This window comes from Paenibacillus sp. EKM206P, from assembly GCF_011066155.1.
Classification (GTDB): domain Bacteria; phylum Bacillota; class Bacilli; order Paenibacillales; family Paenibacillaceae; genus Paenibacillus; species Paenibacillus polymyxa_D.
Genome location: NZ_JAAMNQ010000011.1, coordinates 57,672 through 115,342, shown reverse-complemented (window position 1 = coordinate 115,342; position 57,671 = coordinate 57,672). Strand labels below are relative to the sequence as shown.

The window sequence follows — 57,671 nt, the reverse complement described above, 5'->3', positions numbered from 1 at the left end:
TCGAACCTCTAAAAATCTTGGAATCAGTTTCGCTTTTGTTTTTATATCTTATAGTTTTCTTGCCTTTATCACAAAAGTTACTGGAAGCATTTTTGCTCTCTTTGCCATATCGCTGTTATCATCCCGCAATTGCATAAACTCATAATCAGATTCCTCAATCATTAGCTCAATTACAAACCCAGCTTTTGCAAGCGCGTTTACATAAGTTGACAGCATACGGTCCACTAACAATAGCTCACCTTCATCAACTGCTACCGGATACCAACCTTCATTAAAGTAACTCTTATTAATTACAAACCTATCATTCTCTGTAGTAACCCATCTGTGTATAGGGTGAGACCAACTGAAAATAAATAGCCCGTCTTTTTTAAGGTAAGAAGATATTCGTCGAAAGGTACCCTCAAGATCGGTGGTCCAACCTATGCCATAAATTGAATAAACATAGTCAAAATAATCCGTCGGGATGCCGCATTCTTCTTCCATGGGAGAACATATCAATTTTGCTGCTATTCCACATGACTTCAAATGTTGCGCTGCCTTTTCAATTTGTCTTTCTGAAATATCCACAGCCCATAGTTCAGATGCGTTTCGTTCCCCTTGATATTGCAAGGATTGACCATTTCCGCAGCCGATCTCCAGCAGTTTTTTTCCTGAGATATCACCAAAGAGCTGGCACTTTTCTTCTGAGATAAATGCTCCATAATAAGGGAGCACGATTGCTTTTAAGAAGTCATTGCCTTTGGTATCCCAATATAGGCTTAATGAATTCTTGTCCATGAAGGCACCTTCTCTTAGTAGATATTTATATTTGAGCATTTCAGATTTGCATTAATTTCTGATAACGTTCCTGTATTCACGACCCGACGCATGTCGGGTGTCCGGCGAATGCCGGACCAAGGACGAGTGTCCGTAGCGTGAATAATATGTTAGGTGGAGTTATTGCCTCCCTCGGATAATTGCATCAATTTTTCTGTCTAATCCATTCGTTTACTAATAAATAAATTAAAGAGTGTGCTTCTGTTATATACATCGGTTCTTTAGGAGGTTCATAATCTAATGCATGTCTTGCATCCATTCCAATTGCTTTATAGCTGTTAGCAGTCCTAGTAAATCTCTTAAGGCTCTCTGAAGAAATTAAAGAAAAAGATTTTACATCAGCCTCTTTAGCTATTACTTCAAAAATTTTATATAATCCTACCCAACTTTCATCATCGTACGATATCAATTTTATTACTTTATCAATTACCTCGTTTTTTTCACACAGCTCTAACAAATCAGGTACAGAATCAGCAGGATTAGAAACAGAAATTTCAATTGTTCCATCAGCTTTTATTATTTGCGGAATTGCCTTCATACTCGCAGAACCAGAAAGCTCCGCACTCATAAAGAAGGTACGTCCGCCATATTCATTTAGAAGATAAATATCCGATACAGTAATTCTCTTATGTGTTCCCAACACTAACTTTGTCACACCATCTATTAGCTTCACTAGATTTTCTACTTTTTCTGAAACATTTTTATAGTCATCAGTAGAGAAGATATCTGATGACTTTAATCGATATTCACCTTCTTCTTTGAAAATTGTTAGCTTTTCGGTATTGAGTGACTTTGAAAGTTCATAAAGTTCCTTTTCATCTCCAGCTAAAGATATGACCCACTTCATAGTGCCCCTCATTTCATTTTCACAATAATTACACCTAACGTTCCTGTATTCATGACCCGACGTATGTCGGGTGTCCGGCGAATGCCGGGCCAAGGACGAATGCCGGGCCAAGGACGAATGTCCGCAGCGTGAATATTATGTTAGGTGATGTTAATATATGTTCTTCGAATCAAAAATCTCTACTAGGTTCAAAATTATAATAAGCTCCAAATCTATCGTAAATCCTATCTACTGCAACTTCAAAATCTTTGATGATGACTTTAAGTTTTTTGTCATTGATACTTAAATCCATACCTCCTTCATGAACAAATGTATTTCTTAACTCAACAATTTCTTCAATAGAGTCAAAAAGAGAAACTTTTCTGTTTAAAATCGGCTTGTTTAATACAGTAAATATATCTAATTTTTCATCAACCTTTTTAAAATTTTCTGCAACTATTCGTGGTCTTTGAAATGAAAATTTTTCAACTAAAGCTTCTTCAATTGAGGTATTCCCAGCAGAGATATCTCTTAGATTATTTACTGAAAACCGCGCTTCTTTAAACAGCTTGTCCCTATTATCTGTATATTTCAATATCACAATAAATGATTTCTTCAAATATTCTTCCCAAGTTGCTACCAAGTAAGGTATTAACAAGTTATTAGAAAAGAATCTTGGATTTAGATCATCTATAAATGAAATGCCTGTATGCTCTACCCTTGAAATATCACCTTTCAAATTCCTTGAATCTAAATATATTTTGGGTTTAATAAGTGCATTCTTGTAAACCCACCTAGCGATAAAAAGTCCTGCTTCTAACTCAGTAGGGACTTTTTTATCTATTATAAAATAACGGTTTTTGCCCTCATCCGTTGAAAAACTTCCTTTAAAATAATCTTTTATATATTTAATAGTTTTATTTTGATGTTCTAAATCCCAATAACTTCTCCCTGATCTAGTTCTTGTATAAACTAAAATATTACCGTCTTTCTTATAAATGTCGAGTTCTACTCCAACATACGATCTATAATTCTTATATTCATACCAAAAATAACTTGCTAGCATACCTTGATTTTTGAATTCGTTTCTTTGCTTTGTGTAGCCTAACAAGGCTATTAAATTTATTAATTTATTATAGGCTGTACCTTCAGGAAGAATATTTTCTGAAGTAAAACTCATCTTTAAATCATACTCCTTTGATTAAAAACAATTAATTTCACCTAACGTTCCTGTATTCACGACCCAGCGCATGCTGGGTGCCCGGCGAATGCCGGGCCAAGGACGAATGTCCGCAGCGTGAATATTATGTTATAGGATGTCAGCAGCTTCTTCGAAATCACTTCATTGATCGTATGGCAGGGTATACATCTTCTATTAATTTTCCTCTAATTTGTCCTATAGATGAGTATCTCTGATTTTTATCAGAGGATATTCCTTTTAAAATAAACTCCTTAACAACATCATTCTTTTCTTTATGAAAATTTGTTTGTTTACCCGTTAAAATAAAGTAAATGATTTTGATTAGAGCAAACGTTTCATGACGTACTTCATAGTTCTCAAATCCGACTACAGCAAGATCAGAATAATCGTTAATGGCTCCCTTTATCTCTGTTCCCTGCCGGGTAAGCTTACTATCAGGTCGTTTTACTAAGCCGAAATCTGATATCTTTATCATCGAGGAACTATCCTCGTAAATTTTTACAAGAATATTTTGGTAGCTAATATCCCTATGCAAGTATCCTTTTGAATGTATGTACTCAAAAGCATTCAACAATTGATTTATCAAAATCCTTCTCTTATGTAGAGTTAATTTGTTATTGTTCTCATTCATATACTTTTCAAGCGTTTTATTTGCATACTCCATTGTGTACTCGTTTTTTTCTTTGTCATAGTAATAGGCCTTAATAATAAATGGAGAATCTAAGGCCTTTAAATCGTTATACTCATTTTGAAATCTTATTAATTCGTCTTCCCTTAAATCCTGCTTAGCTCTTTTAATTACAAAATCACAATCATAAAACGGATCTTTATATTTAAAGACTTTTGCATACGATCCTTCTCCTATCTGCTTTAAATCTATTGTAACTGTTGCTTTTAATGTTTTTATTACTGTTGTATCAAGTAATATAAATACGGGTCTATCTTCGATTATCTTCACTCGCTTCAATTCATCTGGAATTGCACTACCTCCACTATCTGATAAAAACGTCTTACAAAAATCCATAATATCTTTATATTCTTGATCTATTTCGAAACTATAATTATCTTTAAGGGAAGCTTGAAGAACTCTTACATTATCAATTATTTTGATCAACGATCTACTTTCATCAGCATTATAATGCCCTCCTGATCCCGGTCTGTTTTTACTATTCATGAATGAAAACAAATCATTCAAGCTACTATGAAGTATCGAAAATATTTCTTTTAACTTCTCGTTAGATATGTTTTTATAAAACTCGTAAAATAGCACAATTTTTTCATTTTTATAAGCTGAAAGTTGATTGATTTTCAAATTCAAGAACCCATCTATGTTCTGCATGTATTCACCTCATTAGGTATTTAACTTTTTCTGTACGCTGATTTCCTATAACGTTCTTGTATTCATGAACCTCGCTAGAGGTTGTCTGCTGAAATGCCTCCCCGAAATCCATACCGCAGACCAAGGCTCCAGCGGAGCCGCTGCTTGAATATTATGTTATAGGAAGTGATCATCTCCCTGAAACTACTAGTTGTTATTTACTCTCTTTAACAGATAACGATATTTTTCTACAAATTCATTAATGGTGCTTATTAGTGGCTTCAAATCGTCATTAACAGTCAATAATAAATATTGACCAGTATTCCTTTCTCCATTTTTATGAACTATTAAATTCCTGATTTTTTGGAATCGCTTAATTTTTCTATACCAATTGTTCGCGTTTATATTGTTAGACTTGAAAATATCATTAACACTTGCCAATAAATTATTGAAGGTTTCCTCTTTGTTCAAAACCTTTTTTAGGTAATCTTCAAAAATTACAATGATATAAGTGAACAACGAGTAAATATGTACTCTTGTCTCAGCATAAGCATTTTCGCTGGATAACTTAATTAATTCAGTAGCTTTACTCAACTCATTTTGTAGATCCGTAACAAATAAAGGGGTGGAGTTCATTTCTATAGTTATCTCAATTTCTTTCTGATCTGAATAACCGTCATTACTCTGCTCTTCAGGCTTCATCTTGTTTAACGCTTCTGAAATCAAATCCTTAAATGGTAAAACATTATTAATGTTTTCAAAAGTGGTATCAAAAGCTTTATCTAAGTCTCCTTTAATACTGTCTTTGAATCTTCCCATATATCTCTCAACTGATTCTAAATTTCTGTTTAAATTTTCGGTATGAATTTTAAACGAGTTATTCATATACTCTCCTCAATAACTTGGAATTTTCTGAATATTTCCTATAACGTTCCTGTATTCACGACCCAGCGTATGCTGGGTGTCTGGCGAATGCCGGATCAAGGACGAATGTCCGCAGCGTGAATATTATGTTAGGCGATGGTCGAGAGTTCTTCGATTTACTCAAGTCTCTTTACAAACTCATCCGACAGTCCACGATAATCTCTACCTTTACCTGATGGAGAATGGCCACGTGTAATTATTTCGAATGCACTATAAACTTTGTTTTCACCGAAGTTGATTTGTTTGAAGTTCTCTCTAAGTGTGAAAATCAACGAACACTCTCGTCCACCTATATTATTATGAGTATATGTATCATCCGTAAATACGACAGAGATAAAATATTTAATATCTTCCTCAATCGATTCTTCTTCCTCAAATTTATATAAAAAGTCATCCGTGATATCTACTGTATAATCATCGCTTGTAAAACCATACTTACTTTGAAGTTTTAGATCTTGCAAAAGACTATTAATTTTTTCTTCTATTTGAGAATGAAATTTTGAAGACTCAAATATTAGATATGATCCTACTTCGTTTATTGGAATAAATTCGCTAGGATCATGTAATGATATGTTACTTTTAATTACCTCAATCAGTTTTTTTCTTTCCTCTGCTTTACTTTTTCCTTCCGTACAATAGCAAAGTGGCCTCCTAAATTTTATATCAAAAGGGAGGTCGGAATAGTCTCCAAAATCTGTGTTAAAAATGCAAATGATCTGATCCCATCCTAATACTTTTGCTGCATATCCCAATTCGATTAAAACATTTGGATTTGGTGTTTTTCGTTTGTTGTAGTCAGAATTGATAATACTAACATCAGCAATAAATAATTTTGATTTCTCAATTTTAGTGAAAATTGAATCCACAATATGCGGGGTTCCTGGCTCATCCATAGTATCTTTATCTATTCTAAACTCAATGTCGAATTGTTCAGATAGATTTAATTCTTTGATTGCACTCTCGATACAAGTTCCCAAAAAACCCCGATTGGTATTATTAGGTAAATCCGACTGCCAAGAATAAAAAATATGATTTTTCATTTTGTATAAATCCTTTCACTTTTACTTGTTTAATTTGACCAGCCTTTCTCGACTTTTGCCTAACGTATTATTTACGAACTTCCGAAAGAATGCTCTCTTCGTCATATTCACGAACTTCGTGAATCCTGCACTTTGTTCCTTATTCCGGCACTTTCTGCGTTTCAATCCTCCAGCCCGCTCATCCGATCCAACGGACTTTGAATCCGCCCAATGTCCCGTCTGCTCACATGTGTATACCGCTCCGTCGTTCGCACACTCTGATGCCCTAGCAGTTCCTGAATATAGCGAAGATCAATCCCATTCTCCAGCAAGTGGGTCGCAAAGGAATGCCTTAGCGAATGGATACTCACCTGTTTGCGAATGCCCGCTTCAGCCAGCGCTTTTTCAAACACTTTCTGCGCTGAACGTTCCGTCAGGTGGCGGCCTTCCCTCTGCCCAGGAAACAGCCAGTCTGCTGGCTGCCCCACCCCTATATACTGCTCGACCACCGCAAAAGCCGCTTCGGATAGCAGCGTTTGCCGATCCTTCCTGCCCTTTCCCTGACGAACTTTCAGTACTTTCCGTTCACGGTCGCAGTCTTCAAGACGCAACCTCACCACTTCGCTTACCCGCAGCCCGGATGTATACGTCAGGTACAGAATAGCCTTATGCTTTAGATTTTTCACTGCTTTCAACAGACGCATAACCTCATTCAGGGACAGCACATCTGGCAGTTTACTCTCCTTTTTCGGACGAACATAGGCGGCGGATTTGGGTTGCTTTAGCACATGGCGAAAGTAAAATTTCAGCGCGCTGATCGCTTGGTTAACATAAGCGTGCGAAAGGCCTTTTTCGAGCAGCACCAACGCATATTTTTGCACCGCCGCATCATTTATGCTTTCTTCGGTCCCTTGCAATCCGGCAAAAAAACGTTCCGTTTGCGATATGTATGCTTTAATCGTCTTGCTGCTGTAGCCCCTTGCCACCAATGCATCGCGCATTTCTTGCCGCTGATCCGAATTCCATTCACCTCGTTCCGAAGATGAGGGAACCACTTTAGCCTGCGCGTCCCGACGATCCAGCCACTCCAGGATGTACGGCAGCTCTTTATTCAATCGCTCGTCGCACTCGAACTTACAACTCCGATACGCTTCCAACAGGCTTTCTACAGCCGAGATACTGTACGGAATCGCCCAGATTTTTTCGTCTGGAACCCATTTTCTGCCCGGTATGGATCGAATCCCTTCTCTTTCCTTGACTCCGTGTCGCTCCAACCGTACGCCGATCGTTTTTTCATCCCGATAAAGTAGGTTTATCTTCTTCTCACTTGCCTCCTTAGTATATCAGCCGTTCAAAAAATTGGAAATCTAATTTTACACAAAAAAAGGGACTTAAGATGGATATTCATCTTAAGTCCCTGATTCTTTCAGAGTGAATTATTGATCCATTAAGTCCAATTTTCATCATCATAAAGTGTCTTGCCTTTACTTGTCCAGTTCCTCCGTCACATCATCCCATAGCATCGCCGCCACCTACCATGTTACTCGACCTTGAACTGTTTTAATTCGTCTTGCAGCTTAGTGGACAATTGGTTTAATTGTTTGGATAGTTCAGCAACCTGTTCGAAGCTCTCCAATTGTTCCTGCGTGCTAGCGCTGACCTCTTCGGTTGAAGCGGAATTCTCTTCCGTGGTGGAAGAGATGATCTCCAGCGCCTGCAAAATCTCATCTTTGTGCTTGTGGACTTTGGAGGTGTTGGTGCTGATCTGGATCATTCGTAATTTCAAATCTTCCAAATCCTTGTTAATGCTAAAGAACACCTGCTTCGTGTCCTCTACCGATCTGGCATTTTCTTCTGCAATTTTCAGACCATGAACGGTATGCTCAACCGATACACTGGTTTTTTCTTCAATCACACGGACCTTCTTGTAGATTTCCTGTGTCGCTAGTGCCGTCTGCTCAGCCAGCTTGCGAACCTCCCCGGCAACCACAGCAAACCCTTTGCCCTGTTCTCCTGCACGCGCAGCTTCAATAGAAGCATTGAGCGCCAGTAGGTTGGTCTGTGTTGCAATTTGGTTGACCGTATCCACGATCCCCGAAATCTCATGACGGCTCAGATCGATATCCTGAATGATGGCCGACATCGCTTGTGTGGAATTGTGATTTTCTTCCGCCCATCTGGATAACTGATCTACTACCGCAAGCCCCTGTCCGCTTTGCTCAGCAGAGATTTGCACCATCGTTTCGATGGCTTTCGTATCATTGGCAATTTCGTCAATTTGGCCGGATAAGGCTCCGGTTTTTTGTAAAATGTTATCCGTTTCGATGGATTGGTAGTTCGTTGCATTGGCTATTTCATTAATTGCTGTCGCAGTATCGTTCATCGTGATTGCGGTTCTGGAAGAAATGGATTGCAAATCATTTGAAGACTGATTCAAGACTTGAGCTGAGCCGCCTACCATTTGGAGCATGCCTTGAATTTTTTGAACCATATTGTGAACCCCTTGAGAAATTTGCCCGATTTCGTTATGGGAATTCGTATCAAACGGAACGGTCAAATCTCCATTTTCAATCAGCTTGATTTTGGCAAGCAATTTCGGAATGGATCTCAACAGGTAACGGAGCGTTATATAACAGATTACAACCAACAGAATAGTGGCTGCGGCAAAACCGCCAATCGTAATCCAGGTAAAGGTTCTTAATTCTGAGAGCGCCTCTTGTTCAGAAATGGTTAAGCCTACGGACCATCCTGTATCTTTGCTGGTTGCATACCCAATGTAGCGACGTTCGCCATTATCATTAATGAGCTGTACTCCAGACTCGCCAGCAATCATTTTCTTACCGATCTCGCCAAGATCACCTGTGCTTTCGTTAATCTTTTCTTTCAGCACTTTATTTTGATCAGGGTGATACAAAATATCACCTGTTTTGGATGCAAGAATCGAATAACCTGTGCTTCCAAGCGAATAGCTTTGCATAACGGCGGGGATGTCTTTGAATGCAATATCCACAGCTGCAAAGCCGATTAATTGGTTGCTGCTATCTTTGATCGGATAGAAGATGCCCATGACCACATTCCCTGTATTGACGTCCTTATAGGGTTCTGAGTAGTACAAACCGTCTGCTTCAACAGCTGGCTTGAAGTACGGACGCGAATGGATATCGAAATCCGGCTTGGAAGCAGCACCATCGTTCTGAAGAAAGAAGCCTTTACCATGTATTCCTGCAATCCAGGCGTCGGCAAAAGATGGCTCTTCCTTGACAATCGCTGCCAGAGTCGCTTGAGTTGCCGCAGCATGTGGAGAAGTTTTCGCCATCTCTGCTGATTCGGTGGTTTCTATATATTGTCTAAACAAAGTGTTGGTTGACATTTGCTTGACTAGCGAACCCTTTTCCTTAAACAACGCATCGAATTGACTAACGGTGGCCTGCGTCTTGGTCTGGAGCATGGCCTCTTGCTGCTTGACAAGTATGCTTCGCGTGCTTGCAAACATGAACGTCCCCAAGATTGCAAAGACGACAACGATAATAACTAACAAGACCATGGCCAATGTGTTCGCGATGCTGGATGATCTGGATACGCGCTTCTTCATATTTTGTGACATGCTGCCATCTCCCCGAGGAATATTGAGCGAAAAGCTCTTAGATAATATGTCGGAAGTTTGCAGCTATTTCAATAGGTTTTTAGTATATACAATTTAAAGTTTCGCTATCTGATTCCTCATAGATTCCCACCTAACCTGTTCCGCAACTCCAGCAAAAGATTAGGGCAGCACAAAGAGCCTCCGTCAGACGTAGGCTCTTTACTAAAAGCTATGTATGAACGCAGGGTTATGTGGACTTAAAGTGTACGAGCGATCAGTAAGCTCAACCCCATTATTCTCTATCATTAGCCTAGCTGCATCGTTGTGATACACGTATCGTTTTTCTCATATGTAGAGAATTCAGTTTCAGCCGTTTTACCTTCATGATTGACGCTAATGCGGTAGGTTTTATCCCTCGGCAGCCATAGATCAATAAAACCATTGGGTTGTGATTTCATGGCAGCATTCTCCATGATGACATTCCCTTCGGAGTCGTGAACGGTCACATTGAATTCTCCGTTTTTTATTTCGCCTTGGCAGCCGGTTAGACTATGAGTTGCACAAGGGTGGGTCTCTTCTACATATGGCGCAATCGAAACAAAAAACTCGTTGTCAGGCAAATTATAAGTTATGGGTTGGGCATTGTCTCCATTAACAATTAACTGACTGGAATTAATGGAAGCGGATTGACCTGTTCCCTTGCCTGCGCTGAAATCATGCACCAATTGCTTGATATCTGTTGTCCCGAGCTTGTCCGCTCCTTCTTTCTGCATATTTCCTGCAATCAGGTACGTGCCCAATGCCGCAACAACCAACCCTGAAGCGACCAAGATTCCTTTTTTCATCTGGAGTTCATCTCCTTGTCCGTTTTTAAACATTATAATGTAGAACGCGCCGTAACGGACAAAATACGGTACTGAAGTCACCAGATATTCACATCTTTGCTTGTTTATCCAGACGTATCTGCGTTACATTAGATGATCACCAAAGAGGGGCAAGGAAGTATGAGCAACTCTACTGTCTCAACGTACAAACACCCCACCACTCCTATGGAGCTATGGGGCACAATTCTTTTTAACGATCCCGGTTCACAATATAATTCATTAAGTGCTTCAGAAAAGCGATATTGCGGGGTACCTCTTTTAATGCTTCCATGGCAAGGCAGTAGTGCTCCCACATTTCTTTACTGGCACCTTCGTAACCAAGGATGGACACGAAATTCGAGTTATTGTTATCTGAATCCTGACCCACAGGTTTTCCAAGTAACAGCGTATCTCCTTCCACATCAAGCAAATCATCTTTAATCTGAAAAGCAATTCCCATATGATAGGCAAATTTCTGCAAAGCAGCAATCTCCAGCTCCTCGGCCTGTGCGAGCATGGCTGGCATAACGAGACAAGCCTCGAACGCCACTCCTGTTTTGTAAAAGCACATCATATTCAGCTGTTCCAATGTCAAAGCCTTTCCTTTGGAATCCAGATCCATCGCCTGCCCCATACACATATCCTCTGCCTTACGAGCCGAATATTGTATCAAGGCAAGTACAGTCTCAGCATTGAATTGGTTCAGTGACGATTGTTCCCCGATAGCCTTCTGGATCAGATATAGTCCGGTTAATTCCGCAGTAGCGCTATTGTGCACCTGATGTAATGTCTGACGCCCTCTACGGGTAGACGCGTTATCCTGGGAAGGCAAATCATCAAAAATCAGGGAGGCTGTATGCATATATTCCAATGATCTTAGAAGAGGCACGATTGCCGAAGCGTCTAAGCCATATTCATTCACACCCATGACCCAGGTCAATATAGGACGTATCCTTTTCCCATCCCCCTCAAGACTATAATTGGCAGCATCAATAAGATGTTCTTTCATGGCCTCGATCCCAGAAGGCTTGGTAATTTTCAATTGGTTGTTAATCTGGTCACGGACGGTTTTGACCATATTCATAAAGTCTTCTTTTTCCCTTGAATCGTTTTTCAGATGGGTAATCATCTGGTCCCGAAGCAGCTTATCGAAGAAATCTACATCCTCTGCTTTGCCTACCATCTTCTGAATGAGACGATTAAATTCAGGATTTCCAGATGCAAAAATCTCCATTATTTCATTGTACTTTTCTGCACCTACCCGTTCTTTATAACGTTTGAGTCCATTTATTGCACGGTCCAGTATCACCTCGCGAGCCATAGCATCCGAGTCATATACGTTATGGATCAAATTCGAAATGACCGCCCAGTATAGTTCGAAGGGATTGATCAAATCCGATCTTTGATGATGATATTTTAAATAATAGGTATAGGGTGTTACCGCACCGTCCCTCATATCGTCGGCCATATCTGCAAAATCATCAGCAAGCTGGTTATAGATACCATAATAGAATGTTCGTTGCTCAAACCCTCCATCCTCAGGAGCACTAATCACGGAACGGACAATCAAACGGGAAGAAGCAGATTTTAAAATAACGGGTATATAAAGCTCTTCATTGGTGTAATTAGCTCGTGTTAGATCCTTATCCCGGTCGATATCTTGAGAATGAAAGAAAACATAGGACTGCTCGAAAAAGGTTTGCTGTGTGTCTGGCCGCTGATGTGCCTTAATATACTCAAAAGCATCCGAGAGCTCCGAATGGATATAGCGAATGAACTTCATATGATCGCCGGACCAGTCGCCCAGTTCTGGCACAGATCCGGTAAGAAGCGCGGTACGTATCATATAGGAATATTGTTCTTTCTCTTGAACGGTCAACAGCTGAGAATCGAGCAGATCATCAATAAAAGGATAAGTCAACCCATAGGAATACCCAAGCCTGATGGCTTTATCCAGTCTGCGCGAACGTTCAACAGGTGACACGGCTTCGTCCATTTCTTCCATCACATGCAGAATAACCCCAATGATGATTTTAATCAGTTTGCGCTGGGCATGCTCTGCATCCATTTCCTCAGGAATATGAGAAGCTACAGAGTTAAGCTTGTTGATTAGCCAGATTACAGTGGTTTCGATCCCTTCCTTTTGAGACCACCGATACACCCCGGCTAAATTCATAAACTCCGCTTGATCTCTCCTGTTAGCATGGGTGGGTTGAAGCAAATATCTTTTTACGTCAGCAATGACGCGCTGAATCCGGGTCTGTGTGTCGACAGAATCTAGAGCCTTGCCTAGATCCCTCATGTAAATATAAGAGACACTCCGCTTCAGATAATCATCCAGTTTCCCTGTGTAACTCAGCCATTGAATATATCTGTAGTAATCCCGGGTATCCGGCTTTCTCTTATTCCGCGAAAAGAAGGATAACCATGAAGAAGAATGGATATGATTCCTTTTCCATATATGGATATCTTCTGTAAGAGAGGTCACATAAGTTTTATTCTTGACCTGATTATAGAGTGATGCAAAATACTGAAGCGCCTTCTGTTCAGCCAGCTGATATCCTGTATCGGCTTGAAATTTTTCATTCATATGATGCATTACCTCAACTTCTCATTTTGTTAAACATGGTTGCATTTCTCCCTGAGGGAACGAATTTGGATCATGTTTTTATCTTTATACGGAATAAAGTCTGTGAAGTTACGAATAGATTATATCCTTCTATATATATGCTACAATTTCAGAGTAGAACGAAAATAATGATAGGGAGGCATAACGTTGAGTATTAGTCTAGTTAAAGGACAGAAGGTAGACCTAACCAAAAATAATCCATACTTATCCGTGCTAAAAGTAGGCCTTGGATGGGACCCTATGAAGGGTAGAAGCATGGATATTGATGCGTCAGCGCTGCTTCTTAATGAGAACGGCAAGCTGACCCAGACGAAAAATCTAGTATATTTCGGAAACAAAAATAGCCCTTGTGGGGCCGTCGTACATAGTGGTGACAACTTGACAGGACATGGCGACGGTGATGATGAAGTCATTACCGTCTCCCTCCAGCAACTACCACCGGAAGTGCATAGAGTCGTATTTATTGTGAATATATTCCGTTTTTTCAGCTTTGGTAGACGTAAAGATTTCAGTATGGTGAACAATGCTTATATTCGAGTATTGGATGCGTCCCAAGATGAAGAGATTCTCCGATACAACTTGACAGAGGACTATAAAGGGATGTGTAGTATCCGTGTAGGTGAAGTATACCGCTATGGAGGGGAGTGGAAATTCGGTGCTATTGGAGAAGGAAGCACCATTACCTCCCTGAATGAGCTTGTAAAAACGTATGAATAAGCATTTTTGGTGTTAAAGAAAAACCCACGTCTGACGTGGGTTTTTACGCTAACTCTCCTATAGTCACCTGATACAGCAGAGAACCTTCTCGGAGCAGCAGGCGGTCTTTTCTGAAATCCTGTTCGTGCGGCTGAAGGAACTCTTGATCGTCATTTAAAAATCGAATGTGTTGTCCTTTGCTTAAGTTGCCTGGCTTCACATTCTTTTTCAAGACATATTGTCCGTTCTTTCCATACCCGCCATCGAACAAAAAGTGATACCCATCTGTAGCCACCCCGGAGCAGCCGGAAATGCTCGGATTCATAAACGTAATATTCGTACGGTCGCTACCGGAAATACGCCCTAACGAAAAGTCTGAATAGTAATAAAACCAGATTTCCTGTTCGCTGACCACGTTCAAAGCATAGCAATCATGAATGTCTGCCGCTTGGTTTTCATATATTTTGTGTCCTTCTTTATTCCAGGCGACAAGGCCGGAGGACCCCACAGGCTCATTCCAACCATAATTCCCAAATATACCTTCATCAAAATAACTGGTCCAGATCGTACCTTCCCCTGTAACCTGAACACTCTGGATACCGTCTCCAAGCAGTAGTTCATTTATGGTACGGCCTTCATAATCAATAATTTTACCATTTAAATCATATTGGCCGGTTCCATAATAATGACAACGCGCTCCGACGAGCAGTAGATGATGATGTAGAGGCTGTACATAATGATAGTTAAACTGCTGTCCCTCCACATACACTTCTTCAATATGATCGTCTATAATGAGTATCTTGTAAGTACGTCTCTCTTTAAGAGAGGCAGGCGGGAACATCCCTCGTACTCGTTCTGGGATTTTATCAATTAGCAAAATATACACGCGCCCATCAGGGCCAAATTGGGTTGAAACAATCTCAAACCCTTTAGTATAGTTGGAAATATCAACAAATGAATGAAGCTGTTTATTTAGATGTGACAATGTAGTTCCTCCTCTGAAAGATCAGTAAAGTGAAGTATGATTTGTACTGGACTTCATTTTGTCATAACAACATGCTACTGAGGAGGGCGGAAGTATGGCGATATGGATAGTGATCCCAAGAGATGAGGCATCGGCAAAAATATTGGGAACAAAAAAAGCCGGGTTCTGCTCATAATAAAAGCAACCCAGCTTGATCTTTATAGATGTCCCTCTTAAAGTGTCTGGCCCTTGTCGGCCTTCTGCCATAAAGCCTCAGTCAGCTCATCGATCATATCCTTCATCGCCAGCTTCTCACGCCAGTGATTCGGGATACCGCTTAGCCCGTAATAAGCTCCTGCAATTTGCCCATACACCGCCCCGGTCGTATCGGCGTCATCCCCCAGATTTACGGCCAGCAGTGCCCCCTCTTCAAACGAAGTCGAATGGTGAAATGCCCACAGCGCAGCCTCAAGGGAACGAATGACATAGCCGGTTCCCTGTATTTCGGGCGGCTCCTTATCCTTGTAAGATCCCTGAATGATTTCTTCAATGGCTGCCGAATAAGCTGGCTGTTCCTGCCGCCGCCACTTATAGCAGATGTCGGCTGATAACATGGATTCTTTGTCCGCTCCCCGCAGACCTGCCACAAGGATTGAAGCAAGCACAGCACAGGCCTCCACACTTTCGACTGCTCCATGGGTGGTTCGCGAGCTCAGTTCGGCGTACATCACGGCCTCTTCCGGACGGTTCGCATAGGCCATGGCAACAGGTGCAAGCCTCATGATCGAGCCATTACCAGCAGTCATGGGGTCAACGGACCCACTGTACGGCTCTCCAGTGGCCTCGAAGCGATGCAATGCTGCTCTCGTAGCACCGCCGATATCAAAGCACGTTCCCGTGCTGCTCATATATCCCAGGTGATACCAATTGGTGTAGCGACGCATTTGGTCCGCTGGATCAAAGCTATCTTTTTGCACCATACTCTCGGCTAAACAAAGTGCCATAGACGTATCGTCGGTCCACTGCCCCGGCTTTAACCCAAAGACACCGCCGCCCACGATATCCGTTACAGGTTCAAATGTACCTGGACTGCTGAATTCCACAGTGGTTCCCAAAGCATCACCCACGGCCAGTCCAGCGAGACTTCCATAAAAACGATCCTTGATCAGTGCCATTTTGATGTACACTCCTTTAATAATTGTTATAGCTAATGCATATATTTCCATATCACTGGAAGGAAGAAAATCCGGTAACGCCATTTATTCGTAGCTTAAGGCTGTACAACCGCTATCCGGTTTTAATTCAATGAAAATTCCTGCCTCTTGATGGTAAATGAGTGGAAATCGCTCCGTATCTACATCTTCACGCACACCTCTTGAAAGCCGCCATACCTGAAGCGGGACTCCTTTCCCCCATAAGAATAATCGGTCGCCAGAAACGACCATATCCGCTTGGGGATATGGATAAATCCCGTCTTCTTCAGGCTTACAATTTAAAGGCGGGATTGCAGGAAGCACGCGTCGGTACCCGGGCTGAGTCATATCGAATAGGACAACCGCCGGTTCCACTCCTTCCTCTCCCCAATCTTCCTCCTCCAGTAAATCGGCATCCATCTGTCCCCAAACCGCCAATCTATCAGGTCCTGTCCAGCACACTGGCCCATCCCAATCTATGGTTTGCCAAAGATGGCGAACTGACGGACCATTCTCCGATTCCCATGAGTTCAGCAGCCAATTAGATAAGGACCAAGTTCGGACTACTCCTAATGGAGCCCATACCCATCCCGTATCCGCAATCCACTTTCCCTCTGGAGAAGTCAGGAGCCTCCCATGAAAATAATCTAGATAATGCTCATCTTTGTTTTCGCTGTTATAAACTGGGGTAGGTCTTGCTGTCAAAAGCCTCCCTGTTTCTACATCCGTCAGATCCAGCCGATTCCATTCCGTCCCATGAACAAGGATACATGCACCGTCTTGATGTACAAATGCCAGGGGGAACATACTTTTATCGTAGTGGTATTCGTCCCGTGATAATTGCATTTTTTCTTGAGCATGGACTAAATCATACACTGCCGCATGTCGGCCAAATCGATTGGAGATCGCCACGTACTTGCCGTCAGGACTGGTCACCATTTGGACAGGTTGCAGGGGATTAAAATCAGGAATACAAATATGTGTGCATAATTCTGCGCTGCCAGAGCGAAGTTCTAGTCTCCACAGTTCTGCCTGTGTGTTTAGTGCTAGCAGGGTTATGCTTCCCTGAGAGCCACCCTTTAGTGGATGAATGGCCGTAAGACGTCCGATAGTCTGTGGTAAATCGGGTAAAGAAACGTGATGAAATGGCATCATTTAACCCCTTTTAATCTGGATAAATAATAATTTATACCCGTATTTGTGAAGCTGGATTTATCGACAAAAAATCTGAGTTCAAGCAATGCAGTCAATACTTTCATAAAAACTCCCGGTTTTTTCTTACATAATAGTTTAAGATATGTAATTTCGCTAGGATTACTTTTGAGAACAAAATAGGAGTAATTCATCAAAATCATATTGGAGATGAACTGCTCTGTTGGAGATTGATGCTCATTAATAGAGTCGATCAGCACCTCTAATACCCTATTTTTATTAGAGTTATAGGCTTGTATAAACATCGTTGCTTCTGCAAACGACTTGTTGAAATCATCATACGGAAAATCATATACATCATGACTGCCCAAGATGAAGTTGACCAACTGTCCTTGCAAAATTTTTATTTTCCCCAGCGCTGCTCGGGTATCCATATCCATCTTATTTTTGTTAATATGCTCATGCAACATGTCAATTAGAATGTGCAAATCATACTGCTGTCCGTCTTCCATGCTGTACAGTATCTTATTATTTTCAATCGTTAGACGATCATAAATGTCATCACCTAAACCCAGTTCAAATAAAAGCTGGTGAAGGAAAAATAGTCTGTCCTGAGTAAGCGAGAATTCATTGCCTCTCTCTGCTAGATGTGAAACTTGATATTGATAATAAACACAACATAAGTTTTTTCGGCTATAAGCAACATCTTTATGTATATCAAAAACGTTAAACATGAGCGAAAGCAATCGAATTAGACGTTCAGCATCCGCTACGCTTAAAATGGGATGATCCATTTTGGTAAATAGCGACCTATCAAATAAATCGTGCCATCGTACTAAAGAAATATGATTCTGCTCGTTTATATTCAGAGTTAATATTCTTAAATTTTGCTCTTGATCAGGATAGGAATAAAATAGATCTTCATGATTCAAATCAGAAATGCGCTCATTAAAGTAGGCTCTTAATTTGTAATCGTATATTATAGAAAAAGACATTTCTCTCCTCCATGCACCTTATTTTCGAACTCCTATATTGTAAAATTATTCTGGATCGACTGACAAGGTAGCATAATTACAGAAACATATGTTCTTCATTTCTATATTATGATATCTTAATGCTAAAAGTAAAACGTGATGTCACAGGTCATAGTCTACGATTAGAAAGGAATACACACCTATGAAACAGTTAAGCGAAGCGATTACCCGGTTTGTACACCAGCAAAACTTATATAATGCAGCCTACGGGCTGTTCCAAGACCACTATATCCAGCCCCGTTCAGAGAGTATAACAGATTGCTGGGACAAGCGGATTCCTCTATCCCCTGAGCTGGAGTACCTATATAGCCATTATGAAATGATCGATGCTAAGGCAGCGGGAACACACAAATTAAAAAATGCAGCCGTTGAAATCGGGGATGCTGCTGTTCTCTTTTTTGTCGCACCAGAACATTTATATCGCCAACAGCTGGGCTATCGCTTCATTACATCTGGAGAGCTTGTTCATGAGTCATCTTCGTGGCCCTCCCACCATGTTGTAATTGCCACGTTTAATGATGATCCAGTCATTGTCGATACTAGCGCACCTGCTTCCCCTGTATATGCTGCAATTGAAGGTGGCGCAGCGCAGCAAGTTGCTGACTCTTTAGCTAACTTCTTTACGGCTTTTTCCATCCTGATTGAAGGTGCCTGTACCTTTAAGGGAGAATTGATAGATGAAGATACATACGAAACCAAAGTAGCATATATCGAGCACGTAAAACCATTGCTACATCATTTGTTGGGCGAAAACCAAACCACGTATTTGCTGAATTACCTATCCCTTTGTTAGAATTCCTTTTTGTTTAAAGAGAGGTGGAGCTTTTTATGATCTATATCGCATTACTGCGGGGCATCAATGTTGGCGGCAATAACAAAATCGAGATGAAGAAGCTCAAGCAAACGTTTGAACATGCAGGTATGGAGCATGTGACGACTTACATTAATTCTGGAAACATTATTTTTTCCAGTCAGGAGCGGCCCAACCAGGAGCTATCGCTCATACTGGAACAGGCGATTCTGGAGGATTTTAGCTTACCCATCCGCGTCATCGTCCGTAATATGAAGGAGATTCAGAGCATTATGGAGGCACTGCCGAATGAATGGGCTAATGATACACAGATGAAAAGTGATGTAATGTTTCTGTGGGATGAAATTAACGATATTTCCGTTCTGGACAACCTTCCTTTAAAACCGGGAATTGGACATGTCATCTATACGACCGGAGCCATTCTGTTTTCTGTCAGCAAAGAACAAGTCACAAAAAGCGGGTTAACGAAATTAGTCGGCACCAAGCTGTATCAGCAAATGACGGTGCGGAATGTGAACACAACCCGTCAGATTTATAAGCTGATGCATGAACTAAACACTGAATAATGGGAGAAAAAGCACTGTGACAAACCTACAAAATCAAAAACAAGTATATATAATCCACGGATACACAGCTTCGCCAACAGATCATTGGTTTCCTTGGTTACAAGATAAATTACAGGAAGACGGGGTTTCGGTAAATATACTAGATATGCCCAACTCGCAAGCCCCCAAACTTAATGAGTGGATTGAGCATCTATTGCAAAATATTAAAGCTTTACATAAAGACACCTATTTTATTGGTCATAGCTTGGGTTGTGTATCCATATTAAGGTACCTGCAGCAAGTCAATATCCCGGAACCACTAGGTGGTGCCGTTTTCGTTTCCGGTTTTACTGATCCATTGCCAAGCCTGCCGTCATTAGATGAATTTACAAATGACCATTTGGATCATCAGCAGATCATGGATTCGCTAAAAGCGCGTGTAGTTATAGCTTCAAAGGACGACGCGATTGTCCCCTTTGCACTTAGTAAGAAACTAGCGGAAGATATCCAGGCTGATTTTCACGAATTAGATCATGGAGGACACTTTTTACAAAGTGACGGCTTTACCACCTTACCGATCGTCTCTCAAGTTTTAATGGAAATGATAAATGAAAATAAGTAGCGTTAAAAACCCGCAAAATAGACCTGGCAAAAAGGGTCCAGCTTGCGGGTTTTACATTTTCTACTGGATGAATTAGGGGGAATAAAGCGTATGTTTAGTCAAGATATCAATACAATGCCCATTTTTCCGTACACAGCTCTATAAATGAATGGGCAACCTGTTCACATTCGTCATATCCCAAACTACCAGAATGAGCAAAAAGAATGGGATATTCATTGTTTCTTTTTTCCTCTCTCATATCAAACATATAGTGGTTACCGCATCCATCCATCGCAAACGACACGGCACCCGGCATATACTCTGGCAGCTCGTAGGCGAGGTTCATTTCTCTCAAATCTTCAGTATTGAAAAACTGGAAATAACGTTCTCCATTTTGAAACTCCCCGCCGTTAGAGTATCTCAAAAAATCCATATAGCTATCAGGAAATTGCCCTTGGGGCAAATGCCAGCTCACAGGATCTAAAGGTTTATATTGATCATAAAATGGAGACGATTTCGGAAAAGGGTTCACTTGTCTTTGTTGGATTTCGTGAATTTCCTGCTCCGATAGCTTGATGTTCCATGTGCTCAAAAAATTCGCGATTTGTTCACCAGTTGCTTCCGGACATTTTATAAATTGATGTTCAAAGTGAATACTCCACATAATAACCACCCTCCTACCTTGACGTCTCTAAAAGTTGTTGTTGCTATCTTTTTCAACCTTCTCCATCTTTTTCAACCCATTCAGCCACACTTTCATGAGGTTGAAGGTTCTCACGTTTATAGTAAAAAACGGTCTTAAGCTCGTAATCCAAGCTTTCCGCAGCAATGAAAAATCGGGTACCAAACGTTTGATCCTCCATACAAATCACAGGCCCCTCAAGAAATCCGTAAGAGACAGTTTTTAACATTTCCGATTCCTTGTCATTAGCCAGTCTAAAGCATTCAATTGAAAATACACCACCCGGACAGGAAAGAAACGAGACCTCGTAAAATGTAATCTCTATGTTGTGATAATAGCTAAAGTCAAAGCTCCCTGCTAGTACCAGCTTGGGGCGACTTGTATAATCATAAATGTAGTAATGGTCAATGTTATTTTGAGAAAGTATTTCATTAAGCTGCATCAGTTTGGATTGAATGGAATGATTCATGATCTTATGTCCCCCTCCCCACTCGCGGCTATTCCCGATCCGTCACCGCCTGCCACGCTTCTGTTAGTGCTATAGGTGATTTGTGGCTGGTCTCTCCGCCACCTTCCTGAGTCCATAGCGGCGGATAATAAGCAAATACCTCTCCTGGCTGAAGTTGCTCCATATCCGACTGCCAACCATTCCAACGGAATGTCTGGTAGAACAAGCCCAAATCCCCCTCAGCCAACCAGCTCAAGAAACCGGAATAGGCCAGCTCAGTGGATTCCCACTCCAATGCATCCGGTGCAAAATAGTAGATATGGCCGCTACGTCCAAACTTCCCTGTATCCAATCCAAAGAAGCCACCTGCTGCATCATAGGCCACAATCAGCATTCCCCCAAGTGCAGGAACGCTCGCTGGCTCTTGCAGCCCGTTCCACGAAGCCAAACTACCGTAAATTTCAGGCCCACCTGCACCCAGTAAGGTGATCCATCCGTGGTCAAATATGATCCCTCCTGTTTCATAGGCAACCGTTCCCAAGTACGATTTTGTGCTCACTTGCAAACGGTAGAGCGAATCTCCCCTAACAGATTCCGATTCTGCCGGTACAATGCGATATGGATTATTCCCTTCTTGCAGAATGTTTCTGACCTCTTCCCATGCATGGTTGTCCTGATCCATTAGCTCATCAACCGTTAACGTATGCATATCCATTCTCCTTCCTGTATTCCGTATCTATCTTTCAACCTGTGAACTGATTTTCGAAAACCTGCGTTTGCTCTAAAATCACCCACTGATTCAGCTCGTCGTAGCCTTGGACAATCGCCGTGATCTCATGCCTCGGATACATCCACTCGGATGGGGCCTTTTCCGCATATGAATGGGTGTCTGCCAATCCGACTGCATTGTGCTGGAAAATATGAATTAGTGTTCCGTGTGGAAAAAAGGCTTCAATATATCCAGTTACCTTAGTCCCAACCGGCAGTGCGGTTTTGACTTGATGCCATTCCTTGTTGGAGGTGTGAAGATTGCTGGACCAGATTTCTTCAAACTCTTTTTTTGTAATTTTCGTATAATAGGGCTCTGTATCATCAATCGCTTTCTCTGCTAACAAGAAATGATATTGCTCGTGCTTACGATTAGAAGCAATAAAAGTACCGTCATCCTGGATCACAATTTGCCGATAGGCTACGCCGTCTGAGTCTATTTCAAAATACCAGGTTCCCATGCCTGGTTCCGGACAATCTTTAAGATATTTCATTCGTACCTCCTAAAAGGATGTATAACCGTGTCATTTCATCTTTCTTTTTCCGCTATAAGTCCTTGTCAAATATGCGAGATATTCCGAACGCGTCAGTCCTCCTGTTTGGCGATTGAACTCATCGTACGAAATGTCTTCCGGGAATCCGAATTCGGCCAGTGCTTTTCGGCGCTCTTCCCGATACAACGGGTTATCCAGCGTGTGGTGCCACTCCCGCTCTTCCCAAGGACCAAAACAGTCTGCAATGACACCTGAATATACACCGTTATTTAACAATTCGCGCGAAGACTTGAACACTGTCTTTTCTTCCGGTTTGGAAATTGTGCCCGTTCCCCAGGACAGTCTATATATTCTTTCTTTACTGCTATCTATGCTACTGCCGTAACCCATCGGAAACACAATATCCTCTTCCGCCAACGCTTTATGCCCTATCCGCTCGTAGGACCCTCGCATAAAGGAATCATCCATGACAATCCAGGTTGTATCAGATAACGGGGCGGCCGTGATGGATTCCAAAGTTATTGAACGGTCACGACTTGTACACAAATACGGACGTACGAACAAAGGCATTGTCATGACACTATTCCATATGCTCTCCTTTGCAAACAACTGATCCTTTTGCATTTGGCGCAAATCTCCGACGACCAGTACATAGCCATCTGTAAAAAGGTCTATTTCCACGCGGAAGATGTCTCCCGGAATGGTTTTATAACGCAGGTTTTTCATATGCTTCAATCGTTCCACCTTACGATCATAGTCGTTAGGCACAAGCGACGGGTAACGTTGAAGCCAATCGATGATCTCTTCTTTACTATGTAAATGCTCACATCCAGTGATGGGCAATCTCACGCCAGTTTTGCTATTCACAGCAGTAACATAACTAATATTACGATCTCTTCGAATGCCTGCTGAAAAGGACACACCTTCTGCTGTGATGCTCGAAACACTTGTATAATTCAGTTTTTTCTCTTTGCCACGAGCCGTTTTAGGCAGAACAAATGCCCGATCACGAGTAAAAATCTCTACATCAGCTTCTCCATAAGCATCCTCTTTGGAAGAAATTCGCTTGCGAATAACATCTCCATCCATACAAATAAAATATCCTTCTTTAATTTCTACTACGTCCCAATGTTCTTCCAGCGTCTCCAGCCCAAAATAGGGTCGTAACGCGTTCGTTAACCAACTATTCATCTGCTCCTCCTGTTCCGAGTACAATTCAGTAGACTTCATTTCTGTTATTCCAGAAATTATAACATAACACGGCATGTAGCTCGTTTATTCATACATTATTCTAGCTTGGACTAACTCCTCCTGAATCCAGCTACTGCTAGTAGACAGTTGGAGCAAGTCGGCCGTGATCTGTTTGATCTGTTCTTGCAGCACGTGTGGCTGATCTGTTCCTTCCAGAAAGCGACTCATAAAATGAAGAAAAACGTCTACCTTCCTAAGCAGCATTAACACAGGCAAAGCGTCAACCTCGGATTGGCTTAAACGAACCTGACGGCTGAAGCCCCGGCAAAAATCACGAACAGCTGTCGTTTCCTCCGGTTGTCCCAAAAATCCTGATAAAATGACCGCCGGATCCATGACCCGAACGTCCAGCGTACAAAATTCAAAATCAAGCAGTACAGCCACCTGACTAGGGTCAGAATCCTTTACCAACAAATTGGAAGCGTTCAAATCTCCATGTACAAGCTGATGCGGCAACTCTTCCAATGCATGAAGTGAATCTATAATCTCTTCATATACTTTTCCTATCAAACGCAGCTCCTCATGGAAATCTTTTAGAGGCTCCGGCGGGTTTAAACAAAAGCCTTGGATTACTTCCCGGTTACATAATGGATAGGATTGCTGCAAAGCATAATACGGCCGATAGACTGGAGTCATATCAAGATTGAGTGTTTCAAGTGCAGCAGATAATTCGCCAGCAGCCTCGCCAAAAGAATAGGCAAAGCTAGGATCCTGCTCCGATGGGGATGTGCCTTCTATGTATTCGAACAGACACACATATTTTCCACTATCCTTCTCAACCTGTGCAAGTGTCTCTCCCGTAATCGTTCGGATTGGCATTGGAACCCTGAATGATAGAGAATGCCTGCTCAGTTCCTGCAAAACCGCATGCTCAAATTCTATTTTGTTCCGATCCCTGTGTGTATCGTAGATGCGCAGTACCCCACTTCGCCCACCGCTCTTAACAAAATACGTCGTATTATTCCAACCTCCGGTTCGTCTCTGTAGTGTCCCGTCCCACTCCGGCCAGTGCCGTCTTAATACCGCTTCCAAAATGTATCCTCCCTATTAAACATCCGCTTATGAATTTGCCGATATTATAACAAATATAGACGCCCATTAGAATTGGACGTCCTTGTGTATCCTTCATTTCCTCATTTGTTTGTTTCGGATATTCTGCGGGGTGGCACCATACGCTGTTTTAAATTTTTTATAGAAAAAACTCATGCTGTTATATCCGACCTGCTTAAAGATCATTTCGAATGGCAGGTTGGTATTGACTACCAAAGAATAGGCCGCATTAAGTTTAATGTTGGCAATAAGCTGCGTGTAAGTAAGACCGGTTACTTTTTTCAACTTATTACTTAAATACGTACTATTGTAATTAAAATGAGTAGATAATTGCTGGAGGCTTAAATGCTGATAATGCTCTTCCATGTAATTCAGAATAGAAGTAATATTACTTTCCTGCTGGTTTAAGTGAATATTATGCTCGCTTTCCAATACACGGACCAATTCCCCAAATACAATGGACAAATAAGCCTTGACCAGCTCCATTGAATCCTCTTGCCTGGAAAAATATTCGATCAAGATTCTACGCAATATATATTGAAGGTTTTCATTATGCTGTGACTCAAAAATAATAAAGTGATTATGATGCTGATGCTGGAGGACTGAATTGGCAAGAAACTCGCCGATCAAACTTTTTTTCTTAGATAGCCGCTGTAGAAATAGGGATGAAATCGTTTCTCTTTGCAGGAGGATATTAATCAGTATATCGTTTTCTCCCAAAGGTGCGATGCTGTGCGGTACATCCTTATCGAGGACACACACTTGGCCTTCACAAAGCTCAATTTCTTTACCCGCTATGATTTGGTTGCACTTACCTGAGTAAACATAGTTTAACTCAATAAATTCATGCATGTGCTCCAGCATCGGAGCAAACCTGTTGTGCTTGCTAATATAAATATCATGTTCTCCGAAGAAAAATAAAGCAGGCATTCGATACATATTCTGATTTATATCAAAAAATCGCTCATTTTCCGATTCTTTGGAGAGATCATTAATCACTTGATTGTTTTGCTGTTGTAAAAGTTCAATTTCAGTTTTACTTCTCAGCAACTGATCCAACTCATGAAGGTTCATAAACACAGACTCCTCCTTCAGACTCCCATTAACTGTGAACTGCCGTCTGTGTTTTGCTTCCCTTTCCTCTAATAGCGATTCCCAGACAGAGGAGCGCAGCAATCATAAATACAATCGCAGAGACGAGAAAGGAAAATGAGGCAGTTTCATTCCCAGACAACACCCCAACTAACTTGATAACATAAGGCGAAGCAAACGCTCCCAAATTGGAGCCTACCATTGCAATCGAAATAGATATCGTCTCACTGCCTTTAGGTACGATTTTAGTTAGTATCGTAAAAATATAAGGAATAAACAGCGCAAAGCTAAAGCCAATGATCAGCATGGCAACCGTAACCATGGTCACATTCTGAGCAAACCACAGCAGGACAAAACCTGTCGCTGTTAATAAACTGGAGATAAAAGGTGCGTAATTTCTGAACCATTTATATATTCTACCGAACAAGAAGCCTGCAATCATAGTTGACAAGGAGAACAGCGTCAAAGCGGTCCCTAAAAACCCTGCGTTAGGCATACTCTTTTCAGCAATCATAATACCTGTTTTGGTATACACAATCATGATAAAGGTCATAAACAGGAAAAGTGCAGCCCCTAATCCAAGTACAGGTAGGGACATTCCCCCACTCTTTTGGCCCGTTCCTGTCGTGCTCACTGTAGGCTCCTCACGCTCTGGTTCAGGAATGATAAAAAAGAACAACAGTGCGATAGGAATAGTGATCGCATAGCACAAAAAAGCAAACGGCCAGTCGATTAGGGCAAGCTGTCCTGCCACAAAGGTAGCCAAGCTGCTTCCGAGCCCTTGTACAGCGCTTTGAAAACCTACCAATTGAGCACGTTCGTCCCCTTCAAAAAAATCACTAATTAAACTGACAGCCAACGAATTGAACATCCCCAGACCTGCACCTAGCACCAAACGCAACACGAGAATCCATGTAATGTTCGTAGTGAGCATAGGAAGTATTCCGCCGATGACCACGAGCAAAAGTCCTAGCAGGATTGTATTTTTTTTACCCAAGCGGGAAGAGATCGGGCCACTCAACAGCACAAACAGCATCATCGAGAAAGATGGGATTGTAACTATGCTTTCAATCAGTGAACTGGAGACTCCCGGTAATTGGTTCAGCATCATCGGGATGATAGCTGAAATAGCACTCGCTGATGTCAGGACTAAGGAAATGGACAACAATGCTGTTTTAAACCATATTTTGTTTTTAATATTCATCAAGCTTCTCACCTCTAGTCTATGTTATTTAGCCTCTGGTTGTATTTGTACTGGAACGTATACTGTCCAGATCCGACGGTAAACGTCAATTCATGATCTCCACTCAGTTCGAAAATCGCCTGTTCTCCGGGAGAACCTGATTTCCCGGCCAGCTCTTGTGGCACATTACCAGGCGGATACTGAATCGACGGGTATTGCTTAGTAATGGTCTGTTGTAATGCATCTGGCTCTAGAACGCCCGGAAGCGTAATCTCAGCTGTCGTATTATGTGGTACGTGAACCGTCATCCGCATTTCTTCATTCACGATTTCCCAATGGACAGCAACCTCACCATAAGGTGTCTCCAGCTTGCCATGGGCCGAAGTAAGATTAACAGGCGGTTTGGGTGCTAACCGTGACTTTTTGTAGCCCGCTTCAAGCACATCGATACCGGCAATATTTTGGTACATAAAGTCTCCAACTGAACCGTACGAATAGTGATTGAACGAGTTCATATCGGTGCTCCAGAACGAGCCGTCCACTTTGATACTGTCCCAATGCTCCCACATGGTCGTTGCTCCCCGTTCAACCTGATAGAGCCAAGAAGGATAATCTTTCTGAAATAAAATTTTATAAGCTATATCTGTATAGCCATTGTCGGATAAAACCAGGCATAGATAGGGTGTGCCTACAAAGCCAGTATCCAGATGCATATCATTTTTTTCTATCAGCCGTACGAGCTCCTGAACCACTTGCTTTTTATATTTTTCTGGTACCAATCCGAAGTGCAAAGCCACAACCTGTGCAGTCTGGGTATTAGAAGTCAGTTTGCCAGCGTCATCAAAATAACGGTTCGCAAAAGCGCTTCTAATCCCCTCATGCAAGCTTTGATAAGTGTTGTAATCGGTATAGCGATTCAGCAGTTTGGCGGTCTGCGCCAAGATATGAGTCGAATACGCAAAGTATGCAGTCGCTACCAACGTTCCATCGGTCGCTCCAAAATAGCTTCCTTCCTCGCTATCCAGCGCCAGCCAGTCTCCCAGCTGCAAACCAGTATCCCACAAATGTTCCTCGGTCCCCTGGGCACGAATATAATCGACCCATGCTTTCATACTGTCATACTGCTGAGCTAGAATTTGCTTATCCCCATAACATTGATAGATCGTCCACGGACATATAACTGCTGCATCTCCCCATGCGGCTGTCGTTTGGTCCATATTGTCTGCAAAGGTTCCTTTGAGGACATCCGGCACGACAAAAGGCACAGCCCCATTCTCCAGCTGGTTGTAAGCCAAATCTTTCAGCCACTTTCGAAAGAAGGAAGCACTATTCATATTGAAGCTGGCCGTTCTGGCAAAAATCTGTGCATCGCCGGTCCAGCCTAATCGCTCATCACGCTGCGGGCAATCGGTCGGCACATCCAGGAAGTTCCCTTTTTGTCCCCATACAATATTGTGCTGGAGTTGGTTCAGCTTTGGATCGGATGTCTCGAACAAGCCAATTGTCGCCATGTCTGAATGCAAAACAACGCCTGTAAAATCTTCAATGGCTACGCCAGCCGGAAAGCCCTCAAGCTTCACATACTGGAAGCCTTGAAAAGTGAAATGCGGCCTAAATATCTCCGTCCCCTTGCCGCTGCAAATGTACGTAATCTGCTGCGCTGCATCACGAATATTATCTCGGTAAAAGTTCCCTTGCTGATCCAGTACTTCACCATGAACCAGATTCAGAACCGTACCTTCGGGGGCTTCCACTTTAAATTCCAGCCAGCCTACCATATTTTGACCCAAGTTAAGTACTAGTTCGCCTTTAGGAGTCCAAATCAGTTCAACAGGCTTTAATCGGTTCATTACACGGACAGGCTCGTTCTCCTGAGCAACCAGATGACTTAACGGAAACGGGGCGACCTGCATCATTTTCCGTTCGTTCAAGAAGCGATGTTCGGCTGCCTGCTGCTCCAGTCGAGCATCATAGATTTCGCCGTTATAAATATCTGACATCAAAATGGCACAGCTCGTTTCCTCCCAGGAAGAATCAGAGCAAATGAGTTCTGAACGGCCATCTTCATAGCTAATCTTCATTTGAAATAGCAAAGCATTTGTGTTCCCGTAGGTATCCTTGCGCTTTTGCCAGCCTAGATAGCCGCTGTACCAGCCTTCTCCCACCGTGGCTGTGATGCGGTTATGTTGTTCTCGAACGGTAGAAGTCACATCATAGGCTTGCACCTGAACACGATCGTTATAATCTGTCCATCCCGGGGTAAAGTAGGCATCGCCTACTCTTTGTCCATTGAGCTCCAGCTCATACAGACCAAGGCTTGTGGCATAAATGACTGCTTTTTTCACTTTTCTCTCAACTGAAAAACACTTGGAAGCAGCAAAAGGGGCTCTTGTCTGAAACTTTTCATGGATGCTTCGCTCCTGCACTGTAATCCATTGTGCCTTCCAGTCCTGCTCATGGAGCAGCCCCATTTCCCAAAAGCCAATCTCACTCCATTCCGATTCCTCGGGTTCGGTGTCACCCGCTCCCTGAGCCCATACTTTTACCCGGTAATAATATCTTTGTCCTGATTCGAGTGGAGGACCTTCATAGGGAAACAAAATGGATTGTTCCGAATAGGAAAAATGATTCCAGAGCAGCGGTTCAAAAGCGGGATTTATGGCTACCTGCAATTGGAAGCGTTTTTGGAAAACGTATATGTTGTCAGATTCAATTTGCCAACTTAATCGAGGCTTTAGACAACCCAGTCCAATCGGATTGTTTACATGTTCACATCTAAGCGCTTTCACTTTTAGCATCTTATGTCCTCCCTGAGATCTTCTTTTGTGTTTCTATACTCAAATTAAAACGCTTCCATTAGTTGTGCGCAATGTTGTATCCCTGCATGTTGTATGCTTGATTTACAGGTGTTGAATGTCCATCCCTCATATCGAATCTTAAAATGGGTCTATTAGAAAAATATGTACGTGTGACAGCGCAGTACTCAAAAAGAAAACTCTTGTTTTTTGTACATATGGATTGTAGTATTAAGCCGATCAGTGAAAGGAGAATTACAGTAATGGAAACGAACTACAAAAAGCTGCTGGATCAGATGATGGCACCCTATGATAAAATGCTGCAGAGTCTAATAAGTGATCACGCCGATTTTTCGAAGGTTGACTATTTGGAGCAACACAGTGAGGAATATGGAAAAAGTGATGCCAATTATACCAATCGCTTGAAGGTGCTTTTGGCTATGTATAATCGTGAGGATCGAGATTCCCCGCATTACGAACCGATTGTGAGAAGGCTGCTCGTTAATGAGATTATAGATAGGGAAACGAACAGTTTTCAGGGGATTGGCGATGCTCTATACTATGCCGTTTTTTTACTGCAAAAGTATGAGCGTGAACAGGACCAAATTTTGTTCCAGCAGGCCAAGAAAGCCAATTTCGATACATACGCCGGGTTTGATCCTGAGTTGATTTTGGAAACATATTTATTCAGCAAAGATACAGCTGATCTTGAAGATTGCATCAATATCGCGAGTGAACTCGGGGAAGATGTATACCTATCATTATTTATTGATTTGTGGATCAGAGAGCAGACGGATTGGGACAAAGAAAATTTGCGGACACTCGTTTATCATGAGAGATGGCGCAACCATCCAGAAGGTGAAATTGAAGCCCTCAAAAAGCTGGCTGAAATGGAGAAAATAGAAGAAAATTCTAGTAACTACTGTTCTACTGCATCCAGCTTGGCAGAAAAGCTCATTGAAACAGGACGATGGGATGAAGCTTGGGAAACGATGGCAACCATCATTCCGCTTATTACTAAGGAAAAAGAATGGTTCCTGTACGGACTTGGCCGCAATATAATTACAGCCTGTATCCACATCATCATGCATTTTGGAGCAAAAAGCCGACAGGCTACTTCGTTATGGCAAACGATAAAAGGGGTTCTTCAACCTGCCGCTAACAATATGGGGACCATTCAATATCAGCTTGCTGTATCTGTCAGCAAATTTATGGGTGATACCAAATTGGAGCAAAAGTTACTCCGGATTCGGAAGCAACGTCAATAATCCAGTTGCCATAAGGAGCCTGTCGCATGCAATGTAAAGAACGAGGCATTTGACCCAGCAGCTCGCTTTCCAGTTGCCCCTCGAAGCGAGGGGCAGCGAAAATACGGATTGCAGTGCATTGCCTTCCTCTACAGATTTCCGGTCACGATAATACCATCTGCTTGCTTCAAATGCGCTCTGACCCATGCTGTAAAGGAATCGATAAATATGCGTAATTCTGGCTCCTTGGCAGGCCAAGCATCCAATTCTGTTAATATTTCATGCCATACCGACGCCTGAATCGGATTATCCCAGCAGGCATCAAAAGCCTCATACCTTTCCCCCGTGTCAGGATCGACAAGTGGATATATGGACTTTAACACAGACAGCACGATATCAAAGTCATCTGCGTAGATGAAGATCATCTCCTCCAGCTTTGGCTCATCTGTATCCCCATAGCGCAGCGGTTCAAAAGTATATCCAATATTGGCTCTTGGACCACTATAGCGATAGATTAGTGTCTGAATCTCTGTTTTTCCTTTCTTAGTCACTCTCTCTTACTCCTCTCTTCGGCTACAACTCGAACCAATCCGCAGCGCATTTCTCTTCTTCCAGTGCCCTACACATTCCTTCCCTCAACCTTATCGCATCTCCGCCGCCAATATGAAATAGACAATAGATATAAGGTTCATCATCTTCTAACCCTTCAATATTTCTTGCCTCTTCCACTGAAATCTGAAGCGCTTCAGGCCAATCAGAATTATTCTGAAGCAGAACAAAACCATCCTCATCCCTTTGCATCCGATATCCCTCAATCCTAGGCAATGCTTCAGCTAAGCGTTCCATTAGCGCTTTAATATCCTTAACATCTGCGACCTTAATCCCATACTCCCAACCCATCTGCATTCCTCCAATTTTATGAACTCCTCCTTAATTAGAACCACCCCTAAATTGGGTTTCACCTTCTCATTCACCTCAGGAAATTCACTTGGATTCAGTCATAGTCCGCATATAAGAGGTATTCCTTACAATGCCTGCACTGAAATAAATAACCCCGGAACGATCCGTCACGTTCCATGCTTTCCCGTATTCGACTCTTAGCCTCTTCTTCATTATACAAAGCCAGAATAGGCATAAACATCAGGTTGACATCATTTTCTATCCCTCTACTGACAAGCTCCTACCAGCCCACAAAATCTATAAAAACACAGTAGTCATCACAGTGATCCAGCCACGCGGCGGTCTGCCATGCCTCATAACCGGGAGTCCGATGCAGTAGCTCATCCAGCTTTGGTTCCTCCAATTGTGCACAGCAAGCAGGGTCATGAAATGTTCCCTGTAGCATGCTCGCAGCGCTACCATTCGCAATACACCAAGGACAGATCGCCTCATAAGATAATGCTGTATAAAAGGGACCCGCGTACCAGATATCGGTCTGCCGTCCACAACAGAAACACGTTTTCAAAAAGCCTGATTTAAGGATCTGAGTGCGTACAGGGTCTTGATGATAAGTAAACACAGGGAGATCGGAAGTTTTCTTGCGCTTGGCTACTTTGATTAAAGGCTTAATCACCGGCAGTCGAATCGGGCTATTAATCATCTCTTGAATACTCCACTGTTTCTTCAAATCTGCTTTATTTTTCCGGTTCATGACGGACATAAAAACCTCTAGCGCCTCTTCGTATTGATGCAGGTGAAGATACAACTCTGTCAAAATTCTGGCAGCCTGCTCGCTTTCTAAGCCCTCAAGCTCTTCCTTCAATTGGTACATGGTTGTACAGCCTCGGGACTGGGTGCGTACAAACTATATCTTTTGTTTAGTGCCACCCATTTTTGCTGGATTTCCATAAGCCCCCCACTTCCTTCTGATTTTCCTGAAATTTCTTATAACTTATTATAATAGATATAGGCTTCCGGTGAGTATACCCCGGAAGCCTATGGATTCATCTAACCAATCTTTTATTTATTTTGCCTTATGAGGAACAGGCTCACTATTCCCGTTTCTTTTTCTCACTACCCACATAATAACAGCCATAACAGCTACCAAGACTGCTATAAGCGTAAAGGGAATATATTTGTCCACTCGATACAAGGTGGTCGTCAAAATAGGAGCAATGATCGCGGAAATTCCCTGTACCGCAGCTACCAGCCCCGCTGCTCCCCCTTGCTGCTCTTGACTGACTGAAAGCGAAGCACCTGCCATAAAACCGGGCATCAGTAAGCCTGTGCCTATGCCAAACATAAAGAACGCTGCATAGTAAACGACCAAGCTGGCTGAAATCAGAAATAATGCCATTCCAGCAATCAGGAATAGAGAACCAAGTAAAATCATCGGCTTAGGCTGCCATTTAAGCCATTTCATCTGGATGATCTGCACAATCAGCATCGCTGCCCCGGAGAACATAAGTCCAAAGGACACGACTCTTGCTGTTTCTTCGGATGTAAGACCTAACTGATCTTGAAAATAAAAACCACCTATAACCTGAATAGTCACAATACTTATCATCGTAACCAAGCCTGCAAACAAATACATTCTTAGACCTGGCTGGAGGGGGTTAATTCGAGCGGGTTTTTGCTGAATAACGGGCTGGGCCGCCGGAATCGCCAGCAGAGACACCACGAATGCAACAGCGGCAATGACAATTCCAAAATATAAGGGCCATAACAGCCCTATTAAAGTAAAGGCACCTGCAATCGCGGGACCAAATACCAGCCCAAGCCCATTCGCCGCACTAATAATAGCCATACCACTTCCACGCTCTTCTCCTTCCGTTACATCTCCCATATAAGCTTGGGACGATGACAACACCGCCGGGATAAAGCCGCCAATTAAGCCGCGTGTAACAATCAGCAGGACTAACAGCAGCCCCCCACTGAGCCAACCATTTAATCCTGCAAAAAGAGTAAGTGTAAACAACAGGCAGCTTACACACATCCCTATGAAACCAAGCAGAATCACCGGCTTGCGTCCCTTTGCATCACTTAGATTTCCCCATACTGGAGCCATTAAGGCCATCGTTATAGAACCAAGCGATATAATTAATCCGGAATGGCTTTCTCTTAAGCCTAATTCACGAATAAGGGGCGGCATAATTGGAGCAATGAGCATGAGCCCTAGCATAGCCACAAATACACTGAAAAAGATGCTCCCTTTTATTCTATTCATCCTCGCACACTCCTCTGTTAAAGATTCTCTCTATGCAGAAGTATACGGAGCATACCAAAACGCTACTGCCTATAGACGGATAAATTTGCGGTTAAACGGATTTAATTTTGCGTATAAAACAGCAGCCAGTCTTCAGACAGTAAAAAATGGCCTGCATTCTATGGCCCAATGGGCGTCGTTAATTATAGAGTCGCTCTTTCGTTGTGAAATGAACTACATCGGTCTCTTCATCGCTGACTGGATGGAAGGGCTTCATTTCCTGGCATGTTATTACGATATATGATGTACAGTCTTTTGCCTTTAGTAATTAGCGTAGCTGTGGGTTGAGTCTGTATATCGATGTCTAAGGGGGAAATCTCAGTGAAAACAAAAATAGGATCAATCATGAAGGTAAGATCGTTAAGAACGAAGTTAACCATAATGTGCTTGATTATTTTAATTGTACCCACATTCGTGATTGGAATCAGTTCTTATGTTGTTTCCAAGAATGAAATGAATGAATCAGGCAAAGTAGCACTTAAGAATAGTGTGCAAATGGTAATTGGTATGATTAGTTTCCTCAATGGGCAAGTCGAAGCCGGTAATTTAACATTGGAAGAAGCACAGGAAAAACTGCGCATCGAGCTGCTCGGTGTAAAAGATGCTAATAACAAAAGACCGGTAAAGATTAAATATACTGTAGGTAAAACAGGTTATCCGTGGGCAGTCAACCAAGATGCCGTTTCAGTGATGAACCCTTCAAATGAAGGCCAGGATTTAATAAATGCCGTATCGGAAGACGGTGTGCATGTGGGAAAAGAGTTTGTAGAAGCCGGTACAAACGGCGGTGGATTCGTCACTTATAAATGGGCTTTACCTGGTACAGATCAAGTGGAGACGAAAATTTCGTACGTTGAAAGGGATCCTTATTGGGGATGGATCATCGGTTCTGGAGCATATTTTAACGAATTTAACAGCGGGGCGACCAAGGTCCTTTATATTGTCCTGATTATTACGACTATTGCAGTTATTCTGGGAGCAATTATCGTAAGCTTTGTTTCGGGACGTTTTACGAAGCCTATTATCATGATTGCAAAGCGGCTTAACTCAGTTGCGGACGGTGATTTAACGGTCGAAGAAGTCAAAATGAATTCAAAAGATGAGGTTGGCGAGCTGGCACAGGATTTCAATCATATGATTAAAAATATTAGATATTTGATCGGTGAAGTAAACCTGTCCACAAAGCAGGTAGCAGCTTCCTCGAAAGAATTAACCCTTGGTGCAGAGCATACTGGGCAGGCAACCGAGCATATCACCATCGCGATTCAAGAATCGGCGGCCGGTGCGAAGGAGCAGCAACTGATGCTCCAGAAGACAACCAGCTCGCTTGAAGAAATTTCAATAGGCATGCAGCGGATCACGGATAGCTCCTTGACTATTGCTGAATCGTCTGCAGACGCGATGGAAATGGCGAGCCTTGGCGGTACTGCTGTACAACATACGGTGAAGCAAATGGACTTGATTAACCATTCCGTCAATGAAACCGATGCGGTTATGAGGATGCTGGATGAACGTACTCAACAGATCGACACGATGCTGCATGCCATTACGGATATCGCACAGCAGACCAATCTGCTTGCCTTAAATGCTTCGATTGAGGCTGCCCGTGCAGGCGAAGAAGGCCGCGGTTTCTCCGTAGTTGCTTCAGAGGTAAGAAAACTGGCCGAACAATCGAACCAGTCTTCTGGGCAGATTTCTGAGTTGATTCAGAATATGCGCAAAGATATGGAGCATTCGCTTCGGACCATGGAACGCGTAAAACAGGATGTCGACTCCGGCATTAAAATTGCTAATGAGACGGAGCAGCAGTTTAACAAAATTGTGACGTCCACCAATCATATCGCACAGCAAACGGAAGAGCTCGCGAGCATCACGGAGCAAATAACCGCAAGTGTCCAGGAAATTTCAGCAAGCGGAGAAAACGTATCGAGTCTGGCGCTTCAAGCGGCGGACAACTCGCAGAATATTGCAGCGTCTGCAGAGGAGCAGCTAGCTTCGATGCAGCAGATCACCAGCCTGGCAACGACCTTGTCGGATATGTCACAGAAATTACAGGATCTGACGGTCAAATTTAAATACTAACGGAATAATTCTTTCCAAAATATCACGCTAAACTGTCATTCATATTATGAGGTCAACCAGTTTTTTCTGGTTGACCCTTTTCGCATTTGCTCTGAGAAATTACGGAAAAGCTCGCAAATCGTGATCCCCTTCTAGCGATGTGAATTGAGCACGCGGTTTTTGTCGATTTGGTTCAGAATTGGTTCAGAGGCATTTAGTATAGTAAATCAGTAATGTAAGAAAGAAAATTATATTAGTAGGTTAGTCATCATGGAGGATTTAGTCAGTTCATCGTGACACCGGAATTTTATGGAGGAAATTTATGAGTAAAATCAAGTCTTTTTGTTTATCTTATCTTGCTGTTATCGTCTTATTTGGAACCTGGACATGGAGTTTTTCCGAGAGTACTGTGTATGCAACCTCCTCACCAGCACCTAGTGTAACGGATGCGGTGTATGCTACTGAAACCACGGTAACGAGTTGGACAAATCCTTCTAAACAAGGTCAATCCGTAACGTTTAGCATCAAAACCATCTCAACCCCACAAATTACGAAAGATTTAACCGGCTCGGTTATCCTTATGGACGGTACGGATATATTAGATACGCTGACGATGAGACCAAATGGCATTGCGAATGGATATGCCACTGCGACCTACACCACAAGCGATTTAAGTGTGGGAAGTCACCCAATTACTGCTATATATAGTGGGGATGCTCGATTTGCCCCCAGTACATCTGAGCCATACATTCAGGTCGTAAATGCATCTGCGCCTACACCTTCACTGAGACCTACAGTAACTACAATATTGAGTTCGCTGAATCCGTCTAATCAAGGTCAGGAAGTAAGGTTTAGCTTGAGGACAACCTCAAACCCACAAACTTCGGGCGATTTAACCGGAACGGTCATCCTTATGGACGGCACAAATATATTAGATACGCTGACGATGGAGCCAGTGGGCATTTCGAATGGCTATGCCAATGCGTACTACACTACAAGCAACTTAAGTGTGGGAAGTCACGCAATTACTGCTATATACAGTGGGGATGCTCGATTTGCTCCGAGTACATCTGAAGCGTATATACAGGTTGTAAATGGAAATGCAGGCACGGGTGATATTAGCAATAACGACAGCAGCAGTAGCAATAAAAAAGATAAGAAGGATAACGCGGATAGCAGTGATTCATCTTCTTCAAGTGAAACAACCGCATCTTCATCACCATCGGCTTCTTCAACGGTTTTACCGACTGCGGAAATCATGCCAGTAGAGCAATCCGAGGTTGCGCATGAAAAATATATAACGGGTTATCAGGATGGTACATTCCGACCGGACCAGTCAATTACACGAGCTGAAACCGCCGCGATGATGGCTAGGATTATGAAGTTGGAGACAAAAGAAGGCTCAACGACATACAAAGATGTACCTAGCACGTATTGGGCAAAGGATTCGATTATAGCACTTACGACACAGCACCTTATGAATGGATATGCAGATGGAACATTTCGACCAGAGCAACCCATTACCCGTGCAGAAATGGCAGCCATACTCGCATCCTGGAAGCAGCTTAAAGGAACGCAAACCACAGCGTCTCCTTATACCGATATCGAAAAGCATTGGGCAAGGGATTCCATTGTAGCGTTAGCTAATGCAGGATGGATTACCGGCTATAACGATAACAGCTTCCAACCCAATAAATATATAACACGAGTAGAAACGGTTACCATTTTGAACACGATCTTAAAACGAGGACCTCTGGAAGGAACCATTCAGGCTACATGGAAGGATGTACCAACAGATTACTGGGCATTCAAAAATATTGAAGAAGCGTCTCGTACCCATACTTCAACCATCAATACAGATGGCATTGAAACTTTCGTGAAATAAGCACCAAATAAAAAGGCTGGAATCCTATCTATACAGGGTTCCAGCTTTTTGTTACCTTGATATTTTTTTAAAATGGTCAAAACAGAATTTTTAAAATACTTTCTTCAAAGATGATGGTTTCACTCCGTATTCCCGAAAAAATTGCTCTGAAAATGCACTCACATTACTGTATCCTACAGCCATCGCAGCTTCTGTTACATTGCTTTCCTGGCTTCTAAGCAGCTTCATCGCATAATCAAGACGAATTTGGCGCAAATATTCAAATACAGTCGTTCCAAAACATGCTTTGAATCCTTTTTTTAATTTAAAATCGTTTAATCCAATTCTTTTGGATAATGCGATCAGTGAAGGAGGATCAATCATGCTGGATTCAAGGATTTGCCGAGCCATATGCAACTTTCTGACATCTTCTTTAGATAAGCCTTCGGGCATGGGAGTTAAATCAAATAATTGAATCATAAACCTATTCAAAATCTCTAGTGCCGCTGCTTCCATTAATAAAGGCGATCTATGCACACTTTTCAAATCTTTGATCAAATGTTCAATCATCACTATACTTCTGTGATCCAGCTCAAAACTAAGGTGATGGAACGCAGCACCCTTCAGAATTTGTTTAAATTCAATAGCTACCTGGCGACGAGCCGCCAACTGTGAAGCCGCATAATTAAACAACGAAACAGGAATGCCAAGTGCAAAGGATTGGTATTGTTCGTTAATCGGAGGATGAAAACGTGCTTTGAAATCCTGTAAAAAAATAAGAGCACCCCACCCTATCGGGAGCGTGTAGTCCAGACCAGCTATATTCACATGACGTTGACCCGAAAGTGCAAATTGAAGTTCAATCATTTGTCCTTTGGAAGCAAAGTTCGTCTGGTAAGGCTCGTGATATTGGATATGCGAATACACAATCTCGATACCGCTGTAAGTCGTAACTCTGTAGATATGTCCGTCACCTGCTTCCGGTAACATCATATACGTATGCTCGTTTTGTTTTCTAAACGGAGTTTTTTCCAAATAATGCTGATATATTAATGATAACGAATTTGAATTCACAAGCGTCCACCTCAAAGGTTTTCATTCATTTTGATGATTTAAATGAGAATCGTTATCATTAATATTAGCTGAATTTGAACGATTTGACCAGGCTTATTGGAGTATGCTGTGAAGATATCCGGGGAATCTATTAATCCCAATCCATATAAAACGTTGCTTTCAATTTGCCCTTCTCACATGCTGGGCAACTCAAATGAACAGGCACATTGTTTTCAATGTGTTCCTGCTCCATAACAGTCGCGCATCTAGGACAAGCATAAGAAATTTTATACTGTGATGAGTCCGATTTCATCTCAATAAACAATTCATTACGGATGGCCTGACAGGCAGGACACACATACATAGCGTCATAAGCATCATATCTCGTCGAAGGGTTGCCTATGAATTCCCCAATACGTCGTTTAAGGACAGTATCCTGTACAAACGAAGCAATGGATTCCAAACTCATATATGAAAAACCAAACCCTACAAATATGTTCTTAGTATAAGCACAGGTATCACAGTCCAGCTTGTACGCTTCCCCCATGTTTATCACTCCCCAACTCTTCATGCGGTTATTGAAGCCTCATTTATTTCTTTACGAGACTTGCTGAATGCGTGACTTGGTTTCTCCCGCCACTCTTAGAAGCATACAGTGCCAAATCCGCTTGATGAACTATCGATTGTTCCGTATCCGCTTGCGTAACCGTTGCCACGCCAATACTCACAGTAATGCTGTATTCTCCCCAATCCCTTGAGGCCGTCATGGAACGATATTTTTCTGCCGTACGAATGGCTTCCTCTTGATCGTTGCCCGGAAGAATAATGACAAACTCCTCGCCACCATAACGAGCGACAATATCCATCTCCCGTGACATGGATTGCAGTAATTCTGCCAGATTCGTAAGCACCAGATCGCCCACTGGATGACCATAAGTATCGTTAATACTTTTGAAACGATCAATATCAATGATAAGCAGCGAAAAAGATATTCCGCTCTCATGAAAGGACGCGAGGCTAGCTAGTAATTGATCTTGGAAATACCTTCTATTTTTGAGGCCAGTTAACGGGTCCGTGGATGCCATCGTTTCAAGCTGGAGATTGATCCTTACTAGCTCCTGCTGTTTGATTTCATATTCTTCGTGCAACCGTTCAAGCTTTTGATTCGCTTCATTCGTGGCCTGATATAATTCCTGAAGCTTGGTTTTGGTCTGCAGGATATCTCTCTCATGTTCAATTCGCTTACGCATCATAAGCACGACACAATCAATAACCGTTTCTCCGTTTCGTTCCTGACGAACCCCGTTCAGAAGTACAGGCACATCCTGTCGATCACTTGTCCGAAACGAAAAGTACATCTCATCGACATGCCCGTACAACTGAATATAGGGATAAAAATAAGTATGAAAAAATAGCTTGTTCGTAACAGACATTGTCATTTCAATCGGCCGTCCGAGCAATTCATTACGGTCATACAGAAGCATGTCCAATAACGTTTGATTTACCGATTGAATGATCCCGGCATCCGAAATTGAAAAGTAACCACAAGGAGCTTTATCTAATTGAATATCCATTAAATGACTGCCTTTCTTTCGATATTACACACTAGCTAAATATTCTTTGATTAAATCGCTCGTTTCTCCTGGTTGGCTTAAATGAGGATAATGCCCCTTTGCTCTCATCTGCTGAAGTCTGCTATTTCTAAGATGGGTGTGTAAATAGTCCCCTACCTCAATCGGAGCAATACTATCATCTGAGCACTGGAGAATAAGTGTAGGAACCGAAGCATGCTGAAGATCAACACGGCAATCTGAAAAAAATGTAACCTCTGCGAATTGCCGTGCAATATGAGGATCTCTTGAACAAAATGCCTTTTCCAATTCTTCGGTTAAGTCCCCTCGCTCGGGATTCTGCATAGCAATGGGCGCCATGTAACTAGCCCAGCCAATAAAGTTCATTTGCATCATATCCAGTAATTCATCAATATCCCTCTTATCGAAGCCCCCATAATAAGAAGGCAGGTCATTCACATAGCGTGGAGAAGGACCGAGCATGACAATGCGTTCAAAATATTGAGGGCTGCGGATCGATGCGAGCATTCCGATCATGCTGCTAACGGAGTGTCCGACGAATATGGTATTTCTTAAGTCTAACGCTTCCATAATATCCAGCACATCCTGGGCATACCCTTGCAAGTCACTGTATTTTTGGGAATCATAGTACTTTATTTGAGAATCTCCCGAACCAACATAATCAAATAAGACGATTTGGTAGTTGTCGATAAAGCTAGGGACGATATAACGCCACATATCCTGGTCGCATCCAAAGCCGTGAGCAAACACAATCGTCTGGCTACCTGTGCCTAGCACTTTTATATTATTACGTAGGAGAATATCAACGGTCAACGTATATCACCTCTCTGAGGTAGTAGTCTCTGTTCTATGGCTTCTCTTCCCTATTATATCGGAAAAGATTTGCTTATGGATAATGGATCTCAATCATAAATCCAACTTTCAATGATCCCCTTTACCTTGTGCACATGTTGCTGGGATAAGGAACAAATAATAACTAATTCGTTTTTCCCATTCGTATCTAACCAATAGCGAACGTCATCCTCTTCATTAACCGTTTCTTGAATGATTTTGATGGATTTATGACTTATTTTTGATTTAGCCGAAAAAATGGGGTTCATATCCATAACTTTCTGACCATTAGAAAAGGATGTGTTGTAATAAGGAATCACCCAGTTCTCCTTATCCTGATCTTGTACTACATTTAGAAATACACGCACCCAATAATCCTCTAGTTCTGTGTAACTCTGTTCATTCAACTCATTCAAATTCATACATGTAACCACCCATCTTATACACTGGTTGTCTGACGGCTTGCAAGGATTGTTCAATACGCCCTGTTGCTTCCTTGGTGCCCGTAGACATTTTGCAGATTTCTGTAGCGACAACCCCAAAACCTGCTCCTGCGTCACCCACCCGAGCAGCTTCAATCCAGCATTTAATCCAAGCAGGTAATATGTATCCACTTCCTCAAATTTTGATATCAGCCCTACCCTCTATTTCGTCATTTTCATCCCATGTATTTAGTGAAGCAGCGCGTACCGATTAAAATTGGCACGCGCTGATGGTATGACTTTTATGAAACAGGCATTAAGATCTAATCCAACTGCTCTCCATTGGTTTCGATCACATTCTTATACCAATAAAAGCTCTTCTTTCTAGATCTGGCAAGTGTCCCATTGCCTTCATTATCCTTATCGACGTATATAAACCCATAACGCTTTTTCATTTCTCCGGTTCCCGCACTGACCAGATCAATACATCCCCATGGCGTATACCCTATTAGGTCCACTCCATCAGCAATTGCTTCTTTCATTTGCTCAATGTGTTGCTTCAGATAATCAATTCGATAATCATCGTGAATGGAGCCATCTTCTTCCACTGTATCTACGGCGCCAAGACCATTTTCAACAACCATTAACGGGATTTCATATCGGTTATAAATGTTATTGAGGGACCATCTCAATCCCTGTGGATCGATCTGCCAATCCCAGGCACTTGCTTTCAAATGAGGATTCTTTAAGCCCATAGATAAATTTCCTCCCACCTTCTCCTGGTTGGGATCGGCACTGACACAAGTAGAGGAATAATAGCTGAAAGTATAGAAATCTACGCAGCCTTCTTTTAAGATGTCCTCATCCTCTTCTTGCATTGTGATCTGAATATTATGATCTCTAAAATAGCGTTTGGCAAATCCCGGATAAGCTCCTCTTACTTGAACATCTGAGCATAGGAAATTACTTAAGTTATCCTTTTGTTGAGCCAGCAGAATATCATCAGGATGACATGTAAGTGGGTAGGAACACATATAAGCAATCATACAACCGATTTTAAAGTCCTTGTTGATTTCATGACACAGCTTTACAGCCTTTGCACTGGCAATAAATTGATGATGCAACGCCTGATACAGAACCTGCTCATCCTTCACTGTAGCATGGGCTAGCTCTCCATTCCCCTCCGGCATCATAGCTCCAGCCATGAATGCTCCAAATGACAAGGTTAAAATATTGATTTCATTAAAGGTTAACCAGTATTTTACGACATTTTTGTATCTGTTAAAAAGCACTTCACAATATCTCACATAAAAATCTACGACTCTGCGATCTGACCAACCATTATATTTTTGGGTCAAATGAAACGGTGCTTCATAATGTGAGATTGTAACCAAAGGCTCAATATTGTACTTTTTCAATTCTGCGAATACACGATCATAGAACTGCAAGCCTTGCTCATTCGGCTCTGCATCATCTCCGTTAGGAAATATTCTTGACCACGCAATGGACATCCTAAAGACCTTGAATCCCATCTCTGCAAATAAGCGGATATCCTCTTGATAGCGGTGGAAAAAGTCAATAGCCTCGTGACTCGGGTAGTTCACTCCTTCTTCCAGCATAGGTGTAATTCTTCGGGAAGTCGTATGCGTTCCAGCCGTAATCACATCAGCAGTGCTTAAGCCTTTACCTTCTTCATTATATCCACCTTCAAATTGGTTGGCAGCCGTTGCACCTCCCCATAAAAATCCTTGTGGAAATTCCAATGTAGTTGTATTTTTCATTGTTTAATTCCTCCTCAACATTAATTAGGATTAGACTACGACGGTCAATAAGTCCTCTTGATACTCAATTGCCTTTTTCTCTGTTTCAATGACATCCAGGTAATTCGTAGTATTGGCAACGATAACAGGTGTGGTCAAAACATAACCAGCCTCTTTTATAGCTTCCATATCAAACTCCATAAGCAGCTCGCCTTTTTTAACAGCATCCCCCTGTTTTACTTTAGGATAAAAGTGTTTGCCTTTTAATTTGACCGTATCTTTGCCTACATGGATGAGGACTTCAACACCGTGATCACTTGTAATGCCAATCGCATGACCTGACGAAAATAATGATGTTAATACACCATCTACAGGTGAAACGACCTTACCTTCAGAAGGTTCAATGGCAATCCCTTTACCCAAGGCACCTGTCGAAAAGGCTTCATCTGTTACTTCAGATAAAGACTTCACTTCACCTTTTAATGGACTCATCACCGTCTCTTGTTTTACTAAAACTTCTCCTTTAGCTGCTCCCGAGGTGTTATCTTCCTTTTTAGCTTCTTTCACTTCATCATCTTTAAATCCGCCAAAGAACATAAGCAAGAAGCCTAATACAAAGCTTACCAGGATACCGATAACAGCCCCATAAAATCCGCTGTCTATTCCTGCCGGACTGATATAGCTCGGGATAGCAAAAATACCCAATCCACCAATGATATAACCTTTCGTTCCCATCATTCCTATAATACCGCCGCCTACTGCAGATGCTATGCAGCTTAAAATAAATGGTTTCTTACGTGGTAATGTAATCCCGTAAATCGCTGGTTCTGTCACACCAAAAATCCCGGAGATGACAGCTGGAATGGAAAGTGATCTCAGTTTTACATTTTTGGTTTTAAACAAAATTGCCAGTACGACGCCCGTCTGAGCAAAGGAAGCTCCCAGCGTAGCCGCAAGAATCGGATCGAATTTAAGCACGGCTAAGTTGTTCATAGCGATAGGAACAAGTCCCCAGTGTAATCCAAAGATAACAAACACTTGCCAGAAAGCGCCCATGATTATGCCTTCAATCATTGGACTTAAGTTATACACAGAGAGGGTTGCTGCCCCAAGCAGTTGACCTGCCCAAGTCGAGAGAGGTCCAATCACAATCAATGCTAAGGGTACAATAACTAACAATGTGAAAAACGGAACCAAAAATGTTCTCACTACGCTAGGGATTACCTTTTTAAAGAAGTTTTCTATTTTTGAGCCTACATAGGTGGATATGATAATTGGAAGAACGGTTGACGCATAACTCATCAGAATGACCGGAATGCCTAAGAAGGTGATATATACCGGTGACTCAAATATAGTACCGCTAAATAGAGTGTATAGTGGTTTGCCCGAGGCTGTTATCGTGCTAAATGTTGGGTACACAAGGGATGCACCTATAGCCATACCTATGAAAATGTTGGCATTGAACTTTTTAGCTGACGTATACCCCAGGAAAATAGGAAAGAAGTAAAATAAACAATCACCTAAAGCATTGAGAATTTGATAGGTACCCGATGTAGTGGTCAGCCAGCCCAAAGCTACAAATAGGGCAGTGAAGCCCTTAATCATACCTGTGGCACTTAAGACACCTAACGTGGGTGTAAATACACCTGAAATAGTATCAATGAATCTATTGAACAAACTCATTTTTTCACCTGATGCTTCTTCTGAATCTCCTGTCTGAAAACCACCCACAGCAGTAACATCAGCATAAACCTCAGGTACATGGTTACCTATAACAACCTGGTATTGCCCGCCACTCTTTACCACAGTGACAACACCATCCATATTTTTCAAAACCTCTGTATTGGCTTTACTTTCATCTTTTAGTTTGAAGCGCAAGCGTGTAATACAATGAGTTAGACTATTCACATTTTCTTTGCCGCCGACATTTCTGATGATGTCTTTTGCTAATGTCTCATACTTCATTGTAATTTCCCCTTTAATTGTATTTATAAAAAAAGGCGAAACCAAAATAGATCAAATTCGATCTAGGTTGGTTTCGCCTGCATTACCAGTAACAATCCAAGAGTTATTCAATTTTGTCTTTGGGTCACACGCTGAATATGAATCGTGATATACAGCTTTTCCTCATCTGACAATACCATATCCAAGTATTTCTCAATCTTCAGCATGCAGCCATAAGCCTTTTTGTACTTTGCTTTCACTTGCCTCCATAAAAAATCGTCTTCCAGTTCTACTTTTTCTTTTTTATTTAATCGCTGAAAGAAGAATCTTAAATGTGTAATAAATCGCTCATAACTGATCGAGTGTTCATCTATGGTGGTATTATAAGAGTATTTAATAATATTCAAGATGTCGTGTATTTTTTGAGTTTGCTGAGCAACATCTGCTACCTTGTTGCAGGAGCCGTTTACTTGAGCATTGATTAAATGAAGAGCAATATTACCTGCTTCATCTTCTGACAATCGTTTGCCTATTTCATCTTCAATAAACTCCAGTGCTTTTAAGCCAACCGCAAATTCTTTGGGATAAAATTTTTTAATCTCCCAAATTAACGGATTTGCATTTTTAAACCCTTCATCAAACATTTTAAATGCATTGTTCATATGATCCGTAAGCGAAACATATATATAATCGCTCAATTGTACTTCTAATATGCTTTTTCCATATTCAATGATGTCATAGCATAACGAAACATATTCTGATGGAACATCCTCTAACAATAACTTAAATTTCTCTGAAGCATCTTTATGTTTAAGCACAAAGACCTTTTCAATTAGATGCTCTTCTACTTGTTCGCCTGCACTCTTTTTAAATGCAATACCACGACCCATAACAACAAATTCATCTCTTTTTTGATCTTTGGCTATTATGGCGTTGTTATTAAAGATCTTCGTTATGATCATCTAACTGCCCCCCTTATCCCATCAAATTTAAAAAAGGATTTAGATGCTGGGCGAAATTTCAGATAGGTCACAAGACGGTAATAGCCGATCAAACCTTCGTCGTAAATCAAATTCAAATGTATTGATTTACAATTCCGTGTTATGAAAACGCATTCATAATAAGAGACAAAGCCTTACGTTTTCCATCATTGATCTTGAGTGCTCCCAAACCGATCTGATATTCCGTTCTGAAAATGGATATAGTCGGTTAACCACGTCCCATGACATCATTTTTCGGATGTCGATTCGTTGGTCGACGTCATCATCTTTGTTGTTCAGCACTTGTAAGGCTTTATATCACTCACCTTTCTGCGTTATGGCTGGGCCAGATATTCATATCATGCAGGATATCGTAAAGCTTGTATTCTAAAAAGAAAAGGCAAAACCCAACACATGGAAATTGAATTCCATGCCTCGGGTTTTGCCTTTTCAGTAACAATCCCAAAATCATAATAACATCGAATTTAAGTTTTGCCAACAAAAATGTTTGCGCTTTCTTTTTCGGAGCAACCACATCAAATACAACACACTATCATGGTATAAAATGTCAGCCGCCAATGTAGGACATGTTAATCTTTTTTTTGTTGTTAGCTGTCTGCTCCGTACGTTCATCGGAATACCGGTCTGTACGTTGTTCCCATACTGAAGTAATCACATCGAGTAGTTCCTGGTCATTCGCTTCATTACGAAGCATCTGGCGTAAATCGAATCCGCCTGAAGCAAACAAACATGTATAAAACTTGCCATCGCACGATAAGCGGGCGCGTGTACAAGACGAACAAAATGATTCAGAAACCGAAGTAATAAAACCAATCTGTGCGTCGCTGTCTTTATAACGATAACGCTTTGCCACTTCTCCAAAGTAATCCCGATCCACCGGCTCCAGCTCGTACGCATTCTTAAGCCGTTCAACGATTTCTTTTTTGGTTAGTACCTTTTTGAAACTCCATCCGTTGTCATTCCCTACATCCATAAACTCGATAAAGCGAAGGGTTATTCCCTGCTCCTTAAAATAAGCGGCCATCGGCAAAATCTCCGAGTCATTAACGCCTTTTTGAACGACCATATTGACCTTGATTTCAAAGCCGATTTCTCTTGCATATTCGATCTGCTTCAAAATAAAATCAGGCTTAATCCCCCGCCCATTCAATCGCCCAAATAGCTCAGGGTCCAGAGCGTCCAGACTGACATTAAGCCGTCGTAGCCCCGCGTCATAGAGAGGCTTAGCCTGCTGTCCTAGCAGCACACCATTGGTGGTCAAGCCGATATCTTCCACTCCGTCAATGGACAGGATTTGGGAGACCAGGTCGGATAGATTCCTGCGCATTAATGGTTCGCCGCCCGTGAGTCGGATCTTTTTTACACCCAGGGATACAAAGAGCTTCGTTAGCCGGTGTATCTCTTCAAACGACAGACATTCATTTTGAGGAAGAAAGGCGTAATCGTCACCGAATATTTCTTTGGGCATGCAATAGGAACAACGGAAATTGCAGCGGTCCGTAACCGATATACGCAGGTCACGAATTGGCCGCTGCAACGTGTCTTTCAGTGGATAAAAATTCATACGCCCTCTCCTTTCTAGTTGTTTAGCATCGTTATTATTAGCCACCGCTGACTGGGGGAATGAAGGCTGCAATGTCTCCATCCTGTAATACATCCGTAGACAACGCATACTCCTCGTTTATCGCAATTCGCACAGACTCGATCGGCATATCTGGATATTGATCTGTTATCCAATTGGATAAATCGCCTACCGTTTGGCCCGCCAAATCTGCCAATTCTTCTGTTTTTCCCGTCACCTCACGGAGTCCCGCAAAGTAGTACAGCTTAATCATGACTGATCTCCCCCGGCTTTTTCTTTTGATCTCCGACCCACTGCGTTCCATCTTCCCAAATCTCTCGTTTCCAAATAGGAACTATTTCTTTAATTCGTTCGATCGCATATTCATTTGCCTCATACGCATCCGAACGGTGAGGTGAAGAAACGGCAATGACAACGGCGATATCACCGATTTGAAGCTCGCCAATGCGGTGCGCGATTGCCACTCGCGTCCCTTCCCATTTCTGTTCGATTTCGCGACCAATCTCTGTGAGTTTTTTTTGGGCCATGGGGACATAGGCCTCATAAGCAAGGTATAAGGTCCGTACGCCTTGAGTCCATTCTCGTACGTGCCCTGTAAAAATAGTCACCGCTCCTGCTTCCGGCCTTAGGACATAATCCGCATAAGCCTGCGGGATAATGGGCTCCGTCACGATTTCAAATACACTCATCTTTTCCACCTTCCAGCCCCGGACAATCCACTCTCCGGTGACAGACTCTTTTAAATATTTCTGCTTTTTGTATCTATATCTCATTTAACCGAACAGCTGATGATATAGTTTTTGACCGTTGGCAACACTCCGTACACCGTGTATGAGAAGCCTTCCGTTTTTGAATAAAATCATTCGATGCTTAAAAGCATAAAATTCAACGAAATAAGGGGTTCTTTTTACACGATCTGCTATAAGCCTGCCCATTTTTTCTGCATCATCGAGCGTGATCGGACGTTGTGGGTCTGGAAGAACCTGTACAACGTTCCGTCCGCACAGAGCAGCATACGCCGAGCGACGTGATGCTGTCAGTGCAGGAAACGTAGGATGTTCTCCACAGGTTGGACAATCTTGGTTACGGATGCGGGAAATCCCTATGTCCATCTGCGTGTTCTCCCATAAATCAAATAGATGAACCTTGCGACGCATCTTATCACGTCCGCCGCTCAGCCACTTCATGGCTTCTGCACATTGGAGGGCGGCTGTCACCTGGACTGCGGGTGAGATGATTCCAGCCGTATCGCAGGTCTGATTGATCGCAGGCAGCGATGGCAGAAGGCAGCGTAAACAAGCTGACTCGCCCGGCACGAATGGAAAAACAACGCCTGTGCTTCCAACACAGGCTCCATAAATCCATGGAATTCCTGCCTTCAGTGCAGCATCGTTGATCAGCAGACGAGTTTCGAAATTGTCCGTAGCATCCATCAGTAATATACTCTTGCTGGCAAGTTCTAGAACAAGCTCAGCATCTAAATTATCGAGATATGTGTGCAAGCGCACGTCTTCTCGTATGGCTTTCAGCCTTTTTTCGGCTGCCATAACCTTGGGCTGCATTTCCGCGGCGTCCTGCTCCGTGAACAGCTGCTGACGTTGCAGATTCGACATCTCTACGTAATCCCTGTCAACAAGATGGAGCTCCCCAACGCCCGCTCTTACCAGTGTTTCGGCGATGGCAGAACCCAGTGCCCCGCAACCGATAATGGTGACGACAGCAGCGGATAGATTACGCTGCCCTTCGCCACCAATGGGTCTAAATAAGATCTGTCTGGAATAACGCTCATTCATTAGATTGTGTCCCTTGATAATACAGCCATATGACGAGGATCAGGCTAGCCAGCGCCACTTGGGAGAGCAGCATGAATCCAATGGAGTAATGGCCAGTAGCGGCATGAATCGTCGACAACAAGATCGGAGGGAAAAAGCCACCGAGACCGCCCATCATGGATACAATTCCGTTAACTATACCTGCTTGTTTATTAAAATAAAATGGAACTAGCTTGAAGATGACGCCATTCCCTACTCCAGCACATACAGCGATCGCCAAGCAGCCTACTGTATAAAGGGTGATCCCTGGTGAAAAAGCCAAAAGAATCGCAGCGACCGTATAAACAGAGAACGTGCCTACCAGCAGGAACAGAGGCTGAAACCGATCCGCCAGCCAGCCACCGATAGGGCGGAAGAAAGTAGCAATCGCAATAAAGCCTGCTGTACGCATCCCTGCATCCACTTTGGTTAGTTCAAAATTTGATACCAGGAAATTCGGCAAGTACACCGTGAACGCTACAAATGAGCCAAATGTAATAAAATAAAAGAGCGAGAAAAACCAAAGCTTCTCATTTTTATAAACCCCTTTGATCTGCTCCATAATGGGCGTCTTCACTTTAGCTTCATGACGATCCCCAAAGAAGAAATTCAAAACGATAAAAACAAGCAGCAGAATGAGATACAGCTTCACTGTAGGGGCCCAGCCGATTTGGGTAGCCACAATAGGGGCCGAGAAGGTAGTGACGGCTGTTCCCAAGTTTCCTATACCATACATCCCATTTACAAACCCATGCTTTTCCTTTGGATAATACTTCGGCAGCGAAGTCACCCCAACCGAGAACACAGCTCCTCCAATCCCAAGGAACAAGCCACCAATAATTAAATCCGTCATCGTAGAAGCTTCACTGATATAGTAGACGGGAAACAAAAGCAAAATAAAGCTAACGAGAAAAACGATTCTTGCTCCGAAGATGTTGGCATAATAACCAAGCGGGATGCGCAGAATCGAACCAAGCACGACCGGAATCGCCGTGACCATGGCCAATTTTCCGGGCGGAATAGCAATATCCTCCGTAATGAACGGCATAAGCGAAGAAATGATAACCCATACCATGAATCCAAGAATCAAGTTCAATGTTTGTAACGGTAACTGCATTTTTCTAATCATTTAACTCACCTTTTCAACGTTTTTTCTGTCGAATTATTAAATTGAATTTCTGTCCCCATTGTAGCCGCTAGCCGATCTGTTCGAATATAGGGGACTCCCCTTTACCCGACAGGGGACTCCCTGAAAATATAAAAAAGCCGCTTCTATAGGAAGCGGCTTGGTCTTTTTAAGAGATAAGTGTATTTAATTTGTCACATAACTTGGTTAGATCATTCCGATTGATCTGTTGCTCTGCCATAGGAAAAAGTACAGTTTCTTCTTTTATAAAATGTACAGTCAGCACTTCAAAGGCCTCTCCCGCGTTCTTGGCTGCCTCTTGAATGTCATCAAGCGTGAGCAAACTCAAATCGCCCTCCGTCTGATGAAGAAAATGATCGATATAGCCCTCTATTTCACGGTGCTCCTCCTGTATACCGACGAGCGGTCCCTGCTCAAAACCAATGTAGGTTCCTAGCATAGAAAAGAAGTGTTCTTCTTCCTTTTCGGTATGTTTCTTGAGGGGTACCCTAAAGTCGAGAATCTGCATTCTCAGTTTTTCCAGTTGCTTGCGGCCTTCTTCCAAATCTAGTATTCTGTGCTGCTCAAACCACAATACAATGGCATGCCATTCATCCATCAGATATGTTAGATATCGATGCTCATTTTCAAGAATACGCATGGCAGGTTTGGAAAAGCGCAGTTTCTCATTTTCCAGCACGCGGATTTCCTCCATTCATCGGCTAAAAATCCAGCATTTTTTTCTTTAATGCATATTGGACCAGTTCAGGCCGGCTTCTTAAATTCAATTTTTCCATGATCTTCGCTTTATTTGCTTCCACCGTCTTGACAGAGATGAACAGCTTTTCCGCAACTTCCTTGTTACCGTAACCTTTTGCGACCAGAGGCAGAATCTCCAGTTCCCGCTTGGACAGGATCTCATAAGGATCTTCTGATTGTGACGTTGTATCTTTTTTGATGAACTCACGAACGAGAGAAGTAGCCATTTTAGGATGGATATAAGTCCCACCCCCATGAATGGTTCGTATGGCAAGTAATAGCTCCTCATCTGGAGCATTTTTCAAAACGTATCCTGAAGCACCATTCTTTAAAATATGAAAAAGATATTCTTCATCGTCATGCATGGTCAAAATCAGAATTTTAGTATCAGGGTGGTCTTCTTTAATCTTGCCTGTGGCGATCAATCCACTTTCGCCTGGGGGCATGCTGAGGTCCATGATTAGAATATCCGGACGATATTTAGCTACCATCGTATACGCTTCAATGCCATCCGCAGCCGTTCCGACAACCTCCATATCCGATTGGAAGTTCAAAATCATGGAAAATCCGCTTCGTACAATAGCATGGTCATCCGCTAACACAATTTTGATCAAGTCTCTATTCCTCCTCTTGGCCAATCGGAATTTGCAAAAAGACTTTGGTTCCCTGACCCACATTTGATAGGACGCCAAAACTTCCGCCTACCAGCTCTGCTCGCTCCTGCATGCCATATAAACCTAATCCCGTTCCAATAGGCTGGCTCCCCTTTTCAAAGCCAATTCCATCGTCCTCTACAGTCAAACGAAGCGTATGATCGTGCTCAGTCAAAGAAACTTTAACCATGTCTACCTGGGCATATTTTAAGGCATTGAGAACAGCCTCTTGGCAGACACGGTAAATGACCGTTTCCTTTTCACTTCCGTATCGCTTTTGGGGAAGATCCGACACAAATTCAACGACAAGACCAAAGCTTTGTTCAACCCTCTTAAAGTGGGAACGAAATGCCGCTTCAAGCCCAAAATCATCAAGTGTGGCGGGGCGTAGTTCCACAGACAGGTTGCGGATATCATCCAGCAATCGCGTCATGGATGCTTCAGTCTGCTTCATGTTTTTGATGAGCTGTTCATCATTCGTCATGTATTTTAACACCCGCAGCTCAACAACCGCACTCATCAATTCCTGGGCGACGCTGTCGTGCAGTTCCCTGGAAAGCCGTTTACGCTCATTTTCCTGCGCTTCAATGACATGCTTCATCATTTTGTTTTGATACAATTTTTCCTGCGTCTGAAATTGCGGAGTCAAGTCCCTCAACATCAACACCCTTGTTCCATGTTCAGAATCAATGGTGTGAAAAGAAGCGGCATAGGGGATCATTCCGTTGCTCTTTGTTTCCAGATATACCTGAAAAGAAGCGAAATCCTTGGATTCTGGCATATTGAAATAACAATCAAGGCAGGTACGGGGCTCCGTTTCGCTTGTATAGCCCCTGCATGTTCCACACAAAGCTTTTTCCTTCCCTTCATAGAGTTGAATGAGGACGTCATCGCTCACAATCTCCTCCGCTGCCGGGTTCATAGCTAGGGTGTTCCCTTGCCCATCAAAAAAGAAAATGGCTTCTGTACTGTTCTCAAACAACTTCACCATTAGCGCATTCAAAGAGCCAGTCCCTACAGATAATGTCAATTACATCACTTCCTTCCCGTTCAACTCTCCAAATCCCCTATGCGCCAAAGCTTCCAAATCACGCATCATGGCTGCGGTCATCAGCAGTTCTTCCCGAAATCCACCAAGCAGTACGCCCGCGACGCGAGCATCATTCCATAGGGGAACAGCCCCGAGACTCTTGAGTTTCTCGGATTGAACGATCGGGTAGTTAAACAGGTTGTCTGCCCCCACATATTGATGAACAGATGGAATGAAAACGGATTTCCCAGTTTTGAACACGACTCCTGCTATGCCCTTTCCGGATTGCAGTACAATTCGCTTAAAGCGATCATTTAAATTACCGGCTGCATTTTTCCATTTAATTACGTATTGATATTCGGCCGGTTCAACCAGAGCAAGCGCCATGAAATCATAACCGAAATGTTCGCGTATTCGCTCAAGCTCCCTTTGATAATCCATCCTATTATTCATCGCTCTCTCCTAATAGAATTAGGAAAGAAGGCAGAGCCCGCTTTCCTAATTCGATTTATGTCTTCTGTAAAGGATATAACTTCTGCGCACATAATTCAACGGAACACTCCACACATGTACAAGCCGGGTAAACGGCCAGAATGCAAAAATCGCAAAGGCCATAAGAATATGAAGCTTGAAGGACATCGGTACGTCTCTCATCAGTGTCGGGTCGACACGGAATACGAATAAACCGCGGAACCAGATTGAGATCGTCTCTCGATAATCGAATTCTGGCTGTACCGCATTCGTTACGAGAGTCGCAAACATCCCCATGCATACAATGGCCAAAAGCAATACGTTTACTATCAAATCAGACGCCGTACTTAAATGGCGCACATTGCGTATTGTAAATCGACGAGAGGTAAGAATCAACATACCGAGGAACGTCATCGCTCCAAATATTCCACCAATATAAACTGCTCCAATATGATATAGATGATCGTTTACACCCAGTGCATGCATCCAGGTTTTGGGTATGCCCAGACCGGATACATGACCCATAATAACCGGGATAATACCCAGGTGGAATAAGAGACTTCCGATCATCAATTGTTTCTTTTCAATAAACTCACTTGATTTCGCTGTCCAATTGAACTGATCATTTCTGTAGCGGAAAATATGCCCTACAATAAAGACGACCACACACATATAAGGGAAAATAACCCATAAAAACTGCTCTAGCATCATCATTGCGCAGCTGCCTCCTGTTCTACGCATGCTTTAAGCGTTTCGCGCAGTCCCTTGACCAGATGAAAATACGGGCTTTCCATTTTCTCCAGCGCTTTAAGTAAATGATATGTGCCGTCTTCCAGGATCGCGATTGGCATGCGGAAGTTTTCTGTCGTCTTCGGATCTTGCGACCATTCGGCGGCATACAGAAATTCACACATGAGCGGAAGGTAATCTGGCAGCTCACCATCTGGCATTTCAAGACCATACATCTCGTATAGCACCTTTAACTTGACCAACATTTGTCCCCGTTCTTTTGCATCTTCGAATTTGAAGTAAGTCATATATAGTGCACAATTTTTTTGAAAATCAAAGGTTTCTGTATACATTTCCTGAATCTCTTCCATACTGAACTCTTGCATAAGGGACCAGTAGGTGTTCGCATACGTATATGCCGGATGGTTTGGATCAAACGATGCTTCCAGAAAAGCCGGATGAAAATCCAGCTTTTCCGGGTACATGAGTTGTTGGGCGAAAAACCCGAATGATGGCTTGCATTCATACAGCTTCGCTACATTAATCACGCCAAATACCCCCGTAGAAGTTTTCTTCATACATTTCTTTTCCCGTTTTCAAAGGCTCTTCCATCCCCATTGAACTTGCCATACTACAGCCGTCACATCCAGATCCTGAACCCATATTTCCCATGGTATCGCCGTAACCCGCAGATCCTTGAGCCCGGTACGGATTCGAATATCCTTCTTTATGCGACGTTGGAATGACGAAACGATCCTCATACTTGGCAATCGCCAGAAGCCGATACATCTGCTCAGTCTGCCGAGGTGTCATGCCAATGCGCTCAAGACGGCTTTCATCAAAAGATTGTCCTGTGGATTGAGCACGCATATAGGAGCGCATCATAGCCATTCTTTGCAAGGATTCCTTCACGGTTTGGGTGTCGCCCGCCGTCAGCATATTGGCAAGGTACTGAATAGGGGTACGCATTTCTTCGATAGCCGGAAAAATCATATCAGGATTCTCAATCGAGTCTTTCCCTTCAAAGTAATTCATGATCGGGCTAAGTGGTGGAACATACCAGACCATAGGTAATGTGCGATATTCCGGATGAAGCGGGAATGCCAGCTTGTGCTCAATGGCAAGCTTGTAGACCGGCGAGTTCTGCGCTGCTTCAATCCAGTCCTCCGAGATGCCGTCTTTTCTCGCTTGAGCGATCACTGCCGGATCACTAGGATCCATGAACAGGTCACACTGCGCCTTATAAAGCTCTTTCTCGTCCTGCGTAGAAGCGGCCTCAAGCACCCGATCCGCGTCATACAGCATAACACCGAGGTAGCGAATTCGTCCTGTACATGTCTCGGAGCAGACTGTCGGCAGGCCTGCTTCCACACGTGGGAAACAGAAGGTACATTTTTCCGCTTTGTTCGTCTGCCAGTTAAAGTACACTTTTTTGTATGGGCAGCCCGTCATGCAATACCGCCAGCCGCGACATGCTTCCTGATCCACGAGCACAATTCCGTCCTCGTCCCGTTTGTACATAGCACCTGAAGGACAGGACGCGACACAGCTCGGATTTAAACAATGTTCGCAAAGCCGTGGGAGATAAACCATGAACGACTTCTCAAAGTTAAATTTAATCTCTTCTTCGATTTTCTGAATATTTGGATCAAGCGGACCGGTTACATGCGCACCCGCCAGGTCATCTTCCCAGTTTGGACCCCACTCCAAATCCATTTTTTCACCCGTTACCGCAGAGTGCGCGCGTGCCACAGGTGAATGCTTCTGTTCACCAGCGTTGGTCAGTTGTTCGTAATTGTAAGTCCAGGGCTCATAATAATCTTTCATTTCCGGCATATCTGGATTGTAAAAAATCTTACCCAGTGCTATTTTGGACAGCTTGTTGCCTGACTTCAGTTCCAATTTCCCTTTGCGGAGCTGCCAGCCGCCTTTATACAATTCCTGGTCTTCCCAGCGCTTCGGATAACCGATACCGGGTTTGGTTTCCACATTGTTAAACCACATATATTCCGCACCTTTGCGGTTCGTCCAGGTTGTTTTACATGTCACGCTGCACGTATGGCAGCCAATACATTTATCCAGGTTCATGACCATGGCAATTTGAGCTTTAATCTTCAAGCCAGTTAACCTCCTTCATTTTACGTACCGCAACGTACACATCACGCTGGTTGCCGATTGGACCATAATAGTTGAATCCATAACTAAGCTGAGCATATCCACCGACCATCTGGGTTGGTTTGAGATGAATTCTTGTTGGTGCGTTATGACTACCGCCGCGTGTATCCGTGATTTCAGAGCCTGGCACTTGAATGTGCTTATCCTGAGCATGGTACATGAACATAGTCCCTCTTGGCATCCGATGGCTGACAACGGCCCGGGCGGTTACGACGCCATTACGGTTGTATACCTCTACCCAGTCATTGTCAGCAAGATCGTGCGCCTCTGCGTCTTCATTGTTGATCCATACGGTAGGACCTCCACGAAACAGCGTAAGCATGTGCTGGTTATCCTGGTAGGTGGAGTGAATATTCCATTTACCGTGCGGTGTCAGATAGCGAAGCACGAGTGAATCTTGTCCGCCTTTTATTTCCC

General features: G+C 42.7%; 54 protein-coding genes and 2 pseudogenes (1 of these 56 only partly in view). 7 read left to right on the top strand and 49 right to left on the bottom strand.

The genetic code is table 11. The annotated features are described in order from the left end of the window. Positions 1 to 48 precede the first annotated feature (48 nt). From G9G53_RS20005 to G9G53_RS19960, 10 genes are all read right to left on the bottom strand, one after another. Positions 49 to 777, bottom strand: coding sequence for a class I SAM-dependent methyltransferase (locus G9G53_RS20005; protein ID WP_165149807.1), 729 nt, complete (start codon positions 775 to 777; stop codon positions 49 to 51). 184 nt (positions 778 to 961) lie between these two features. Continuing rightward, on the bottom strand, positions 962 to 1,663 hold the full coding sequence (locus tag G9G53_RS20000) for a hypothetical protein (RefSeq protein WP_165149805.1): 702 nt from the start codon (positions 1,661 to 1,663) through the stop codon (positions 962 to 964). A 169-nt stretch (positions 1,664 to 1,832) separates the two neighbouring features. Then, positions 1,833 to 2,822: a HEPN domain-containing protein gene (locus tag G9G53_RS19995; protein WP_165149803.1), complete on the bottom strand. Its 990-nt coding sequence runs from the start codon at positions 2,820 to 2,822 to the stop codon at positions 1,833 to 1,835. Between the two features lie 157 nt (positions 2,823 to 2,979). After that, on the bottom strand, positions 2,980 to 4,182 hold the full coding sequence (locus G9G53_RS19990; RefSeq protein ID WP_165149801.1) for a protein kinase family protein: 1,203 nt from the start codon (positions 4,180 to 4,182) through the stop codon (positions 2,980 to 2,982). 186 nt (positions 4,183 to 4,368) lie between these two features. Next, positions 4,369 to 5,046 (bottom strand): hypothetical protein, encoded by a 678-nt coding sequence (locus tag G9G53_RS19985; protein ID WP_165149799.1) that lies wholly within the window; start codon positions 5,044 to 5,046, stop codon positions 4,369 to 4,371. 155 nt (positions 5,047 to 5,201) lie between these two features. Then, positions 5,202 to 6,125, bottom strand: a complete 924-nt coding sequence (locus G9G53_RS19980; RefSeq protein ID WP_165149797.1) for a hypothetical protein — start codon at positions 6,123 to 6,125, stop codon at positions 5,202 to 5,204. Positions 6,126 to 6,286: 161 nt separating this feature from the next. Then, the gene (gene xerA, locus G9G53_RS19975) at positions 6,287 to 7,378 is read right to left on the bottom strand and encodes a site-specific tyrosine recombinase/integron integrase (RefSeq protein ID WP_238438014.1); all 1,092 of its coding nucleotides are present in this window, start codon (positions 7,376 to 7,378) and stop codon (positions 6,287 to 6,289) included. Positions 7,379 to 7,644: 266 nt separating this feature from the next. Beyond that, positions 7,645 to 9,708, bottom strand: a complete 2,064-nt coding sequence (locus G9G53_RS19970; RefSeq protein WP_165149795.1) for a methyl-accepting chemotaxis protein — start codon at positions 9,706 to 9,708, stop codon at positions 7,645 to 7,647. A gap of 284 nt (positions 9,709 to 9,992) precedes the next feature. Beyond that, positions 9,993 to 10,532 carry a CueP family metal-binding protein gene (locus G9G53_RS19965; RefSeq protein ID WP_165149793.1) on the bottom strand — a complete coding sequence of 180 codons (540 nt, stop codon included), beginning with the start codon at positions 10,530 to 10,532 and terminating at the stop codon, positions 9,993 to 9,995. Between the two features lie 229 nt (positions 10,533 to 10,761). Then, complete coding sequence (locus G9G53_RS19960) at positions 10,762 to 13,149, bottom strand: polyprenyl synthetase family protein (protein ID WP_165149791.1); 2,388 nt, start codon at positions 13,147 to 13,149, stop codon at positions 10,762 to 10,764. 177 nt (positions 13,150 to 13,326) lie between these two features. Here G9G53_RS19960 and G9G53_RS19955 point away from each other — a divergent pair, with 177 nt between their 5' ends. After that, complete coding sequence (locus tag G9G53_RS19955) at positions 13,327 to 13,896, top strand: TerD family protein (protein WP_069010531.1); 570 nt, start codon at positions 13,327 to 13,329, stop codon at positions 13,894 to 13,896. Positions 13,897 to 13,939: 43 nt separating this feature from the next. Here the strand turns inward: G9G53_RS19955 and G9G53_RS19950 are convergent, their stop codons facing one another. From G9G53_RS19950 to G9G53_RS19935, 4 genes are all read right to left on the bottom strand, one after another. Beyond that, complete coding sequence (locus G9G53_RS19950; RefSeq protein WP_165149789.1) at positions 13,940 to 14,860, bottom strand: hypothetical protein; 921 nt, start codon at positions 14,858 to 14,860, stop codon at positions 13,940 to 13,942. A gap of 212 nt (positions 14,861 to 15,072) precedes the next feature. Beyond that, positions 15,073 to 16,014: an ADP-ribosylglycohydrolase family protein gene (locus G9G53_RS19945; protein ID WP_165149787.1), complete on the bottom strand. Its 942-nt coding sequence runs from the start codon at positions 16,012 to 16,014 to the stop codon at positions 15,073 to 15,075. Positions 16,015 to 16,098: 84 nt separating this feature from the next. Beyond that, positions 16,099 to 17,184 (bottom strand): hypothetical protein, encoded by a 1,086-nt coding sequence (locus tag G9G53_RS19940; protein ID WP_165149785.1) that lies wholly within the window; start codon positions 17,182 to 17,184, stop codon positions 16,099 to 16,101. After that, entirely contained in the window at positions 17,184 to 18,179 is a 996-nt protein-coding gene (locus G9G53_RS19935; RefSeq protein WP_029515478.1) for a hypothetical protein, read from the bottom strand. Before G9G53_RS19935 ends, G9G53_RS19940 begins: the two co-directional genes overlap by 1 nt. 181 nt (positions 18,180 to 18,360) lie before the next feature. On the opposite strand from G9G53_RS19935, the gene G9G53_RS19930 reads away from it, so the two are divergent. From G9G53_RS19930 to G9G53_RS19920, 3 genes are read left to right on the top strand one after another with little or no spacing between them, the layout of a single operon-like run. After that, entirely contained in the window at positions 18,361 to 19,011 is a 651-nt protein-coding gene (locus G9G53_RS19930; RefSeq protein WP_029515479.1) for a hypothetical protein, read from the top strand. 35 nt (positions 19,012 to 19,046) lie between these two features. Further along, entirely contained in the window at positions 19,047 to 19,595 is a 549-nt protein-coding gene (locus tag G9G53_RS19925; protein ID WP_165149783.1) for a DUF1697 domain-containing protein, read from the top strand. Positions 19,596 to 19,611: 16 nt separating this feature from the next. Next, complete coding sequence (locus G9G53_RS19920; protein ID WP_165149781.1) at positions 19,612 to 20,196, top strand: RBBP9/YdeN family alpha/beta hydrolase; 585 nt, start codon at positions 19,612 to 19,614, stop codon at positions 20,194 to 20,196. A gap of 106 nt (positions 20,197 to 20,302) precedes the next feature. Here the strand turns inward: G9G53_RS19920 and G9G53_RS19915 are convergent, their stop codons facing one another. From G9G53_RS19915 to G9G53_RS19875, 9 genes are all read right to left on the bottom strand, one after another. Continuing rightward, positions 20,303 to 20,839 carry an SMI1/KNR4 family protein gene (locus tag G9G53_RS19915; RefSeq protein ID WP_165149779.1) on the bottom strand — a complete coding sequence of 179 codons (537 nt, stop codon included), beginning with the start codon at positions 20,837 to 20,839 and terminating at the stop codon, positions 20,303 to 20,305. A gap of 52 nt (positions 20,840 to 20,891) precedes the next feature. Beyond that, entirely contained in the window at positions 20,892 to 21,326 is a 435-nt protein-coding gene (locus G9G53_RS19910) for a hypothetical protein (RefSeq protein WP_165149777.1), read from the bottom strand. Between the two features lie 28 nt (positions 21,327 to 21,354). Beyond that, positions 21,355 to 22,014 carry a DUF2625 domain-containing protein gene (locus G9G53_RS19905; RefSeq protein WP_165149775.1) on the bottom strand — a complete coding sequence of 220 codons (660 nt, stop codon included), beginning with the start codon at positions 22,012 to 22,014 and terminating at the stop codon, positions 21,355 to 21,357. A 34-nt stretch (positions 22,015 to 22,048) separates the two neighbouring features. Further along, positions 22,049 to 22,567, bottom strand: a complete 519-nt coding sequence (locus tag G9G53_RS19900) for a hypothetical protein (protein ID WP_029515484.1) — start codon at positions 22,565 to 22,567, stop codon at positions 22,049 to 22,051. 30 nt (positions 22,568 to 22,597) lie between these two features. Continuing rightward, positions 22,598 to 23,758 carry an immunity 26/phosphotriesterase HocA family protein gene (locus G9G53_RS19895; RefSeq protein WP_165149773.1) on the bottom strand — a complete coding sequence of 387 codons (1,161 nt, stop codon included), beginning with the start codon at positions 23,756 to 23,758 and terminating at the stop codon, positions 22,598 to 22,600. A gap of 84 nt (positions 23,759 to 23,842) precedes the next feature. Next, positions 23,843 to 24,850: a phosphotransferase gene (locus tag G9G53_RS19890; protein WP_029515486.1), complete on the bottom strand. Its 1,008-nt coding sequence runs from the start codon at positions 24,848 to 24,850 to the stop codon at positions 23,843 to 23,845. A gap of 93 nt (positions 24,851 to 24,943) precedes the next feature. Next, positions 24,944 to 25,942, bottom strand: coding sequence for an AraC family transcriptional regulator (locus tag G9G53_RS19885; protein WP_029515487.1), 999 nt, complete (start codon positions 25,940 to 25,942; stop codon positions 24,944 to 24,946). 28 nt (positions 25,943 to 25,970) lie between these two features. Continuing rightward, on the bottom strand, positions 25,971 to 27,164 hold the full coding sequence (locus G9G53_RS19880; protein WP_165149771.1) for an MFS transporter: 1,194 nt from the start codon (positions 27,162 to 27,164) through the stop codon (positions 25,971 to 25,973). Positions 27,165 to 27,178: 14 nt separating this feature from the next. Continuing rightward, positions 27,179 to 29,941 carry an alpha-L-rhamnosidase gene (locus tag G9G53_RS19875; RefSeq protein ID WP_165149769.1) on the bottom strand — a complete coding sequence of 921 codons (2,763 nt, stop codon included), beginning with the start codon at positions 29,939 to 29,941 and terminating at the stop codon, positions 27,179 to 27,181. A 260-nt stretch (positions 29,942 to 30,201) separates the two neighbouring features. Between G9G53_RS19875 and G9G53_RS19870 the strand changes: the two genes are divergently transcribed. Then, positions 30,202 to 31,206 carry a hypothetical protein gene (locus G9G53_RS19870; protein WP_165149767.1) on the top strand — a complete coding sequence of 335 codons (1,005 nt, stop codon included), beginning with the start codon at positions 30,202 to 30,204 and terminating at the stop codon, positions 31,204 to 31,206. 128 nt (positions 31,207 to 31,334) lie between these two features. Here the strand turns inward: G9G53_RS19870 and G9G53_RS19865 are convergent, their stop codons facing one another. From G9G53_RS19865 to G9G53_RS19850, 4 genes and pseudogenes are all read right to left on the bottom strand, one after another. Continuing rightward, positions 31,335 to 31,736: a hypothetical protein gene (locus G9G53_RS19865; RefSeq protein ID WP_069010514.1), complete on the bottom strand. Its 402-nt coding sequence runs from the start codon at positions 31,734 to 31,736 to the stop codon at positions 31,335 to 31,337. Positions 31,737 to 31,758: 22 nt separating this feature from the next. Next, on the bottom strand, positions 31,759 to 32,085 hold the full coding sequence (locus G9G53_RS19860; protein ID WP_165149765.1) for a hypothetical protein: 327 nt from the start codon (positions 32,083 to 32,085) through the stop codon (positions 31,759 to 31,761). A gap of 94 nt (positions 32,086 to 32,179) precedes the next feature. Next, positions 32,180 to 32,785: pseudogene (locus G9G53_RS26570) on the bottom strand (CbrC family protein). A gap of 363 nt (positions 32,786 to 33,148) precedes the next feature. Further along, entirely contained in the window at positions 33,149 to 34,351 is a 1,203-nt protein-coding gene (locus tag G9G53_RS19850; protein ID WP_029515494.1) for an MFS transporter, read from the bottom strand. Positions 34,352 to 34,711: 360 nt separating this feature from the next. On the opposite strand from G9G53_RS19850, the gene G9G53_RS19845 reads away from it, so the two are divergent. Both G9G53_RS19845 and G9G53_RS19840 read left to right on the top strand, forming a co-directional pair. After that, positions 34,712 to 36,472, top strand: a complete 1,761-nt coding sequence (locus G9G53_RS19845; protein WP_029515495.1) for a methyl-accepting chemotaxis protein — start codon at positions 34,712 to 34,714, stop codon at positions 36,470 to 36,472. 301 nt (positions 36,473 to 36,773) lie between these two features. Further along, positions 36,774 to 38,336, top strand: coding sequence for an S-layer homology domain-containing protein (locus tag G9G53_RS19840; RefSeq protein WP_029515496.1), 1,563 nt, complete (start codon positions 36,774 to 36,776; stop codon positions 38,334 to 38,336). 90 nt (positions 38,337 to 38,426) lie between these two features. Here the strand turns inward: G9G53_RS19840 and G9G53_RS19835 are convergent, their stop codons facing one another. From G9G53_RS19835 to G9G53_RS19730, 22 genes and pseudogenes are all read right to left on the bottom strand, one after another. After that, the gene (locus G9G53_RS19835) at positions 38,427 to 39,389 is read right to left on the bottom strand and encodes a helix-turn-helix domain-containing protein (protein ID WP_165149763.1); all 963 of its coding nucleotides are present in this window, start codon (positions 39,387 to 39,389) and stop codon (positions 38,427 to 38,429) included. A 130-nt stretch (positions 39,390 to 39,519) separates the two neighbouring features. After that, positions 39,520 to 39,915 (bottom strand): hypothetical protein, encoded by a 396-nt coding sequence (locus G9G53_RS19830; protein WP_165149761.1) that lies wholly within the window; start codon positions 39,913 to 39,915, stop codon positions 39,520 to 39,522. Positions 39,916 to 39,958: 43 nt separating this feature from the next. Then, positions 39,959 to 40,942: a sensor domain-containing diguanylate cyclase gene (locus G9G53_RS19825; RefSeq protein WP_165149759.1), complete on the bottom strand. Its 984-nt coding sequence runs from the start codon at positions 40,940 to 40,942 to the stop codon at positions 39,959 to 39,961. Positions 40,943 to 40,966: 24 nt separating this feature from the next. After that, on the bottom strand, positions 40,967 to 41,773 hold the full coding sequence (locus tag G9G53_RS19820; protein ID WP_165149757.1) for an alpha/beta fold hydrolase: 807 nt from the start codon (positions 41,771 to 41,773) through the stop codon (positions 40,967 to 40,969). Between the two features lie 89 nt (positions 41,774 to 41,862). After that, on the bottom strand, positions 41,863 to 42,213 hold the full coding sequence (locus tag G9G53_RS19815) for a hypothetical protein (RefSeq protein WP_165149755.1): 351 nt from the start codon (positions 42,211 to 42,213) through the stop codon (positions 41,863 to 41,865). Positions 42,214 to 42,226: 13 nt separating this feature from the next. Beyond that, positions 42,227 to 42,390: pseudogene (locus G9G53_RS19810) on the bottom strand (methyl-accepting chemotaxis protein); the annotation flags it as partial. 146 nt (positions 42,391 to 42,536) lie between these two features. Continuing rightward, on the bottom strand, positions 42,537 to 43,994 hold the full coding sequence (locus G9G53_RS19805; protein WP_165149753.1) for a glycoside hydrolase family 1 protein: 1,458 nt from the start codon (positions 43,992 to 43,994) through the stop codon (positions 42,537 to 42,539). 30 nt (positions 43,995 to 44,024) lie between these two features. Beyond that, entirely contained in the window at positions 44,025 to 45,938 is a 1,914-nt protein-coding gene (locus tag G9G53_RS19800; RefSeq protein ID WP_165149751.1) for a beta-glucoside-specific PTS transporter subunit IIABC, read from the bottom strand. Between the two features lie 107 nt (positions 45,939 to 46,045). After that, on the bottom strand, positions 46,046 to 46,879 hold the full coding sequence (licT, locus tag G9G53_RS19795; protein WP_165149749.1) for a BglG family transcription antiterminator LicT: 834 nt from the start codon (positions 46,877 to 46,879) through the stop codon (positions 46,046 to 46,048). Between the two features lie 586 nt (positions 46,880 to 47,465). Further along, positions 47,466 to 48,482 (bottom strand): GTP 3',8-cyclase MoaA, encoded by a 1,017-nt coding sequence (moaA, locus tag G9G53_RS19790; protein WP_165149747.1) that lies wholly within the window; start codon positions 48,480 to 48,482, stop codon positions 47,466 to 47,468. A 37-nt stretch (positions 48,483 to 48,519) separates the two neighbouring features. After that, the gene (locus tag G9G53_RS19785; protein WP_029515506.1) at positions 48,520 to 48,753 is read right to left on the bottom strand and encodes a MoaD/ThiS family protein; all 234 of its coding nucleotides are present in this window, start codon (positions 48,751 to 48,753) and stop codon (positions 48,520 to 48,522) included. Next, positions 48,746 to 49,189 carry a molybdenum cofactor biosynthesis protein MoaE gene (locus G9G53_RS19780; protein WP_165149745.1) on the bottom strand — a complete coding sequence of 148 codons (444 nt, stop codon included), beginning with the start codon at positions 49,187 to 49,189 and terminating at the stop codon, positions 48,746 to 48,748. Before G9G53_RS19780 ends, G9G53_RS19785 begins: the two co-directional genes overlap by 8 nt. Before the next feature lie 84 nt (positions 49,190 to 49,273). Continuing rightward, positions 49,274 to 50,293 (bottom strand): ThiF family adenylyltransferase, encoded by a 1,020-nt coding sequence (locus tag G9G53_RS19775; protein WP_029515508.1) that lies wholly within the window; start codon positions 50,291 to 50,293, stop codon positions 49,274 to 49,276. Continuing rightward, positions 50,286 to 51,440 carry a nitrate/nitrite transporter gene (locus G9G53_RS19770; protein ID WP_029515509.1) on the bottom strand — a complete coding sequence of 385 codons (1,155 nt, stop codon included), beginning with the start codon at positions 51,438 to 51,440 and terminating at the stop codon, positions 50,286 to 50,288. Before G9G53_RS19770 ends, G9G53_RS19775 begins: the two co-directional genes overlap by 8 nt. A 166-nt stretch (positions 51,441 to 51,606) precedes the next feature. After that, the gene (locus G9G53_RS19765) at positions 51,607 to 52,137 is read right to left on the bottom strand and encodes a hemerythrin domain-containing protein (RefSeq protein ID WP_029515510.1); all 531 of its coding nucleotides are present in this window, start codon (positions 52,135 to 52,137) and stop codon (positions 51,607 to 51,609) included. 22 nt (positions 52,138 to 52,159) lie between these two features. Then, positions 52,160 to 52,807 carry a response regulator transcription factor gene (locus G9G53_RS19760; protein WP_023989699.1) on the bottom strand — a complete coding sequence of 216 codons (648 nt, stop codon included), beginning with the start codon at positions 52,805 to 52,807 and terminating at the stop codon, positions 52,160 to 52,162. A gap of 7 nt (positions 52,808 to 52,814) precedes the next feature. Then, complete coding sequence (locus G9G53_RS19755; RefSeq protein WP_029515511.1) at positions 52,815 to 53,879, bottom strand: PAS domain-containing sensor histidine kinase; 1,065 nt, start codon at positions 53,877 to 53,879, stop codon at positions 52,815 to 52,817. Continuing rightward, positions 53,880 to 54,332, bottom strand: coding sequence for a GAF domain-containing protein (locus G9G53_RS19750; RefSeq protein ID WP_029515512.1), 453 nt, complete (start codon positions 54,330 to 54,332; stop codon positions 53,880 to 53,882). Positions 54,333 to 54,377: 45 nt separating this feature from the next. Next, positions 54,378 to 55,061 carry a respiratory nitrate reductase subunit gamma gene (gene narI, locus G9G53_RS19745; RefSeq protein ID WP_029515513.1) on the bottom strand — a complete coding sequence of 228 codons (684 nt, stop codon included), beginning with the start codon at positions 55,059 to 55,061 and terminating at the stop codon, positions 54,378 to 54,380. Then, positions 55,061 to 55,627, bottom strand: a complete 567-nt coding sequence (narJ, locus tag G9G53_RS19740; RefSeq protein WP_029515514.1) for a nitrate reductase molybdenum cofactor assembly chaperone — start codon at positions 55,625 to 55,627, stop codon at positions 55,061 to 55,063. Before narJ ends, narI begins: the two co-directional genes overlap by 1 nt. Next, positions 55,620 to 57,197 (bottom strand): nitrate reductase subunit beta, encoded by a 1,578-nt coding sequence (gene narH, locus G9G53_RS19735; RefSeq protein ID WP_028542275.1) that lies wholly within the window; start codon positions 57,195 to 57,197, stop codon positions 55,620 to 55,622. The genes narJ and narH overlap by 8 nt, the downstream gene beginning before the upstream one ends. Then, positions 57,187 to 57,671 carry the 3' end of a nitrate reductase subunit alpha gene (locus G9G53_RS19730; protein ID WP_029515515.1) on the bottom strand. 3,190 nt of this gene lie beyond the right edge of the window, so 485 of the gene's 3,675 nt are visible here — the last part of the coding sequence; its start codon lies beyond the right edge, outside the window — the gene reads right to left on this strand; the stop codon is at positions 57,187 to 57,189. Before G9G53_RS19730 ends, narH begins: the two co-directional genes overlap by 11 nt.

Bases quoted from the DNA above. Each gene is read 5' to 3' on its own strand.
- G9G53_RS20005 (WP_165149807.1), bottom strand. From the start codon at position 777: ATGGACAAGAATTCATTAAGCCTATATTGGGATACCAAAGGCAATGAC.
- G9G53_RS20000 (WP_165149805.1), bottom strand. From the start codon at position 1,663: ATGAAGTGGGTCATATCTTTAGCTGGAGATGAAAAGGAACTTTATGAA.
- G9G53_RS19995 (WP_165149803.1), bottom strand. From the start codon at position 2,822: ATGAGTTTTACTTCAGAAAATATTCTTCCTGAAGGTACAGCCTATAAT.
- G9G53_RS19990 (WP_165149801.1), bottom strand. From the start codon at position 4,182: ATGCAGAACATAGATGGGTTCTTGAATTTGAAAATCAATCAACTTTCA.
- G9G53_RS19985 (WP_165149799.1), bottom strand. From the start codon at position 5,046: ATGAATAACTCGTTTAAAATTCATACCGAAAATTTAAACAGAAATTTA.
- G9G53_RS19980 (WP_165149797.1), bottom strand. From the start codon at position 6,125: ATGAAAAATCATATTTTTTATTCTTGGCAGTCGGATTTACCTAATAAT.
- G9G53_RS19970 (WP_165149795.1), bottom strand. From the start codon at position 9,708: ATGTCACAAAATATGAAGAAGCGCGTATCCAGATCATCCAGCATCGCG.
- G9G53_RS19965 (WP_165149793.1), bottom strand. From the start codon at position 10,532: ATGAAAAAAGGAATCTTGGTCGCTTCAGGGTTGGTTGTTGCGGCATTG.
- G9G53_RS19960 (WP_165149791.1), bottom strand. From the start codon at position 13,149: ATGCATCATATGAATGAAAAATTTCAAGCCGATACAGGATATCAGCTG.
- G9G53_RS19945 (WP_165149787.1), bottom strand. From the start codon at position 16,014: ATGGCACTGATCAAGGATCGTTTTTATGGAAGTCTCGCTGGACTGGCC.
- G9G53_RS19940 (WP_165149785.1), bottom strand. From the start codon at position 17,184: ATGCCATTTCATCACGTTTCTTTACCCGATTTACCACAGACTATCGGA.
- G9G53_RS19935 (WP_029515478.1), bottom strand. From the start codon at position 18,179: ATGTCTTTTTCTATAATATACGATTACAAATTAAGAGCCTACTTTAAT.
- G9G53_RS19930 (WP_029515479.1), top strand. From the start codon at position 18,361: ATGAAACAGTTAAGCGAAGCGATTACCCGGTTTGTACACCAGCAAAAC.
- G9G53_RS19925 (WP_165149783.1), top strand. From the start codon at position 19,047: ATGATCTATATCGCATTACTGCGGGGCATCAATGTTGGCGGCAATAAC.
- G9G53_RS19915 (WP_165149779.1), bottom strand. From the start codon at position 20,839: ATGTGGAGTATTCACTTTGAACATCAATTTATAAAATGTCCGGAAGCA.
- G9G53_RS19910 (WP_165149777.1), bottom strand. From the start codon at position 21,326: ATGAATCATTCCATTCAATCCAAACTGATGCAGCTTAATGAAATACTT.
- G9G53_RS19905 (WP_165149775.1), bottom strand. From the start codon at position 22,014: ATGCATACGTTAACGGTTGATGAGCTAATGGATCAGGACAACCATGCA.
- G9G53_RS19900 (WP_029515484.1), bottom strand. From the start codon at position 22,567: ATGAAATATCTTAAAGATTGTCCGGAACCAGGCATGGGAACCTGGTAT.
- G9G53_RS19895 (WP_165149773.1), bottom strand. From the start codon at position 23,758: ATGAATAGTTGGTTAACGAACGCGTTACGACCCTATTTTGGGCTGGAG.
- G9G53_RS19885 (WP_029515487.1), bottom strand. From the start codon at position 25,942: ATGAACCTTCATGAGTTGGATCAGTTGCTGAGAAGTAAAACTGAAATT.
- G9G53_RS19880 (WP_165149771.1), bottom strand. From the start codon at position 27,164: ATGAATATTAAAAACAAAATATGGTTTAAAACAGCATTGTTGTCCATT.
- G9G53_RS19875 (WP_165149769.1), bottom strand. From the start codon at position 29,941: ATGCTAAAAGTGAAAGCGCTTAGATGTGAACATGTAAACAATCCGATT.
- G9G53_RS19870 (WP_165149767.1), top strand. From the start codon at position 30,202: ATGGAAACGAACTACAAAAAGCTGCTGGATCAGATGATGGCACCCTAT.
- G9G53_RS19860 (WP_165149765.1), bottom strand. From the start codon at position 32,085: ATGGGTTGGGAGTATGGGATTAAGGTCGCAGATGTTAAGGATATTAAA.
- G9G53_RS19850 (WP_029515494.1), bottom strand. From the start codon at position 34,351: ATGAATAGAATAAAAGGGAGCATCTTTTTCAGTGTATTTGTGGCTATG.
- G9G53_RS19840 (WP_029515496.1), top strand. From the start codon at position 36,774: ATGAGTAAAATCAAGTCTTTTTGTTTATCTTATCTTGCTGTTATCGTC.
- G9G53_RS19830 (WP_165149761.1), bottom strand. From the start codon at position 39,915: ATGGGGGAAGCGTACAAGCTGGACTGTGATACCTGTGCTTATACTAAG.
- G9G53_RS19825 (WP_165149759.1), bottom strand. From the start codon at position 40,942: ATGGATATTCAATTAGATAAAGCTCCTTGTGGTTACTTTTCAATTTCG.
- G9G53_RS19815 (WP_165149755.1), bottom strand. From the start codon at position 42,213: ATGAATTTGAATGAGTTGAATGAACAGAGTTACACAGAACTAGAGGAT.
- G9G53_RS19805 (WP_165149753.1), bottom strand. From the start codon at position 43,994: ATGAAAAATACAACTACATTGGAATTTCCACAAGGATTTTTATGGGGA.
- G9G53_RS19800 (WP_165149751.1), bottom strand. From the start codon at position 45,938: ATGAAGTATGAGACATTAGCAAAAGACATCATCAGAAATGTCGGCGGC.
- licT (WP_165149749.1), bottom strand. From the start codon at position 46,879: ATGATCATAACGAAGATCTTTAATAACAACGCCATAATAGCCAAAGAT.
- moaA (WP_165149747.1), bottom strand. From the start codon at position 48,482: ATGAATTTTTATCCACTGAAAGACACGTTGCAGCGGCCAATTCGTGAC.
- G9G53_RS19785 (WP_029515506.1), bottom strand. From the start codon at position 48,753: ATGATTAAGCTGTACTACTTTGCGGGACTCCGTGAGGTGACGGGAAAA.
- G9G53_RS19780 (WP_165149745.1), bottom strand. From the start codon at position 49,189: ATGAGTGTATTTGAAATCGTGACGGAGCCCATTATCCCGCAGGCTTAT.
- G9G53_RS19775 (WP_029515508.1), bottom strand. From the start codon at position 50,293: ATGAATGAGCGTTATTCCAGACAGATCTTATTTAGACCCATTGGTGGC.
- G9G53_RS19770 (WP_029515509.1), bottom strand. From the start codon at position 51,440: ATGATTAGAAAAATGCAGTTACCGTTACAAACATTGAACTTGATTCTT.
- G9G53_RS19750 (WP_029515512.1), bottom strand. From the start codon at position 54,332: ATGAATAATAGGATGGATTATCAAAGGGAGCTTGAGCGAATACGCGAA.
- narI (WP_029515513.1), bottom strand. From the start codon at position 55,061: ATGATGCTAGAGCAGTTTTTATGGGTTATTTTCCCTTATATGTGTGTG.